Source organism: Acidovorax sp. (genome assembly GCF_021287135.1).
Lineage (GTDB): Bacteria > Pseudomonadota > Gammaproteobacteria > Burkholderiales > Burkholderiaceae_C > Acidovorax.
Window position 1 is genome coordinate 1 of record NZ_JAJTBB010000047.1, and the last position, 57,671, is coordinate 57,671.

At 67.8% G+C, this 57,671-nt stretch carries 43 protein-coding genes and 1 pseudogene (1 of these 44 running past the window's edge); 22 read left to right on the plus strand and 22 right to left on the minus strand.

Annotation, left to right across the window (positions count from 1 at the left end):
• The 7 genes and pseudogenes from LWW96_RS11210 to LWW96_RS11240 form a co-directional block, all read left to right on the plus strand.
• A pseudogene (locus LWW96_RS11210) lies at positions 1–439 on the plus strand (methyl-accepting chemotaxis protein); the annotation flags it as partial.
• A gap of 151 nt (positions 440–590) precedes the next feature.
• A complete protein-coding gene (locus LWW96_RS11215; RefSeq protein ID WP_291486973.1) occupies positions 591–1,169 on the plus strand; it encodes an alpha/beta hydrolase in 579 nt (192 codons plus the stop codon).
• Between the two features lie 156 nt (positions 1,170–1,325).
• Entirely contained in the window at positions 1,326–2,321 is a 996-nt protein-coding gene (locus LWW96_RS11220; protein WP_291486975.1) for a sulfate ABC transporter substrate-binding protein, read from the plus strand.
• 161 nt (positions 2,322–2,482) lie between these two features.
• On the plus strand, positions 2,483–3,310 hold the full coding sequence (cysT, locus tag LWW96_RS11225; protein ID WP_291486978.1) for a sulfate ABC transporter permease subunit CysT: 828 nt from the start codon (positions 2,483–2,485) through the stop codon (positions 3,308–3,310).
• 27 nt (positions 3,311–3,337) lie between these two features.
• Entirely contained in the window at positions 3,338–4,231 is an 894-nt protein-coding gene (gene cysW, locus LWW96_RS11230; RefSeq protein ID WP_291486979.1) for a sulfate ABC transporter permease subunit CysW, read from the plus strand.
• A 12-nt stretch (positions 4,232–4,243) separates the two neighbouring features.
• Positions 4,244–5,368 (plus strand): sulfate ABC transporter ATP-binding protein, encoded by a 1,125-nt coding sequence (locus tag LWW96_RS11235; protein WP_291486981.1) that lies wholly within the window; start codon positions 4,244–4,246, stop codon positions 5,366–5,368.
• Between the two features lie 149 nt (positions 5,369–5,517).
• The gene (locus LWW96_RS11240; protein ID WP_291487245.1) at positions 5,518–6,057 is read left to right on the plus strand and encodes a disulfide bond formation protein B; all 540 of its coding nucleotides are present in this window, start codon (positions 5,518–5,520) and stop codon (positions 6,055–6,057) included.
• A gap of 247 nt (positions 6,058–6,304) precedes the next feature.
• Here the strand turns inward: LWW96_RS11240 and LWW96_RS11245 are convergent, their stop codons facing one another.
• Together LWW96_RS11245 and LWW96_RS11250 are read right to left on the minus strand one after the other, a co-directional pair.
• Positions 6,305–8,386, minus strand: coding sequence for a HEAT repeat domain-containing protein (locus tag LWW96_RS11245; protein ID WP_291486983.1), 2,082 nt, complete (start codon positions 8,384–8,386; stop codon positions 6,305–6,307).
• Between the two features lie 146 nt (positions 8,387–8,532).
• The gene (locus LWW96_RS11250; protein ID WP_291486984.1) at positions 8,533–9,234 is read right to left on the minus strand and encodes a glutathione S-transferase; all 702 of its coding nucleotides are present in this window, start codon (positions 9,232–9,234) and stop codon (positions 8,533–8,535) included.
• Between the two features lie 160 nt (positions 9,235–9,394).
• Here LWW96_RS11250 and LWW96_RS11255 point away from each other — a divergent pair, with 160 nt between their 5' ends.
• Complete coding sequence (locus tag LWW96_RS11255; protein ID WP_291486987.1) at positions 9,395–10,999, plus strand: HD family phosphohydrolase; 1,605 nt, start codon at positions 9,395–9,397, stop codon at positions 10,997–10,999.
• 58 nt (positions 11,000–11,057) lie between these two features.
• On the opposite strand, the gene LWW96_RS11260 is transcribed toward LWW96_RS11255, so the two are convergent.
• Positions 11,058–11,741, minus strand: a complete 684-nt coding sequence (locus tag LWW96_RS11260; protein ID WP_291486988.1) for a TetR/AcrR family transcriptional regulator — start codon at positions 11,739–11,741, stop codon at positions 11,058–11,060.
• Positions 11,742–11,911: 170 nt separating this feature from the next.
• Here LWW96_RS11260 and LWW96_RS11265 point away from each other — a divergent pair, with 170 nt between their 5' ends.
• From LWW96_RS11265 to adeC, 3 genes are read left to right on the plus strand one after another with little or no spacing between them, the layout of a single operon-like run.
• Complete coding sequence (locus LWW96_RS11265) at positions 11,912–13,120, plus strand: efflux RND transporter periplasmic adaptor subunit (RefSeq protein ID WP_291486990.1); 1,209 nt, start codon at positions 11,912–11,914, stop codon at positions 13,118–13,120.
• Positions 13,121–13,141: 21 nt separating this feature from the next.
• Positions 13,142–16,303, plus strand: a complete 3,162-nt coding sequence (locus LWW96_RS11270; RefSeq protein ID WP_291486992.1) for an efflux RND transporter permease subunit — start codon at positions 13,142–13,144, stop codon at positions 16,301–16,303.
• A 1-nt stretch (position 16,304) separates the two neighbouring features.
• Positions 16,305–17,711 (plus strand): AdeC/AdeK/OprM family multidrug efflux complex outer membrane factor, encoded by a 1,407-nt coding sequence (adeC, locus tag LWW96_RS11275; RefSeq protein WP_291486994.1) that lies wholly within the window; start codon positions 16,305–16,307, stop codon positions 17,709–17,711.
• Positions 17,712–17,793: 82 nt separating this feature from the next.
• Here the strand turns inward: adeC and LWW96_RS11280 are convergent, their stop codons facing one another.
• Complete coding sequence (locus LWW96_RS11280; RefSeq protein WP_291486996.1) at positions 17,794–18,708, minus strand: LysR family transcriptional regulator; 915 nt, start codon at positions 18,706–18,708, stop codon at positions 17,794–17,796.
• Positions 18,709–18,837: 129 nt separating this feature from the next.
• On the opposite strand from LWW96_RS11280, the gene bla reads away from it, so the two are divergent.
• A complete protein-coding gene (gene bla, locus LWW96_RS11285; RefSeq protein WP_291486998.1) occupies positions 18,838–19,749 on the plus strand; it encodes a class A beta-lactamase in 912 nt (303 codons plus the stop codon).
• Between the two features lie 157 nt (positions 19,750–19,906).
• Here the strand turns inward: bla and argA are convergent, their stop codons facing one another.
• The gene (gene argA / locus LWW96_RS11290; protein WP_291486999.1) at positions 19,907–21,253 is read right to left on the minus strand and encodes an amino-acid N-acetyltransferase; all 1,347 of its coding nucleotides are present in this window, start codon (positions 21,251–21,253) and stop codon (positions 19,907–19,909) included.
• Positions 21,254–21,447: 194 nt separating this feature from the next.
• The gene (locus tag LWW96_RS11295) at positions 21,448–23,343 is read right to left on the minus strand and encodes a serine hydrolase domain-containing protein (RefSeq protein ID WP_291487001.1); all 1,896 of its coding nucleotides are present in this window, start codon (positions 23,341–23,343) and stop codon (positions 21,448–21,450) included.
• A 280-nt stretch (positions 23,344–23,623) separates the two neighbouring features.
• On the opposite strand from LWW96_RS11295, the gene hrpA reads away from it, so the two are divergent.
• A complete protein-coding gene (gene hrpA / locus LWW96_RS11300) occupies positions 23,624–27,688 on the plus strand; it encodes an ATP-dependent RNA helicase HrpA (protein WP_291487003.1) in 4,065 nt (1,354 codons plus the stop codon).
• A gap of 24 nt (positions 27,689–27,712) precedes the next feature.
• Here the strand turns inward: hrpA and LWW96_RS11305 are convergent, their stop codons facing one another.
• The 5 genes from LWW96_RS11305 to LWW96_RS11325 all read right to left on the minus strand — a co-directional run bounded on the left by LWW96_RS11305 (position 27,713) and on the right by LWW96_RS11325 (position 32,343).
• Positions 27,713–28,069 carry a hypothetical protein gene (locus tag LWW96_RS11305; RefSeq protein ID WP_291487005.1) on the minus strand — a complete coding sequence of 119 codons (357 nt, stop codon included), beginning with the start codon at positions 28,067–28,069 and terminating at the stop codon, positions 27,713–27,715.
• A 154-nt stretch (positions 28,070–28,223) separates the two neighbouring features.
• Complete coding sequence (locus tag LWW96_RS11310; protein ID WP_291487008.1) at positions 28,224–28,652, minus strand: hypothetical protein; 429 nt, start codon at positions 28,650–28,652, stop codon at positions 28,224–28,226.
• Positions 28,636–29,259 carry a transcriptional regulator gene (locus LWW96_RS11315; protein WP_291487010.1) on the minus strand — a complete coding sequence of 208 codons (624 nt, stop codon included), beginning with the start codon at positions 29,257–29,259 and terminating at the stop codon, positions 28,636–28,638. The genes LWW96_RS11310 and LWW96_RS11315 overlap by 17 nt, the downstream gene beginning before the upstream one ends.
• 228 nt (positions 29,260–29,487) lie before the next feature.
• A complete protein-coding gene (locus tag LWW96_RS11320) occupies positions 29,488–31,371 on the minus strand; it encodes a DUF262 domain-containing HNH endonuclease family protein (RefSeq protein WP_291487012.1) in 1,884 nt (627 codons plus the stop codon).
• A gap of 48 nt (positions 31,372–31,419) precedes the next feature.
• Entirely contained in the window at positions 31,420–32,343 is a 924-nt protein-coding gene (locus LWW96_RS11325) for a DEAD/DEAH box helicase family protein (RefSeq protein ID WP_291487014.1), read from the minus strand.
• 187 nt (positions 32,344–32,530) lie between these two features.
• Between LWW96_RS11325 and LWW96_RS11330 the strand changes: the two genes are divergently transcribed.
• On the plus strand, positions 32,531–34,216 hold the full coding sequence (locus tag LWW96_RS11330; RefSeq protein WP_291487016.1) for a long-chain fatty acid--CoA ligase: 1,686 nt from the start codon (positions 32,531–32,533) through the stop codon (positions 34,214–34,216).
• A gap of 114 nt (positions 34,217–34,330) precedes the next feature.
• Here the strand turns inward: LWW96_RS11330 and LWW96_RS11335 are convergent, their stop codons facing one another.
• Positions 34,331–34,705, minus strand: coding sequence for a PilZ domain-containing protein (locus LWW96_RS11335; protein ID WP_291487018.1), 375 nt, complete (start codon positions 34,703–34,705; stop codon positions 34,331–34,333).
• Between the two features lie 128 nt (positions 34,706–34,833).
• On the opposite strand from LWW96_RS11335, the gene LWW96_RS11340 reads away from it, so the two are divergent.
• The 6 genes from LWW96_RS11340 to LWW96_RS11365 all read left to right on the plus strand — a co-directional run bounded on the left by LWW96_RS11340 (position 34,834) and on the right by LWW96_RS11365 (position 43,180).
• Positions 34,834–37,794 (plus strand): EAL domain-containing protein, encoded by a 2,961-nt coding sequence (locus LWW96_RS11340; RefSeq protein ID WP_291487020.1) that lies wholly within the window; start codon positions 34,834–34,836, stop codon positions 37,792–37,794.
• A 273-nt stretch (positions 37,795–38,067) separates the two neighbouring features.
• On the plus strand, positions 38,068–38,559 hold the full coding sequence (locus LWW96_RS11345) for a hypothetical protein (RefSeq protein ID WP_291487247.1): 492 nt from the start codon (positions 38,068–38,070) through the stop codon (positions 38,557–38,559).
• Positions 38,560–38,604: 45 nt separating this feature from the next.
• Positions 38,605–39,381: a 2OG-Fe dioxygenase family protein gene (locus LWW96_RS11350; RefSeq protein ID WP_291487022.1), complete on the plus strand. Its 777-nt coding sequence runs from the start codon at positions 38,605–38,607 to the stop codon at positions 39,379–39,381.
• Positions 39,382–39,495: 114 nt separating this feature from the next.
• On the plus strand, positions 39,496–40,569 hold the full coding sequence (locus LWW96_RS11355; protein WP_291487024.1) for a hypothetical protein: 1,074 nt from the start codon (positions 39,496–39,498) through the stop codon (positions 40,567–40,569).
• Positions 40,570–40,721: 152 nt separating this feature from the next.
• Positions 40,722–42,533, plus strand: a complete 1,812-nt coding sequence (locus LWW96_RS11360) for a Calx-beta domain-containing protein (RefSeq protein WP_291487027.1) — start codon at positions 40,722–40,724, stop codon at positions 42,531–42,533.
• A 209-nt stretch (positions 42,534–42,742) separates the two neighbouring features.
• Positions 42,743–43,180 carry a universal stress protein gene (locus tag LWW96_RS11365; RefSeq protein ID WP_291487029.1) on the plus strand — a complete coding sequence of 146 codons (438 nt, stop codon included), beginning with the start codon at positions 42,743–42,745 and terminating at the stop codon, positions 43,178–43,180.
• A gap of 588 nt (positions 43,181–43,768) precedes the next feature.
• Here LWW96_RS11365 and LWW96_RS11370 read toward each other — a convergent pair.
• From LWW96_RS11370 to LWW96_RS11385, 4 genes are all read right to left on the minus strand, one after another.
• On the minus strand, positions 43,769–44,761 hold the full coding sequence (locus LWW96_RS11370; RefSeq protein WP_291487031.1) for a tripartite tricarboxylate transporter substrate binding protein: 993 nt from the start codon (positions 44,759–44,761) through the stop codon (positions 43,769–43,771).
• Positions 44,762–45,002: 241 nt separating this feature from the next.
• The gene (bktB, locus tag LWW96_RS11375) at positions 45,003–46,187 is read right to left on the minus strand and encodes a beta-ketothiolase BktB (protein WP_291487033.1); all 1,185 of its coding nucleotides are present in this window, start codon (positions 46,185–46,187) and stop codon (positions 45,003–45,005) included.
• A gap of 236 nt (positions 46,188–46,423) precedes the next feature.
• Positions 46,424–47,185 (minus strand): SDR family NAD(P)-dependent oxidoreductase, encoded by a 762-nt coding sequence (locus LWW96_RS11380; protein ID WP_291487035.1) that lies wholly within the window; start codon positions 47,183–47,185, stop codon positions 46,424–46,426.
• 29 nt (positions 47,186–47,214) lie between these two features.
• Positions 47,215–47,730, minus strand: coding sequence for a MarR family transcriptional regulator (locus LWW96_RS11385; protein WP_291487037.1), 516 nt, complete (start codon positions 47,728–47,730; stop codon positions 47,215–47,217).
• Positions 47,731–47,803: 73 nt separating this feature from the next.
• Here LWW96_RS11385 and LWW96_RS11390 point away from each other — a divergent pair, with 73 nt between their 5' ends.
• Positions 47,804–48,703, plus strand: coding sequence for an EamA family transporter (locus tag LWW96_RS11390; protein ID WP_291487039.1), 900 nt, complete (start codon positions 47,804–47,806; stop codon positions 48,701–48,703).
• A 49-nt stretch (positions 48,704–48,752) separates the two neighbouring features.
• Here the strand turns inward: LWW96_RS11390 and LWW96_RS11395 are convergent, their stop codons facing one another.
• The 3 genes from LWW96_RS11395 to LWW96_RS11405 all read right to left on the minus strand — a co-directional run bounded on the left by LWW96_RS11395 (position 48,753) and on the right by LWW96_RS11405 (position 52,911).
• Positions 48,753–49,889, minus strand: a complete 1,137-nt coding sequence (locus tag LWW96_RS11395; protein WP_291487041.1) for a fibronectin type III domain-containing protein — start codon at positions 49,887–49,889, stop codon at positions 48,753–48,755.
• A gap of 164 nt (positions 49,890–50,053) precedes the next feature.
• The gene (locus LWW96_RS11400; RefSeq protein WP_291487043.1) at positions 50,054–50,713 is read right to left on the minus strand and encodes an RluA family pseudouridine synthase; all 660 of its coding nucleotides are present in this window, start codon (positions 50,711–50,713) and stop codon (positions 50,054–50,056) included.
• On the minus strand, positions 50,710–52,911 hold the full coding sequence (locus LWW96_RS11405) for a PAS domain-containing sensor histidine kinase (RefSeq protein ID WP_291487045.1): 2,202 nt from the start codon (positions 52,909–52,911) through the stop codon (positions 50,710–50,712). Before LWW96_RS11405 ends, LWW96_RS11400 begins: the two co-directional genes overlap by 4 nt.
• Before the next feature lie 260 nt (positions 52,912–53,171).
• Between LWW96_RS11405 and LWW96_RS11410 the strand changes: the two genes are divergently transcribed.
• Positions 53,172–53,831 (plus strand): NAD(P)H-dependent oxidoreductase, encoded by a 660-nt coding sequence (locus tag LWW96_RS11410; protein ID WP_291487047.1) that lies wholly within the window; start codon positions 53,172–53,174, stop codon positions 53,829–53,831.
• An 82-nt stretch (positions 53,832–53,913) separates the two neighbouring features.
• On the opposite strand, the gene LWW96_RS11415 is transcribed toward LWW96_RS11410, so the two are convergent.
• The 3 genes from LWW96_RS11415 to LWW96_RS11425 form a co-directional block, all read right to left on the minus strand.
• Positions 53,914–55,272: an MFS transporter gene (locus LWW96_RS11415; protein WP_291487049.1), complete on the minus strand. Its 1,359-nt coding sequence runs from the start codon at positions 55,270–55,272 to the stop codon at positions 53,914–53,916.
• Entirely contained in the window at positions 55,262–56,548 is a 1,287-nt protein-coding gene (locus LWW96_RS11420) for an acyltransferase family protein (RefSeq protein ID WP_291487051.1), read from the minus strand. The genes LWW96_RS11415 and LWW96_RS11420 overlap by 11 nt, the downstream gene beginning before the upstream one ends.
• 130 nt (positions 56,549–56,678) lie before the next feature.
• A protein-coding gene (locus LWW96_RS11425) for a MerR family transcriptional regulator (protein ID WP_291487052.1) crosses the window boundary here: on the minus strand, positions 56,679–57,671 show its 3' portion. It continues 33 nt past the right edge of the window; 993 of the gene's 1,026 nt are visible here — the last part of the coding sequence; its start codon lies beyond the right edge, outside the window; it ends in the stop codon at positions 56,679–56,681.

A 57,671-nucleotide genomic window follows, 5' to 3' on the forward strand; every position in this document is an offset into this window, starting at 1 on the left:
CAGCGCAGCCAGCAGCGAGCAAAGCGCGGGCGTGGGCCAAGTGGGCGAAGCGGTGACGCAGATGGACCAGGCCACGCAGCAGAACGCGGCGCTGGTGGAAGAGATGGCGGCTGCGGCCGGGGCGCTGAACACGCAGGCGGGGGAGCTGGTGCAGGCCGTGGCCGTGTTCCGGCTGGCGGCAGACGCGGCGGCACCCCGTGCGCTGCCCGCCCAGCCGGTTCGCCCGGCTCCGGCACGCACAACGGGGACCCCGCCGGTGGCCGCCGCCCGTGCACCGTTGGGCAGCCGCACGGCGGCGCCCAAGGCGGGCCTGCGTTCGTCGGCCGGGGGGGCGTCCACTTCGCCCCGCGCAGCGGCCACACCCGCCTTGCAGGCTACGGCCGCTCCCGCGCCTTCCGCCGCCGCCACCAGCAAGGACGACGACTGGGAAAGCTTCTGAGCTTTCAGCGGCCACCCTTCTTCAGATGTTTTTTTGATGAAGTAACAACAATTCAGTCGTTTGGGTTTTAAAGCGGGGTTTGCAGAATAGGCGCATCCCTGCTTCACGCAGCGGCCGCCAGACCCTTCTGGCAGGCCGTTGCCCCAACGCTTTGACCTGCCCCACCGTCATCATTGTTCCCGGCTGGCGTGACTCCGGCCCCGGCCACTGGCAAAGCCTGTGGGCCGAGCGCCTGCCCGGTGCGAGCCGGGTGGTCCAGGACGACTGGATCACGCCCCGGCGTGCGGCCTGGGTGGAGCGGCTGGAGCACACCGTGCTGGCCGCGCCGGGCCCCGTGGTCATCGCGGCCCACAGCCTGGGGTGCATTGCCACGGTGCACATGGGGCCTGCAGCGGCAGCCCGTGTGGCCGGCGCCTTGCTGGTGGCCCCGGCGGACCCGGAGCGCCGCGCCGTGCTGAGCGACTTTGCCCCCGTGCCGTACGCCGCCCTGCCGTACCGCAGCATCGTGGTGGCCAGCAGCAACGACCCCTATTGCCCGATTCGCCTGGCTGGCGCCTATGCCCGCGCCTGGGGCAGCGAATTCGTGCGCATGCAGAACGCGGGGCATATCAACATTGACTCGGGCCACGGCGAATGGCCGCTGGGCTGGGCCTTGCTGCAATCGCTGTACGGCGGCGCCGCCCCGGCCCTGGAAATTCCCGCGCCGCGACTGGCTTCTAGCGCCGCCTGAGGCCTGCCCGCGCGGGGCGAAAGCGATCTCCCTGCCGCTGGCATTGAAATCTATATGCCGCTGGATGATTATTTAACAAAAATCTATTCTTTTGAGTTTTAAAGCGCGCTCCGCACAATGCGGCATCTCCCAGCATCTTTGGACGGATTCCCTGCAATGACTTCTTTGAAACTCAAGACTGTTCTGGCCGCTGTGGCCCTGGCCGCCAGCGGCATGGCCGCCGCGCAGAATTCGCTGCTGAACGTGTCGTATGACGTGGCCCGCGAGTTCTACAAGGACTACAACGCCGCGTTCATTGCCCACTACAAGAAGACCACCGGCCAGGACGTGAAGATCGACCAGTCGCACGCCGGCTCCAGCGCCCAGGCCCGCGCCGTGAACGATGGCCTGGCCGCCGACGTGGTCACGATGAACACCACCACCGACGTGCAGTTCCTGGCCGACAACGGCGTGGTGGCCAAGGACTGGGCCAAGAAATTCCCCAACGACGCCTCGCCCACCACCTCCACCATGCTGTTCCTGGTGCGCAACGGCAACCCCAAGGGCATCAAGGACTGGGACGACCTGATCAAGCCCGGCGTGCAGGTGATCGTGGTCAACCCCAAGACGGGCGGCAACGGCCGCTATGCCTACCTGGCCGCCTGGGGCGCCGTGCGCGAAAAGGGCGGCACCGAAGCCCAGGCCGCAGAGTTCGTGGGCAAGCTCTACAAGAACGTGCCCGTGCTGGCCAAGGGCGGACGCGACGCCACGGCCACCTTCCTGCAGCGCAACCAGGGCGACGTGCTCATCACCTTCGAGTCCGAGGTGGTGTCCATCGACCGCGAATTCGGCACCGGCAAGGTCGATGCCGTGTACCCCTCGGTGAGCATCGTGGCCGAGAACCCCGTGGCCGTGGTGGAGCGCACCGTGGCCAAGAAGGGCACGGCCCAGCTGGCCAAGGCCTACCTGGATTACCTGTACTCCGACGAGGCGCAGGAGATCGCCGCCAAGCACGCGATCCGCCCGCGTTCGGAGAAGGTGCTCAAGAAGTACGAATCCACCTTCAAGCCCCTCAAGCAGTTCACCGTTGCCAAGTACTTTGGCAGTCTGACGGAGGCGCAGAAGGTGCACTTCAACGATGGTGGGCAGTTCGACAAGCTGTACACGAAGTGAGCATCCCCCTGAGGCGCTGCGCGCCTTCCCCCTTCTCTCGAATTGCTTCGCAATTCGGGAAGGGGGACGCCACCGGTGCTGCGGGGCGGCCCTTGCACGGTGGCCCTGGCCTGGGTCGCGCCAGTTTTTGAGCGCGGTGTAAACCAATAGCTTCGCTTTCTATGACGAGAAACAAGAGCGCCAAAAAGGTGCTGCCCGGTTTCGGGCTGACGCTGGGCTACACGCTCTTTTATTTGAGCGTCATCGTGCTGATCCCGTTGTCGGCACTGATCTTCAAGACCTTTACCCTGAGCTGGGAGCAGTTCTGGGCGGCTGTCAGCGCGCCGCGGGTGCTCGCTTCGTACCGGCTCACGTTTGGCGCGTCGTTCCTGGCGGCGTTGGTCAATCTGGTGTTCGGGCTGCTGATTGCGTGGGTGCTGGTGCGCTACAAGTTTCCGGGCAAGAAGATCATGGACGCGCTGGTGGATCTGCCGTTCGCGCTGCCCACGGCCGTGGCGGGCATTTCGCTCACGGCTTTGCTGGCGGGGAACGGTTGGGTGGGCAGCGTGCTGGAGCCGCTGGGCATCCAGCTGGCGTTCAAGCCGGCGGGCATCGTGATCGCGCTGATTTTCATCGGGCTGCCGTTTGTGGTGCGCACCGTGCAGCCGGTGCTGGAAGATGCCGAGAAAGAGCTGGAAGAAGCCGCTACCTGCCTGGGCGCCACGCGGTGGCAGACCTTCCGGCTGGTCATCCTGCCTTCTGTCGCACCCGCGCTGCTCACGGGCTTTGCCATGGCATTTGCCCGGGCGGTGGGCGAGTACGGCTCGGTGATCTTCATCGCGGGCAACATGCCCATGGTGTCGGAGATCACGCCCCTCATCATCATCGGCAAGCTGGAGCAGTATGACTATGCCGGCGCCACCGCTGTGGCCGTGGTCATGCTGGTGATCTCCTTCATCCTGCTGTTCGTCATCAATGCGCTGCAAGCTTGGCAGCGCAAGAGATCCTGAGCCGCGCCCTGGACGGAAAGCTGAGATATGAATAACCGAACTGTCCGCCGCGCCCGGGCCGGAACCACCGAAGCACCCTGGGTGCGCTACACGCTCATCGCCACGGCGCTGGCGTTCATGCTGCTGTTCCTGGTGCTGCCCCTGGCCGCCGTATTTGCCGAGGCGCTGCGCAAAGGTTTTGGCGCCTACCTCGAAGGCCTGCGCGAGCCCGATGCCTGGGCGGCCATCAAGCTCACCCTCATCACGGCCGTGATCGCCGTGCCGCTGAACCTGGTGTTTGGCGTGGCGGCCGCGTGGTGTATCGCCAAGTACGAGTTCCGCGGAAAGGCCTTTTTGACCACGCTGGTGGACCTGCCGTTTTCGGTGTCGCCCGTGGTGGCGGGGCTCATCTACGTGCTGATGTTCGGCGCGCAGGGCTGGTTTGGCCCCTGGCTGCAGGCCCATGACATCAAGATCATTTTTGCCGTGCCTGGCATCGTGCTGGCCACCGTGTTCGTCACGTTCCCCTTCATCGCCCGCGAGCTGGTCCCGCTGATGCAGGCCCAAGGCAATGACGAAGAGCAGGCCGCCATCGTGCTGGGTGCGAGCGGCTGGCAGACCTTCTGGCACGTGACCTTGCCCAACATCAAGTGGGGCCTGCTGTACGGCGTGATCCTGTGCAATGCGCGGGCCATGGGCGAGTTTGGCGCGGTGTCGGTGGTGTCGGGCCACATCCGCGGGCAGACCAACACCATCCCGCTGCACGTCGAGATCCTCTACAACGAATACCAGTCCGTGGCCGCCTTCGCTGCCGCATCGCTGCTGGCGCTGCTGGCCCTGGTCACCCTGGTCATCAAGTCCATTGCCGAACACCGCAACGAACAGGCCCTGAAGGCCGCTGCTGAATTGCCGCCCGAGCGCCCCGCGCCCGCTGGCGTGTGAAGGAAACAGACCATGAGCATTGAAATCCGCAACGTCAGCAAACAGTTTGGCGACTTCCAGGCCCTGCGCGACGTGAGCCTGGACATCGCCTCGGGCGAACTCATCGCGCTGCTGGGCCCCTCGGGCTGTGGCAAGACCACCCTGCTGCGCATCATCGCGGGGCTGGAAACCCCTGACACCGGCAGCATCCACTTCAGCGGCGAAGACACCACCGACGTGCACGTGCGGGAGCGCAATGTGGGCTTCGTGTTCCAGCATTACGCATTGTTCCGCCACATGACGGTGTTCGAGAACGTCGCCTTTGGCCTGCGCGTAAAGCCCCGCGGCGAGCGCCCGAGCGATGCGCAGATCAAGCAAAAGGTCATGGACCTGCTCAAGCTGGTGCAGCTGGACTGGCTGGCCGAGCGCTACCCCTCGCAGCTCTCGGGTGGCCAGCGCCAGCGTATCGCCCTGGCCCGCGCCCTGGCCGTGGAACCCAAGGTGCTGCTGCTGGACGAGCCGTTCGGCGCGCTGGACGCCAAGGTGCGCAAGGAACTGCGCCGCTGGCTGCGCCGCCTGCACGACGAACTGCACGTGACCAGCATCTTCGTGACCCACGACCAGGAAGAAGCCCTGGAGGTGGCCGACCGCGTGGTGGTCATCAACCAGGGCAAGATCGAGCAAAGCGGCTCGCCCCAGCAGGTGTGGGACCAGCCCGCCAGCCCGTTCGTCTACGGCTTCCTGGGCGATGTGAACCTGTTCCACGGCCGCGCCCACGAAGGCCTGGTGCACCTGGAGGGCATGCAGATCGATTCGCCCGAACACAGCCAGGCCCAGAACGCCAAGGCCTTTGCCTATGTGCGCCCGCACGACCTGGATGTGGAGCGCTATTCGCCCGGCGCCGGGCTGGACGCCGACGGCCGCCCGCGCGGCATCGTGGCCCAGCTCAGCCGCGCCATCGTGGTAGGCCCCATCGCGCGGCTGGAACTTATTCCCTCTGACGACCACAAACCAGCGGACAATGCGTCCCCAGACCACTTGATCGAAGCGCAGATCCCTGCGCAGCAGTTCAAGGAAATGGGGTTCAAGGAGGGTGAAACGCTGGTGGTGACACCGCGCCGCGCTCGCGTATTTCTGGATCACGCTGCTGGGATTTGATTCCCCCCTGAGCCGCTTCGCGTCTTCCCCCAAGGGGGGACGACGGCCTTTGCTGCGGGACGGCCCTTGCTGGCCGTCCGCGCGCTGGGGCTGTGACGGTATCAGAGGCGATGCCCTGGGCGGCTGCTTTTGTATGAGGGATAAGAATGATGGTGTTGAACTGGATTGATCAGGCCCCGCGCCGCGTGCTGGCACTGATCAGCGTGGCTTGCGTGGCGATGCTCGCTTTTGGCATGTACCTGCAGCATGTGGTGGGCCTGGAGCCGTGCCCCATGTGCATCGTGCAGCGCTACGCACTGATCGGCGTGGCCGTCTTCGCTGGCTTGGCCAGCGCCCGCGGCGCCAAGGGCTGGTGGATGACCTGGGCCGTGCTGGCCCTCATCACCGCCGGCTTCGGCGCCTTCGTGGCCGCCCGCCAGAGCTGGCTGCAGTGGTACCCGCCCGAGATCGCCACCTGCGGCCGCGACTTCTACGGCATGATCGAAAACTACCCCATCAGCCGCGCCATCCCCATGATCTTCCGCGGCTCGGGTGACTGCACGGCGGTGGACTGGACTTTCCTGGGCGGCTCCATTGCCAACTGGTCTTTCATCTGCTTTACCGGCTTTGGCGCGGTGTTGGTGGCGCTGCTGGTGCGCGGCCTGAAGCACGGCAGCCAACGGGGCGGGGCAGGGTACTCGGCGGCCTGAGGCCGGATTGCCCGGGCGGGGCCGTGATTCTTGCCAGGCGCTCTGCGGAGCGCCTTTTTTTATTTCCGCATTCGCACGAATCGAGCGGAGTGCGCGCTGCGGATTGGGACACACTGCGAGGCGCAAAACACGGCAATCGCCGGCGCTATTGCGAGGATTTGCGTGCGCGGCAGATCGCCCGAGGCCGCAGAGGTACACGGCCCGATGATTCGCGCAGAGCCTCCCTGAGGCGCCTGTCCCACACGGTTCAATCGCGCGCTGAGGGAGCCTCGCGAGCCCGGTGAAGCTGCCGGACACTGGCCAGCAGGAATGCGCGCGTGCCTGGCACACCCAGCCCATCGAGCTGGCCATCAGCTTCCGCCCCAACGGCCAGCCAAGCTTGCAGGGCGGCCTGCGCGACCTCCAGATGCAGCTCTTTCAGCAGCAGGCTGACCAGCGGCGCCCCTGCCGCTGGGTCTGCGATCTGCCCGAGCGCCAGGGCCGCTCCCTGGCGGCGGCGCGCGTTGGAATGGCTCAGTTGACCGACCAGTGCGGGCACTGTCGCTGGACCGCCCAGGCGGCCCAAGGCCTCCAGGATCGCTTCGGTGGCGCCATCGGCCGGGAGCGCCCGGAGCAAATCGGGAATCGCCTCGCGCGTGGCGGCCTTCGCCAGGGTTTCGGTGATCAGCCGGGCGTCGGCCGGCGACTCGGCCAGCGGTAATGCCGCAGCCAGCGCTGCGCTGGCCTCAGCACTGGGCGTGACGGTCAGCGACCGTATGGCCGCGTCGCGCAATGGGTTGCGCCGGACCAAGAGTGGCGCCAACAACGCAGCCCCCTGGGAGGCGCGGAACTCGGAAAGCGCCACCACGTAGCGGTATCGCAGGCCGTCAGTGGCCGCTTGCGCTGCGCCGATCAGCGCAGGCAGCACATCGGCCCCTTGCGCCGCCAGGGCTGCGCACACGTTGTGGACATATTCGTTGCGGATGCCGGGCAGCAGGCTCAAGAGCAGAGCCTGAACCTGGGGGCCGCGAAGCTTCTGGCAGGCGTGCGCCACAGCGCTGGCATTCCAGTGATGGGGATCGTCCGCCAATGCCCGTGCGAAGCCGTCGAAACCCTCAGCACAGCCCATGGAAACCAGGGCCGCGGCCACGCTCACGGCGTCGCCGCTGGAGAGCTGGGGCAGCATGCCGCGCAGAGGCTCTGCCGCTGCCTCGGGCGCCGTGCGCGCCAGCTGCAGCGCGGCGGCTCGGCGCACCTGCAACGACGCCGAATGCAACCCGGCGCGGGGCCACTGCAGCTCGCCGGGCCCCTGCAGTTGGGCCAGCACCTCGGCCAGGTCGCTGGCATCGCGCGGTGTCCTGGCCTGCTCGAGCGCGGCCATCAGTTCGGGCACGGCTTCCTGCGCCTTCAGAGGGCCCAGCGCCGGGGCGGCAATGGTCACTCCGGCCCGCAGCAGTGGCGCGATCGCACGTGCGTCGCCCAACTCGCCAAGCACCTTGACCAGTTCCCTCCGCAGTTCCAGCGGCATTCCCCGGCGCGGGTGTTCAAACGTCTCGATCAGCGGGACCACCGCCGCCGCGTCGCCCAGGCGCCCTAGCGCGCTGACACAGGTCCGGCGGACTCTCGCGTCCGCGTCGCCGAGTCCTTCGATCAGCAGGTCCAGGTTGGCGCGCGTGGATTTCTGCACCACCGCGCTGCACAGCGTGTTGATGACCTCGCCAAAGTCCTTCTTTTTGTCGGCCTCTTCACGCCGCAGCGTGCGGATGGCCTCCAGCAGGTCGGCGATCCAGTGCTCGTCGGCGTGGCCGTGGAGGGCCGTCGCGGCATACTCGCGCACCGCCGCGCTGCGGTGGCCCAAGGCCTTGAACAATGGCGCGCGTGCTTCCGGCGACGAGATACGGCCCAGGTACATGAAGCCCGAGCAGGCTTCGTCAACGCTCTTGGACTTGGCCATGCGCAGGTACAGCGGCAACGCATCATTGGAGGGGCGGATCAGCAACGCCTGCTTGGCCGCGTCCGCCACCTTGTCATCTTCGTCCAGCGTGGCATTCACCAACAGCGCGGGAGCACGGTCCGCCAGCTCCAGCAGTGCATTGCGAGCCAGGGGCCGCTGATTTGCCGGCGCCGACCGCAGGAATGTCACGATGGCTTCGGCAGCCTCTGCGGTGGCTGTGCTGGCCAGCGCTTCCAAAGCCAAGAACACATCGACATTTTTTGTGGAACTCTGCAGCGTGTCTGCAAGCGCCTGGACTAGATTTTCATTCATGGTGGAAGCGTTCGGCGGGGTTGTCCGGGGCCGGTGCTGCGACGAGGCCCGCGGCAGGGCGGCCCGACGGCCCACAGGGGCCATAAGCCCGCTTGGGCCGCCTGGGCCGGGCTGCATCATAGGTGCGTTCCCAAGGCCGTCACTGGACAAATCGTCCACCGGTCGGGCATCCGCATCGCGGGAGGGGCCGTCCAGGGGGCGGACTGCCCCCAGCCGCTGGATCTTTCCGTCTACCCACGGGCAGGCGCTGCGCCCGCCGCGCGCTCACCGCACGGAAACTGCACTCCCTCCGTCCCCTCCACCCAGGCCGCCAGCTTGTCCCCCATCACGCCGGCGAACAGGGCGCCCTCTTGCCACCGGGCCAGCCATCCCTGCAATTGCGGCCAGGGCTGTGCGTCCCACCAGGCTTTGTCGATCCCTGAGAACTGCCGCACGAAGGGTGCAATGGCGCTGTCCGCCAGTGCGGGGTGTTGGCCGAAGAGGTGGCCGGTGGGAGTTGCAGACGCGGCCAGCCGGGTCTCCAGCGCGCGCAGCCAGGCGACGGCCCGTGCGCGTTCCGCCTCCCCGTCCACGCCAGGGTAGCGGGTGGGGTATTTGCACCGGTCCAGCGCGCGCTTGAAGGGGCCGTCGCACTCGGCGATCAGCGCCAGCATGTCGTGCAGCGTGCCGTGGGTCGGCGCCAGCCAGCCTTCGGGGTCGTGCTGGCGCAGGGCCCACAGCATGATGTCCAGGCTTTGGTCCAGCACCTGGCCGCCGGGCAGCACCAGCACGGGCACGGTGCCCTTGGGGGATGCTTGCAGCAGGGCCTGGGGCTTGTGCTTCAGGTCCACTTCGCGCAGCTCGCACACCTGGCCGCTCACGGCCAGTGCCAGGCGGGCGCGCAGGGCATACGGGCAGCGGCGGAAGGAATACAGGATGGGAAGAGGCGGCATGGGGGCTGCGGGTGGAACGGCCGGCGCATGGGCGCGGGAGGCACGGCGGCAGGAGGCGGCGCTGTTGCGGTAATGATAGCGGTCACTTTTCGTTACGATGGGCGGTTGCAACGCCGCACGCCGCACGCCGCATCCAACGCAACGCTACGCAAGGTGCTCTATGGACACGGAATCCACGGTCAGTCTTTTTCGCCGCCTGGAGCAGCTCAACGGCATCGGGGCGGCGCTGTCGCGCGAGCGGGACATCGAGCGGCTGCTGGAGAACATCCTGGAGGCGGCCAAGACCATCACCGGGGCCGATGGGGGCACGCTCTACAGCGTGACCGAGGACGGCGCGGCGCTCAAGTTCGAGATCGTGCGCACCGATTCGCTGGGTATTCGCCTGGGCGGCACCACGGGCCGGCCGATTGATTTTCCGCAGCTGCCGCTGCGCCATGCCGACGGTTCGCCCAACGATTCGCTGGTGGCGGCGCACGCGGCCCTGCATGACCGCACGGTGAACATTGCCGACGCCTACACGGCGGCGGGGTTCGACTTCTCGGGCACGCGCGCCTTTGATGCGCGCACGGGCTACCGCTCGCAGTCGTTCCTGACGGTCCCGATGAAGAACCACGACCGCGAGTTGATCGGGGTGCTGCAGCTCATCAATGCGCGCGACCCGGCGACCGGTGCGGTCACGGCGTTCTCCGAGGCCGACCAGAGCCTGGCCGAGTCGCTGGCCTCGCAGGCGGCCATTGCGCTGACCAACCGGCTGCTCATCTCGCAGCTGGAGCGGCTGTTCGAGTCGTTCGTGAACCTCATCAACCTCGCCATTGACGAAAAGTCGCCGTACACCGGCGGCCATTGCCAGCGCGTGCCGGCCCTCACCATGATGCTGGCCGAGGCGGCGGATGCCGCCACCGAAGGGCCGCTGGCGGATTTCAGGATGACCGAGCGCGACCGCTACGAACTGAAGATGGCCGGCCTGCTGCACGACTGCGGCAAGATCACCACGCCCGTGCACGTGGTGGACAAGGCCACGAAACTGCAGACGATCTACGACCGCATCGGCCTGGTGGACACGCGGGTTGAAGTGCTCAAGCGCGATGCCGAGCTGGCAGCCCTGCGCCGGCAGCTGGCGCTGCGCCCCGTGGCCGACGCGCAGGGCGAGGCGCAGGCGCTCAAAGGCTTGCAAGCGGAGCTGGCGGCGCTGGACGCCGACCGCGCGTTTCTGCGCCAGTGCAACACGGGCTCCGAGGCCATGCGGCCCGAAGACCAGCAGCGCGTGCGCGATATTGCCGTGGGGCGGCAGTGGCGCAATCCGCAGGGCGTGCAGACGGCGTTCCTGACCGCGGAGGAGGTGGAGAACCTGACCATCCGCTCCGGCACGCTGACCCAGGCCGAGCGCGACACCATCAACTATCACATCGTCGCCACCATCAAGATGCTGGAGACGCTGCCCTGGCCGCGCCACCTGCGGAACGTGCCGGAATACGCAGGCGGCCACCACGAGCGCATGGACGGCAAAGGCTACCCGCGCGGCCTCACGCGCGAGCAGATGTCGCTGCAGGCGCGCATGATGGGCATTGCCGATATTTTTGAGGCGCTGACGGCCGCGGACCGGCCCTACAAAAGCGGCATGACGCTGTCGCAGGCTCTGGCCATCATGGGCAAGATGCGCGATGGCGGGCATCTTGATCCGGATCTTTTCGACGTGTTCGTGGCCGAGGGCGTGCACTTGCGCTACGCGCAGGAGTTTTTGGAACCTGCGCAGCGCGATATGTGAAGGCTGTCAAGTATTTTTGCTATCAAATGCATAGCTGCTTGCGCTTGTCTGTAAAGCCCTAGGCCGTCTTTTTTGCCTTGATTGTGGGTTGAGGGCTCTTCGCCTTTGCCGTGAGGGGCAGGGCGCCTGAACACTCTGGCGCATAGGCGCGCAAGAAGGTCGCCACGGCACGGTCGGCCAGGGCTTTGATCTCCTTGGGTGGCAGGGGGGGCAGGTCTTTGTAGTACCAGCGCAGCTGGATCTCCGCCTGCACCAGCGCGCCAAACTGGAGCGCCGCGACAAAAGGCGCTTCGTGGCGCAGGTGGCCGTGCTCCATGGCCCGGGTCAAGAAAGCCGCGATCTCGTCCATGCCGCGCTTGGGACCTTCCTCGTAAAACAGCTCGCCCATGTTGGAGTGGCCAGCCTCGGCCAGCACCATGCGGTGTGTGGCGATCAGGTCTTTGCTGCACATGAACGTGGCCAGCTTTTCGGCAAACCGGCCCAGCACCTCGCGGATGCCATGTTGCATGTCGTGCGTTGCCAGCTCGTCAAAGGACGCCTGGATATGCCGCTCGCCCACCATCTGCGTGACGGCCTGGAACAACGCCTCCTTGGAGGGGTAGTAGCCGTAGATGGTGGACTTGGAGCCGCCAATGCGGCGAACGATTTCGGCCATGGACGCGCGCTCAAACCCGAACTCCAGAAAGACCTGCGAGGCGATTTCCAGAATGGCCTCGCGGCGTGCCTCCGTGCGAACTTTCATGCGTGCTCCTGGGAATGGTTTTTAAGTGTACCGATGAGTCCATTTTTGCTTGACAAGCTGAATGTGTCAAGTTGATAATCATCAATACCGTACCGTTCGGTACAGTTAAATGGTGTTTTCAATTTGTCAGGTCGGGCGTGCCAAAGCGCCCAGGCCGAGGAGCCTTGTTCATGCGCTTGCTTCCTGCTATTCAACGACCCGTGGCCGTGGTGGCCACCGTTTCCGCCCTGGCTCTGGCTGCCTGTGGCGAAGCGCCCCAGCCCCCGGCCACTGGCGGCGGGGGCACGCCCCAGGTGAGCGTCATCACCGTGCAGCCCCAGCGCGTGCCGCTGAACACCGAGTTGCCGGGCCGCGTGGCCCCCGCACTGATTGCCGAGGTGCGCCCCCAGATCACCGGGCTGGTGTTGCAGCGCCGCTTCAAGGAAGGCAGCGATGTGAAGGCCGGCGATGTGCTCTACCAGATCGACCCCGCGACTTACCGCGCCAGTGTGGACAGCGCCAAGGCCGCCCTGGACAAGGCCGATGCCAACCTGGTCACCGTGCGGCTGAAGGCCGGACGCTTCAAGGAACTGGCCGCCATCAAGGCCGTGAGCCAGCAGGATGCCGACGACGCCGCCGCATCCCTGCAGCAGGCCGAGGCCGAGGTCAGCTCCGCCCGCGCGGCGCTGCAAACGCAGCGCATCAACCTGGACTACACGCGCATCACCTCGCCCATCAGCGGGCGCATTGGGCGCTCCAGCGTTACTCCGGGCGCGCTGGTCACGGCCAACCAAGCCGGTGCCATGGCCACGGTGCAGCAGCTCGACCCGATCTATGTGGACGTGACGCAGTCCACCAGCACGCTGCTGGCGCTCAAGCGCTCGATGGATGCAGGCATGCTCAAAACCGGCACCGCCAAAGTGCGCCTGGTGCTGGAGGATGGCAGCGTGTACGCGCAGCCCGGCAAGCTGCAGTTTTCGGACGTGACGGTGGACCAGAGCACGGGTGCGGTGACGCTGCGCGCCGAGTTCCCCAACCCCCGCGCCGATTTGTTGCCGGGCATGTATGCCCGCGCCGTGTTGGAAGAAGGCGTGCTGGAGCAAGCCCTGCTGGTGCCCCAGCCCGCAGTGGCCCGTGACGCGACCGGCAAGCCCTACGTCTTTGTGGTGGATGGTGAAGGCAAGTTGCAGCAGCGCAGCCTGGTTGCCGACCGCGCCGTGGGTGACCAGTGGCTGGTGACCGACGGCCTGAAAGCGGGTGACACCGTGGTGGTGGAAGGCCAGCAAAAGGCGCGCGCTGGCCAGCCGGTGCAAGCCCAGCCCTACACCCCGGCAGCCTTCAAAAAGACGGAAGCGGTGCAGAAGATGGCCGCCGCCAGCGCACCCTCCGGCACCCGTTGAACACCCTGCAAAGAGAATCCCATGGCCCGTTTTTTCATCGACCGCCCCATCTTTGCGTGGGTGCTCGCCATCATCACGATGCTGGCAGGGGTGATGGCAGTGCTGACACTGCCCATTGCCCAATACCCCACCATTGCGCCGCCCGCCATCGCCATCTCGGCCACCTATCCGGGCGCCTCCTCCAAAACGCTGGAAGACTCTGTCACCCAGGTCATTGAGCAGAAGATGAAGGGGCTGGACAAGCTCTCGTACATCGCCTCCACCAGCGAATCCTCGGGCAGCGTGACCATTACGCTGACCTTTGAGAACGGCACCGACCCCGACACCGCCCAGGTGCAGGTGCAGAACAAGCTGGCCCTGGCCACGCCACTGCTGCCCCAAGAGGTGCAGCAGCAGGGCGTGCGCGTGACCAAGTCGGCCAACAACTTCCTGAATGTGCTGGCCTTCGTGTCGGAAGACGGAAAACTCAACGGCGCGGACCTGTCCGACTACGTGGCGGCCAACGTGCAGGACCCGATCAGCCGCGTGGAAGGCGTGGGCGACACGACGCTGTTCGGCTCGCAGTACGCGATGCGCATCTGGCTGGACCCCAGCAAGCTCAACAGCTTCAACCTCACGCCGCTGGACGTGAAGACCGCCATCCAGGCGCAGAATGCGCAGGTCTCTGCAGGGCAGCTCGGCGGCCTGCCGTCCACCGACGACCAGCAGCTCAATGCCACCATCACGGCGCAAACGCGCATGAAGACGGCCGACGAGTTTGCGGGCATTTTGCTGCGCACCCAGACCAACGGTGCCGCCGTGCGCCTGAGTGATGTCGCACGCATCGAACTGGGCAGCGAGAGCTACGCCACCGTGGCCCGCTTCAACGGCATGCCCGCTGCGGGCCTGGCCATCAAGTTGGCCACCGGCGCCAACGCGCTCAATACCGTCAAGGCGGTAGACGCCAAGCTGGCAGAGTTGGGCAAGTTCTTTCCGCAGGGCATGAAGGTCATCAAGCCGTATGACACCACGCCCTTCGTGCGCATCTCCATCCAGGAAGTGGTGAAGACGCTGCTCGAAGCCGTGGTACTGGTTTTTGTGGTGATGTACTTGTTCTTGCAGAACTTCCGCGCCACGCTCATTCCCACCATTGCGGTGCCGGTGGTGCTGCTGGGCACGTTTGGTGTGCTGGCGGCGTTTGGGTATTCGCTCAACACACTGACCATGCTGGCCATGGTGCTGGCCATTGGCTTGCTGGTGGACGACGCCATCGTGGTGGTTGAAAACGTGGAGCGGGTGATGAGCGAGGACGGCCTGTCACCGCTGGAGGCCACGCGCAAATCCATGGGCCAGATCACCGGCGCGCTGGTGGGCGTGGCCCTGGTGCTGGCAGCGGTGTTTGTGCCCATGGCGTTCTTTGGTGGCTCCACGGGCGTCATCTACCGCCAGTTCACCGTCACTATCGTGTCGGCCATGACGCTGTCGGTGCTGGTGGCCATGATCCTCACGCCAGCCTTGTGCGCCACGCTGCTCAAGCCCATTCCCAAAGGGCACGGGCTGGCGACCAAAGGGTTTTTTGGCGCCTTCAACCGTGCTTTTGACCGCAGCAACCGCGGCTACCAGAGCGTGGTGCAGCGCATGCTCCAGCGCGGTGGGCGGTGGATGGTGGTCTACGTTCTCTTGGGGGTGGTCGTAGGGTTTGTGTTCACCAAGATTCCCGCGGGCTTCTTGCCCGACGAAGACCAGGGCACCCTGTTTGCCATCGTGCAGCTGCCGCCGGGCACCACGCAACGCAACACCGAACACGTGCTGGAGCAAGTGCGGCACCATTTTCTGGAAGAGCAAAAGGACGCGGTGGAATCGATCTTCACCGCGGCGGGCTTCAGTTTTGCGGGCAGTGGGCAGAACACGGGCATCGCCTTCGTCAAGCTAAAGCCCTGGGGCGAACGCACGGCGGCAGGCCTGAACGCCCAGGCTGTGGCCAACAAGGCAATGGGTGCGCTGTCGCAGATCCGCAATGCCTCGGTGTTTGCATTTGCACCGCCTGCAGTGTCCGAGCTGGGCAATGCCAGTGGGTTTGATCTGATGCTGCAAGACCGCGCCAATCTGGGCCACGACGCCCTGATGGCTGCGCGCAACCAGCTGCTGGGCGCGCTGATGAAAGAGCCCGGTCTGGTGGCCGTGCGCCCCAACGGCATGGAAGACGAGCCCGAGTTCCGCCTCGACATTGATGAGCACAAGGCGGGTGCGCTGGGCCTGTCCATGGCCGACATCAACAACACCTTCTCGGTGGCGTGGGGCAGCAGCTATGTCAACGACTTTCTGGACAAGGGCCGGGTGAAGAAGGTCTTCTTGCAGGCCGATGCGCCGCACCGCATGGTGCCCGAGGACATTGGCAAATGGTTTGTGCGCAACAGCAGCGGCACCATGGTTCCGTTCAGCGCGTTCTCCACGTCGGGCTGGATCACCGGCTCGCCCCGCCTGGAGCGCTACAACGGCGTGGCCTCGGTGGAAATCCAGGGCATGGCGCTGCCGGGCGCTCTGTCCAGCAGCCAGGCACTGGACTTGGTCGAGCGCCACGCGGCCGAGCTGCCTGCCGGCATTGGCTTCGAGTGGACGGGCGTGTCGCGCCAGGAGCGCGAGGCGGGCGGCCAGGCCATGCTGCTGTACGCAGTGTCCCTTCTGGTGGTGTTCCTGTGCCTGGCGGCGCTGTATGAGAGCTGGTCCATACCGTTCTCGGTGCTGCTGGTGGTGCCCCTGGGGGTGCTGGGCACGCTGGCGGGCGCGGTGCTGACGTGGAAGATGAACGACGTGTACTTCCAGGTCGGGCTGCTCACCACGGTGGGGCTGGCGTCCAAGAACGCCATCCTGATCGTCGAGTTTGCGAAGGACCTCTATGGCAAGGGCATGCCGCTGGTGGAGGCTGCCGTCACGGCGGCGCGCATGCGGCTGCGGCCCATCCTGATGACATCGCTCGCGTTCATCCTGGGCGTGTTGCCGCTGATGCTGAGCAAGGGCGCGGGCGCTGGTGCGCAAAACGCGCTGGGCACGGCCGTGGTGGGCGGCATGGTGTCGGGCACAGTGCTGGCCATTTTCTTCGTGCCGCTGTTTTTCGTGGTGGTGCAAAAGCTGTTCGGGCGCAAGAAGCACACCCTGGACAGCGCTGCGCCCCTGACTTCACCTGTCTTGCTGGAGGGCCATTGAGATGCCTCGTTCCCTGACCTTGTCTCTGGTGGCTGCTGCATTGGTGCTGGCGGGCTGCGCCAACCTGGCGCCCGCCTACGAGCGGCCCGCCGCGCCCGTGCCTGCGGCCTACCCCGATGCGGCGCCTGAAAGCGGTTTGGCGGCCGACATGGATTGGCGCACGTTCTTTGCCGACGCCAAGCTGCGCAGCCTGATCGAGCTGGCGCTGGCCAACAACCGCGACCTGCGCGTGGCCGTGCTCAACATCGAGCAGGCCCGCGCCCAATACCGCGTGCAGGACGCGCAAACCTTGCCCACGGTGAACGCCACGGGCAGCGGCACCGCAGCGCGCACCCCGGCCAGCCTCTCCGGCACGGGTGCGGCCATCACCAGCCACCAGTACAGCGCCAACCTGGGCGTGAGTGCCTATGAGCTTGACCTGTTTGGCCGTGTGCGCAACCTGAGCGCGCAGGCGCTGGAGCAGTTTCTGGCCACCGAGCAGGCCCGCCGCACCGCGCAGATCAGCCTGGTGGCTGAGGTGACCACGGCCTACTTGAACTGGGCCGCCGACCTGGAACGCCTGGCCTTGGCACAAGAGACCCTGCGCAGCCAGAGCGAGTCGTACCGGCTCACGCAGACCCGGGTGGAACTGGGCGCGGCTTCGGCCCTGACGCTGCGCCAGTTGCAAACCAGCGTGGAAAGCGCGCGCGTGGACGTGGCCCGCTATACCGGCCAGGTCGCACAAGACCGCAACGCCTTGGCGCTGCTGCTGGGCACGCCTGTGCCCGAAGCGCTGGCGCCCGACGCGTTGGGCGATGCGCTCAATGCGTTGCCCGAACTGCCCGCCGGCGTGCCGTCCGACCTACTGCTGCGCAGGCCCGATCTGCTGCAGTCCGAACACCAGCTCAAGGCTGCCACGGCCAATATTGGCGTGGCGCGCGCGGCGTTTTACCCCCGCATCAGCCTCACGGCCGCAGCGGGCAGCAGCAGCGCGGATCTGTCCGGCTTGTTCAAGGCCGGTTCGGGCAGCTGGAGCTTCATCCCGCAAATCAGCCTGCCCATTTTTGACGGCGGCGCGAACCAGGCCAATCTGGACAGCGCCAGAGCTGCCCAGGGCATCGCCGTGGCGCAGTATGAAAAAGCCATCCAGACCGCCTTCCGCGAAGTGGCCGATGCGCTGGCCCAGCGCAGCGCGGTGGGCGACCAGCTGCAGGCGCAAGGCGCCCTGGTGCAGGCCAGTGGCGAGGTGCTGCAAATGTCGCAGGCCCGGTTTGACCGGGGCGTGGACAGCTACCTCGATGTGCTGGACGCCCAGCGCTCGTGGTACGCGGCGCGCCAGACCCTCATTGCCACCCGGCTTGCGCGCCTGACCAATGGCGTGACGCTGTACAAGGCGCTGGGCGGGGGGTGGTCGGCTGCGCAGTCTTGAATGTGAAGCCCTTCCTGGCGCGTGTTTTGGAGGTTGCTATATATTTGATAGCTGTTTGCGCTTTATGCATAAGCGCTAGGGCCTAGTTTGATTTAATTTTCTGGACTGAAACCTCAGCCACAGCGTCCGCCGCAAGGGGGATGCTGGCCTGGGCCTGCAGCCATTGCCGGAACGCATGCATGGCCGCCGTTTCGCTGCGCGACTGCAAGTGCGTCAACCAGTAGGCACCGCGATGCAACTCCAGCGCAAAGGGCTGCACCAGCCGCCCTTGCTGTAGCTCGCGCGTGAACATCTTCACCGGCAGCAAGGCCACGCCCGCGCCTTGCGCCGCCGCCTCGGCCAGCGTGAGGGAGGAGTCGAACACCGCGCCGCGCACCACGGGGCAGGGGGCGCCCGCGGCGTCGAACCACGCCGCCCATTCGTCCGCGCGGTAGCTGCGCAGCAGGGGCTGGCGCGCCAGGTCGGCGGCAGAGCGCAGCCCGTGGGCCAGCGCCGGCGCGCACACCACGGACAGCGGCGCGTCCATGATGCGTTCGGCATGCGTGCCGTGCCAGGCGCCGTCGCCAAAGCGGATGGCAAAGTCCAGCCCTTCGCCCGCCATGTCCACGCGGTTGTTGTGCGTGAGCAGGCGCAGGTCCACAAACGGGCAGGCCTGCTGAAAGTCGCGCAGCCGCGGCAGCAGCCAGCCCACGGCAAAGGTGCCCACGGCACCCACGGTGAGCACTTCGCGCGGGCGCGTGTCGCCCAGTTGCTCCAGCGCCCGCGCCAGGTTGCCAAACGACTCCACCACCACCGGCAGCAGGGCCTGGCCCTCGTCCGTCAGCGCCAGCCCGCGCGGCAGGCGCCGGAACAGGGGCTTGCCCAGGCGGTCTTCCAGCTTGCGGATGTGCTGGCTCACGGCCGTCTGGGTCACATGCAGCTCCTCGGCCGCGCGGGTCAGGTTGAGGTGGCGGGCCGAGGCCTCGAAGGCGCGCAGGGCGTTGAGCGGCAGGTGCATGGCGCGGCGTCGCGAGGGCGTGGTGAGGAATAAGTTTTTCTTGGGGTTGGCGGCAATTATTGTCGATGGTGCGCAGGGCCGGCCCTCGATATCGTTCGCGTCTTGTTCTTGTTCCTTTTTAGGTTTCTGATGCAAAGACGACAGTTTTCCTTGGGTGTGATGGCCGCCGCAGCGCTGCCAGTGTGGGGCTGCGCGAGCGGCCTGGGCGGCCCCGGCAGTGCGGGCCGCCGCGACGCCGTAGCGCGCCGGTGGAGTGAAACGCTGGCAGGCATCGAGCGCTCCGCGCAGGGGCGCCTGGGCGTGGCCCTGCTGGACACCGGCTCGGGCCTGGCCCTGGGCTGGCGGCAGGACGAGCGCTTTGCCATGGCCAGCACGTTCAAGGCCGCACTGGCGGGCTGGATGCTGGCGCTGGTGGACCAGGGCCGGGAGCGCCTGGACGCGCGCGTGCATTACGCCGAGGCCGATGTGGTGCCGTATTCACCCGTCAGCGGCGCCCGCGCCGGGGCCGGCGGCGGGCTGACGGTGGGCGAGCTGTGCGCGGCCACCGTCAGCCTGAGCGACAACACCGCCGCCAACGTGCTGCTGGCGCGCCATGGCGGCCCTGCGGCCTACACGGCCTTTGTGCGCTCGCTGGGCGACGAGGTCACCCGGCTGGACCGCAACGAGCCCACCCTGAACGAAGCTGCCCTGGGCGACCCCCGTGACACCACCACACCGCAGGCCATGCGGCAGACGCTGCAGAAGCTGGTGCTGGGCGACGCGCTCACGCCCGCGTCGCGTGCCTGGCTGCAGCGCTGGCTGGTGGAAACCAGCACGGGCGACAAGCGCCTGCGCGCGGGCGTGCCGGGCTGGAGGGTGGGCGACAAGACGGGCACGGGCAGCGCGGGCACGTCCAACGACATCGGCGTGCTGTGGCCGCCGGGCGGCGGCGCGCCCGTGGTGGTGACGTGCTACCTCACGCAGTCCACGGCCTCGCCCGAGCAGCGCGACGCCGCCATTGCGCAGGTGGCGCGGGCGGTGGTGGCGGCGCGGCTGGGGTAGGGCGAATGTAGCGGGTTGGGGAACAACCTGGTGGGGTGGGCAAGCTGCTGCCCGCCCCTTGCCAACCCGCCGTTCGGGCTGAGCTTGTCGAAGCCTTGCGCTGCGCTTCAACAGGCTCAGCGTGAACGGCTGGCCGGGCGTTCACGGCCCCGGTGTTTCAGAGCTTCTTCACCAGCACCTGGCTGCGCCGGTCCCAGTTGTACTTGCGCTTGCGCGCATCGGGCAGCCAGTCGGGGTCCACGGGCTGGAAGCCGCGCTTGATGAACCAGTGCATGGTGCGGGTGGTCAGCACGAAGATGCTCTCCAGGCCCAAGAGGCGCGCGCGCTGCTCGATGCGCTTGAGCAGCTTCTCGCCGTCGCCCGTGCCCTGGCTCTGGGGCGACACGGTCACGGCGGCCATCTCGGCCGTCTTGGCTTCGGGGTAGGGGTACAGGGCCGCGCAGCCGAAGATCACGCCGTCGTGCTCGATGATGGTGTAGGCCTCGATGTCGCGCTCGATCTCGGTGCGGTCGCGCTTGACCAGCGTGCCATCCTTTTCAAACGGCTCGATCAGCTGCAGGATGCCGCCCACGTCGTCGATGGTGGCCTCGCGCAGCTCCTCGAGCTTTTCGTCGATGACCATGGTGCCGATGCCATCGTGCACATACACCTCCAGCAGCAGCGACCCATCCAGCGCAAACGGGATGATGTGGCTGCGCTCCACGCCGCCCTTGCAGGCCTTCACGCAGTGCTGCAGGTAAAAGCCCGTGTCGGTGGGCTGCTGCGCGGTGGGCAGCTGGGCCAGCAGGGCCTGCGCAGCGGCCAGCGGCAGCTCGGTGTCGATGGGGTTGTCTTCGCTCTCGGGCTCCAATGGGTTCATGCGGATGCCGGGCACTTCGGTCAGGAAGATCAGCTTGTCCGCGTGCAGCTCGATGGCCACGCTGGTGGCCACTTCTTCCATCGCCAGATTGAAGGCCTCGCCCGTGGGCGAGAAGCCAAACGGCGACAGCAGCACCAGCGCGCCCATGTCCAGCGTGCGCTGGATGCCGCCCACGTCCACCTTGCGCACCAGGCCCGAGTGCTGGAAGTCCACGCCGTCCACGATGCCCACCGGCCGTGCCGTGAGGAAGTTGCCCGAGATCACCCGCACTGTGGCGCCCGCCATGGGCGTGTTGGGCAGGCCCTGGCTGAAGGCGGCTTCAATTTCATAGCGCAGCTGGCCGGCGGCCTCCTGCGCGCAGTCCAGCGCCACCGAGTCGGTGATGCGGATGCCGTGCGAATACTTGGCGGCATGGCCCTTGGCCGCCAGCTGCTCGTTCACCTGCGGGCGAAACCCGTGCACCAGCACGATCTTCACGCCCATGGCCTGGATCAGCGCCAGGTCTTGCGCAATGCTGTGCAGCTTGCCCGCCGCAATGGCCTCGCCCGTGAGCCCGATCACAAAGGTCTGGTTGCGGAACTTGTGGATGTAGGGCGCCACCGAGCGGAACCAGGGCACGAAGGTGAAGTTGAAAACGGCGGACATGGCGGTGTGCAAGGCCCTCAGCAGGTGGGGGAACAAACGGGGAATAGGGCGGTCCGCAGGTCTGCAGACCGTCCGGCTCAGGCGCGCATCATAAGCATGCTGAGCATCGCCGTGGCGCCGGGCGGGCGCGGCGGTGCGGCGCTGCGGCGTCAACAATGGCAAAGGGGCGCCGTTCGACGGGGCAACGCTGGCGCTCAGTCCTTGCGCAGGTACACCCAGCCGCCCGCGTGCAGCCAGTCCTGCCGCTCGCGCGTGGTCACCACCAGTTCCACCAGATCGCGGCCGGCGTCCAGGGGGACCTGCACCGCCATGCCCGCGCGGTCGGCCGACAGCGGCAGCAGGAACTGGCTGTCGTCCCAGAACAGGTAGCCGGGCAGATCGGGCAGCTCCTTCAGCGCGGAGGTGCCCATGTCCAGCGCCATGGGGATGGACTGGGGCCCTTCGCTCGCCACCTGCCAGGTGCTGGGCAGCCGCGCCGCCCAGGCGGCGGGCAGGGGGCCGGGCGCGGGCGGCATTTGCTGGCCGATGGGCGTGGTCACAAGGTAGTGCCCGGCGGTCGCGCGTTCGCGCATGAGCAGGTAGCGCCGGCCGTCCGCCTGCTCCCAGCGGTACTGCGTGGCGGGGTTGGCGTCGGACCACCACCACCCGTCCGTGCGCAGGCGCAGGCTCTGGCACCGGTCCACCCAGGCGCCGCGCTGGGCGCTCCATGCGCACAGGTCGATCTGCTGGCCGTCCGGCGAGGTGGCCTTGAGCGGGGCGCGCGAACTGCCGTAGACCCCCAGCAGCGCACCCACGGCGGCCGAGGAGACGGTGGCGTGGGGCGGTGCGGCCAGCGGCAGGGGCGGCGGCAGGGTGCGCAACGGCCCGCTCTCCTGCAGGGCGCGCAGCAGGATGCCCTCGGCCACCGGGCCGGGCTTGAAGCCGGCGGAGCTGCCGGTGAGCAGCAGCGCCAGGCCCGCCTGCGGCAGCACGTAGAAGTCGCTGGAATAGAACATCGTGCCGCCGCTCTTTTGCCAGGCCTCCACGCCGGCGGCCTCCAGGCCGGGGTGGCGCGTGGTGTCCCACCCCAGGCCCCAGTGCCAGTCGGCGGGCAGGTTGACGCGCACGCCCTGGTTCTGGGCGCTGGCCATCTCGCGCACCCCGGCCTTGGAGACGATGCGCTGGCCGTCCAGCTCGCCGCCGCGCAGCAGCAGGGCGGCCAGTTTCATCATGTCGCCGGGGGTGGTGCAGAGCCCGCCGGTGGCGTAGCCCATCATGAACTCCTGGCCCTGCGGCACCTCGCGGATGTGACCGGGCGCAAAGCTGCCGGGCGGCAGGGGCGCCAGCGTGTAGCCCGAGCGTGCCATGCCCAGCGGGTTGAGCAGGGCCGACTGCACAAAGGCCGGGTAGCTCTGCCCGGTGACGGCCTGCACCACGCGTTCCACCAGCGTGAAACCGTCGTTGCAATACACCGCCATGGCGCCTGGGGCGTGCTTGAGGTGCATGTCGGCCAGGGCCGTCTCCAGCTCCGCGGCGTAGCCCTGCAAGGGAGCGAAGGTGAACACGTTGTGCAGGTACGTCCCCGGCAGGCCGGACGCGTGGCTCAGCAGGTGCCGCACGGTGATGTCGCGGTAGCCGGGCGAGAGCATGCTGAAGCCGGGCAGGTAGCGCACCACCGGCGCATCCAGCGCCACCAGCTGCCGGTCCACCAGCACCATCACGGCCAGGGCCGCGATGACCTTGCTGACGGAGCCCACGTTGAAGCGTGTCTCGGGGGTGGCGGGCGTGCCGGAGGCTTCGTCCAGCACGCCGAAGGCCTCTTGCCAGACCAGGCGGTCGCCCTGCAGCAGCGCCACGGAGGCGGCCCGGGTCTTGGGCTGGTTCGGCGCGGCCTGCATGGCCTGGCGGATCGCGTTGCGTCCCCAGGCCATGGTGGCCGTGAGCAGGGGCGCCGGGTTGTTGCCGCTGCCGCCGCAGCCCGGCAGCAGCGGCGCCAGGCCGGTGGCGCCGGCCCAGGCGAGCCAACCGCGGCGCGACGCCAGCGCCAGGGCAGGCGGCGTGGGGGTGAGGGGGGATAAATTCTGTGCGGAGGGCTGGGGGCGCGTTCGCATTCTTGTGGGTTCCAGGGCCGTGGCCGCTGGGACGCGGCGCACGGATTACATACTGAAATCCGGGGGGTCCGCACAAATTGTTCGGGTCGCCGTATGCAAAGGCCGCCTGCCGCGGTGGGGCGACCTTGAGGATTGCGTTGCCAGAACACCGCGCGGTGAGGGCCCAGGGGCCGCCGGCGCATGGCGCGCTGGCCTGTGCAGAACCTGCGGTGCCGCGCGTGGGGCCACTGCGCCGGGTGTTGCACGCTGCCAACGAAGCGCTCGGATAATGCGGCCCTTCATGACCGATTCCGCGCCTTCCTTGCCCCCATCTCCCCCACCCGCCGCCCGCCAGGCCGCCCCGCTGCGCATCACCTTCCCCGACTCGCTGCCCGTGTCGGGCAAGCGCGAGGAGATCATGGCGGCCATCGACAAGCACCAGGTCGTCATCGTGTGCGGCGAAACGGGCTCGGGCAAGACCACGCAGCTGCCCAAGATTGCGCTGGCGCTGGGCCGGGGAAAATGCAATGCAAAACCCGGACAGAAAGGCCAGCTCATCGGCCACACCCAGCCGCGGCGCATTGCCGCCAGCAGCGTGGCCAAGCGCATTGCCGAAGAGCTGCAGACGCCGCTGGGCGATGTGGTGGGCTACAAGGTGCGGTTCCAGGACCGCTTGAGCCGCGACGCTTCCGTCAAGCTGATGACGGACGGCATCCTGCTGGCCGAGACGCAGACCGACCCGCTGCTCAAGGCCTACGACACGCTCATCATCGACGAGGCGCACGAGCGCAGCCTGAACATCGACTTCCTGCTGGGCTACCTGCGGCAGATCCTGCCGCGCCGGCCGGATCTGAAGGTCATCGTGACGTCGGCCACTATCGACGCTGACCGGTTTGCCAAGCACTTTGAAAGTGCCAAGGGCCCGGCGCCGGTCATCATGGTCTCGGGCCGCACCTTTCCGGTGGAGCAGCGCTACCGCCCGTTTGAAGAGAGCCGTGACTACGGCCTGAACGAGGCCATTGCCGACGGGGTGGACGAACTGTGGGCGGGCAACGCGGGCGGCGACATCCTCGTCTTCCTCCCCGGCGAGCGCGAGATCCGCGAGGCCGCCGACCACCTGCGCAAGCACCTGTCGCACCAGCCCGTGATGCGCAATGCCGAGGTGCTGCCGCTGTTTGCGCGCCTGTCGCAGGCCGAACAGGACCGCATCTTTGACGGCCACACCGGCCGCCGCATCGTGCTGGCGACCAACGTGGCTGAGACCTCGCTCACCGTGCCGGGCATCCGCTACGTGATTGACGCAGGCACGGCGCGCGTCAAGCGCTATTCGTTCCGTAGCAAGGTGGAGCAGCTGCTGGTGGAGCCCGTCAGCCAGGCGGCCGCCAACCAGCGTGCGGGCCGCTGCGGCCGCGTGGCCAACGGCATCTGCATCCGCCTGTACGACGAGGCGGACTTCAACAGCCGCCCGCGCTTTACCGACCCCGAAATCCTGCGTTCCTCCCTCGCGGGCGTCATCCTGCGCATGAAGTCGCTGCACCTGGGCGATGTGGCGCAGTTTCCGTTTCTTGAGGCCCCTTCGGGCCGCGCCATTGCCGACGGCTACCAGCTGCTCTCCGAACTGGGCGCGGTGGACGACGCCAACGAGCTGACGCCCATGGGCGTGGAGCTGTCCAAGCTGCCGCTGGACCCGCGCGTGGGCCGCATGATTCTGGAGGCCCGCGAACGCCGTGCGCTGGACGAGGTGCTGATCATCGCCAGCGCCCTCAGCGTGCAGGACGTGCGCGACCGGCCTTTGGAAGCGCAGCAGCAGGCCGACCAGGCGCACGCCAAGTTCGACGACGACAAGAGCGAGTTCAGCGGCTACCTGAAGCTGTGGAAGTGGATCAACGAGGCCCGCGGCGGGGCGCCCAGCCTGCCTTCGGCCCGTGCGCAAAAAGCGATGGCGCTCAAGAAGGCGCCCTCGCAGGCCATCCTGCCCGTGGGGCAGCGGGCGGCTGCGCCGGTGCCTGCTCCCGCTCCGGCGCCGGAAGCCGCGCCCACGCACAAGCTCAGCAACCGCCAGTACGAGGCGCTGCTGCGCCAGAACTTCATCAGCATCCGCCGCCTGCGCGAGTGGCGCGACATTCACACCCAGCTGCTCACGGTGGTGACGGAGCATGGATGGCGGGTCAACACCCAGCCAGCGAGCTACGAGCAGATTCACCTCTCGATGCTGGCGGGCCTGCTGGGCAACGTGGGCTGCAAGAGCGACGAGGATGACTGGTATCTGGGCGCGCGCGGCATCAAGTTCTACAAGCACCCCGGCGCGCACCTGAACAAGAAGCCCGGCCGCTGGATTGTGGCGGCCGAGCTGGTGGAGACCACGCGCTTGTTTGGCCGGGGCATCGCGGCCATTGAGCCGCAATGGATCGAGCAGATCGGCGGCCACCTGCTCAAGAAGCAGATGCTGGACCCGCATTGGGAGAAGAAGGCCGGCCAGGTCACCGCGCTGGAGCGCGCCACGCTGTACGGCATCGTCATCTACAACAACCGCCGCGTGGACTTTGGCACGGTGGACCCGCACGGCGCGCGCGACATCTTTCTGCGCGAGGCGCTGGTGCAGGGCGAGTGGGAAACGCGCCTGCCGTTCCTGGCCGCCAACCAGAAGCTGATCGCCAAGGTGGAAGAGCTGGAGCACAAGTCCCGCCGCCAGGACGTGTTGGTGGACGACGAGCTGATCTACGCCTTCTACGACCAGCAGGTGCCGCAGGACGTGTGCAGCGGTGCGACCTTTGAGCGCTGGTACAAGGATGCAAGCCGCGCCAACCCCGAGCTGCTCAAGCTCACGCGCGACGAGCTGATGCGCCACGAGGCCGCGGGCATCACCACCAGCGCCTTCCCCAAGACCGTGCGCCTGGGCGGCGTGGACTGCAGCGCCAGCTACCTGCACGAGCCCGGCGACCCGCGCGACGGCATCACCGTGACGGTGCCGCTCTTTGTGCTCAACCAGGTGAGCGAGGAGCGCTGCGAATGGCTGGTGCCCGGCATGCTCAAGGACAAGATCCAGGCCCTGCTCAAAAGCCTGCCGCAGCGCCCGCGCAGCCGCTTTGTGCCGCTGCCCGAATCGGCCACACGGCTGGCCGAGCTGTTTGCCGCGCCTGAGCGCTTTGGCACCGGCAGCCTCACGGACGCACTGCTCAAGCAGGTGCGCGACGAGACCTCGCTGGATGTGAAGCGGGCGGACTTCAAGCTCGACATGCTCAGCCCGCATTTGTTCATGAACTTCCGCGTGGTGGATGAGCACGGCCGCCAGCTCGGCCAGGGCCGCAACCTGGGCGCGCTCAAGGCCGAGTGGGGCGCCAAGGCGCGCGGCGCCTTCCAGGCGCTGGCGGGGCTCAAGCTGGGCGGGCAGGGCGGTGGTTTAGAGAAAAAAACGGCTCCAGCGCCCGATGGTAAAGCGCAAGCAGCTACAAAAACAGTAGCAAAATCCGCGCCTGCACCCGCGCCTGGACCCGCTCCATCCCCCGCCGCACCCGCGGGCCAGCGCTACACCACCTGGACCTTTGGCGAGCTGCCCGAGCTCATGGAGATCAAGAAGGGCGGGCAGACCCTGGTGGGCTTTCCGGCGCTGATCGACGGCGGCGACGCCGTCACCATCGAAGTGTTCGACGAGCCCGAGGTAGCCGCCGCCAAGCACCGCGCCGGCCTGCGCCGCCTGTTTGCGCTGCAGATCAAGGACGCGCTGAAGTACCTGGAAAAGAACATCCCCGACCTGCAGAAGATGGCCGTGGCGTTCATGCCCCTGGGAACGCAGGAAGAGCTGCGCGCCCAGATCATCGACGTGGCGCTGGACCGCGCCTTTCTGCTGGACCCGCTGCCCACCGACGAGGCCGGCTTCAAGCGCCGCGTGGACGAGGGCCGGGGCCGCCTCACGCTGATCGCCAACGAGGTCGCTCGCCTGGCGGGCACCATCCTCATCGAATACGCCGCCGCGGCCCGCAAGCTCAAGGACACCAAGAACGCGCCCGACGCCACGGCCGACGTGCAGCAACAGCTGCAGCGCCTGGTGCCCAAGCAGTTCATCGCCCAGGCCCCGTGGGCGCAGCTGGCGCACTTTCCGCGCTACCTCAAGGCCATCACGCTGCGGCTGGACAAATACCGTGCCGACCCCGCCCGCGACGCCGCCAAGCTGGCCGAGCTGCGCCCGCAGGAGCAGCGCTACTGGCGCCTGGTGGCCGAGCGCAAGGGCGCCGTGGATGCGCGCATGCAGGAACTGCGCTGGCTGCTGGAGGAACTGCGCGTGAGCTTCTTCGCGCAGGAGCTGCGCACGCCCCAGCCGGTGAGCGTGAAGCGGCTGGACAAGCTGTGGGCGCAGGTCAATAGCTGACCGGGGCCGAGCCGGCCTCGGCCCTCACTTTTTCAGCCAAATTTTGACCGTCACGTACATCGCGTATCCCAGGGCGACCACGATCCACACCACAAAAAACAGGTTGGCCCAGTACTGGTTCGAGTGTTCTGCCAACGTGTAGATCTGGTGGGCGCAGCCTTTTCCGACACAGGGGATTTCGCGCAGTACCAGGGCGCGCAGGGCTGCAAACAACAGGTACGCAGCAATGCCGCTGATGACCAGAAACCCGACCGGCCCGACGGGCGGCTTGGTGAACCCATCGTTTTCATCACGCAGGCCCTGGTTCAGCAGCTTTTGCCCGTACCGGTACCACACGTATCCAACGAGAAGCATGAGCGCGTAGTAGAGGAGGGTCAGCATGGCGTGGGGCGGTGGTCGTGTGTGCGCATGGGCAATGTGGCGAGTGTCGCTGGTTCGCCCAGCTGCTCCACATAGTCGCCATAGCTCATGCCGTCGTCGCGCAGCACGTTGCAGTAGTTTCAGAGCTTCTGGACGAGGGAGTGGGTGGTGGTGTTCATGGGGAGGTGATGGGCGGCAAGGCGCCAAGTTTGTCTGCCACCTGTTTGCAGGCCGTGATCAGGTCGGTGACGAGCCGGGTATCGACTTCGAGCATGCCTTCGTACTCGCCCAGGTTGCGGGCGTCATGGCACTTGGACAACACGCGCCACACTTCGGGGCCCAAGCCCAGCGTGTGGGGCAGCAGTTGAAAAACAATGAATCGGTTGCCCGAGCGGTAGCCGTGCCAGCGCAGCGCTGCAAGGCACAGCGCGTGCGCAGCGTTGTAGGCCAGGTCAAACCGGCTTTCGAGGGCCAGGTCGGGCTTTTGGGCGTCTTGCAGGCGGGCCAGCCCCATGCGCTGCAGGCCGCCAAATTCATTCGCATCAGGCGGCTCTGGGCGCAGGGCCTTGCCCGGCCCGGCCAGGTTGTCAAAGGGCGAGGTCATCGGGGCCTCCTATCAGCCAGACCTTGGGTTGCGCCATGACGCGCGACACAAAAGCGCCGCCTTCCCGCAGCCGCTTAGCAAAGTCTTGCGGCGTAAAAATGTTGGGGTTGACCTCGCGCCCCAGCTGCGCGCTCACGTTTTGCAGCGCCAGAATGGTGTCGCCATAGGTCAGGGTGTCGCTGACTAGCAGCAGGTCAATATCGCTGCGGGCCGTGTCTTGCTGCTTGGCGACGGAGCCATACACAAACGCCACCTTGATCTGCGCCGCCAGCGGTGCCAGCGCAGCACGCAAGGGCTCGGCCATGCCCACCGTCTTGCGCACCAGGCTGCACAGCTCTTCGTAGATGGGTGAATCCGGGTTGGCCTGGTAGTGCTTCTGGTTGCCCACGGGTTTGACCGTGACCAAGCCACTTTGGGCCAGGCGCGCCAACTCCCGCTGCACAGCCCCCGAGCCCACGCCTGCCAGATTGATCAACTCGGTGGCGTAAAAGCTGCGATCCGGCTGCCCGAACAGCAGGCCCAGCACGCGCTGCTGCGTGCCTGAAAACAGGGCACCCGCCAGGCTGGTGCGGTGTGGTTCGGTGGTGTGAGTTGGCTGCGTACCCATTTTGGGCATTTTAATACCCAAAATGGGTTTTTAAACCGGATGGGGGTGAAGCGCAACGGATGGCGCTGCAAGGGTAGTCTTTGGGGTAAAAATGGCCTCTACAGCCCGTCTATCAAGCGCAAGCAGCTATCAAAGTTGTAGTGCATTGATTACGGCGCCGCTTCGACTTCTTGCAGCTCTTTCAGGGGTGCGGCGGCCGTGCTGGGGAACCTACGGACGGCGCTTCGCTTATGCCGGTCCAGCCCAAACCTTCACTGCATGAGAGAACAGCAGCTCGCTACGGCTAGCAATCGCTGCTTCGTCCCATTTAACGGCGGCCATCAACGCCTTGTTCAGCTGTAGATTCGAGTGCTCGAAAAGGGCATTGCGTTTCACGTCGAACTCTCTGTTTCTTACCGAGCGATTTACCCCGTAATGCACCATCGTCAGGTTGCCGAACACCGGCACCGATGCCTGACGATTTGCGATCAGCTCGCTCTTCTCGCTCAACTGCGTTGCTGTGTACGACATCAGCACGGCGTCCGAGATTTCCTGCTGAGAAACCGGCATGCCGTTCGCCAATGGCCAATATTCAGTCCACGCCTGGGGCAAGATGTGGTCAATGTCCATGTCGTCCAGGCTGAGAACCACCTTCTCCTCCGTACGGGCCGAGCGCATGGCCATCTCCAAGCGATGGAACATCGCTCGCAACTTGGCGGCATCCAGCCGACCGGGGTAGATCTCGGCGCTGAGCCAGTGCTTTCTGAATTCGTCGTCCCGGGGCCAGCGCGAAGCTTCGCCAGTTAGGTCTGCCAGGAAGTCCTTGAACGCCAGGGCATCAGCACCTGCCTCGAACAGTTTCTTGAGTTGCAGAGCAAAAACCTTGTTGTAGTTCTTACGCGAAAGCCCACAGACTGTGCGCCGGACGAGATACGACTCGATGGCGTCAAAAATGGCGCGCTGGTCGGTATCCAGCAGGGAGCCAGCAGCTACGTTGAGTGCCAGGGCATGTGTGGCCGACCCATCCCAAACGGCAATACGTCGGCCAAACTCGGCGATGGGCGTGGTGCCAACTCCGGTGACCAGACCCTTGTAGTGCTCGGCGTACCGGTTCAAGAAATTCAGCTGCGCGCCCGCGCTGTGCAGCGTCAACTCGCCATCTACGCAGCGGCGGTAGCCGACATACAAGCGCCCGATATCAATTTCTTCGCCGGTTTGCGCCTGTACCGCTGTTTGCACAAACCACTCAAGCCGGGGCTTGTTTAGGCGTCCGCGCTTCTGGGGCTCTGACCACAGTGGGGCCTCAAACTGAGACCACAGATTGTTGTAGAGCTGGTCTGCGTCCGTGCCCGCACGCATGAAGATAAAGTTACGTATCAGGTCGGTGGCATGCAGCTCGGCGCCCCGGCCGTTGAGTGTCTCAAAAATGACCTGGGCATCATCCTCCTCTCCCAGCGATATGCACACGATGGACAAGTCGGTCAGGATGGCAGAGGCCAGCGCAGCCATGAGTTGTGCTGGAGGCGTCTCACGGTCACTTTCAGCCCACTCGTGCATGGCCTCTCGGAAGTAGCAAATGGCTTCCAGCGCGGGCGGGTGGTCTGCGCCGATCTTACGCAGTGTGCCTTGACGAGTGAAGCTGTCTGCGAACCGCTCCTGCAGTTGCTCGTAATTGGCCGCCGTCATGGCGCTGACGAACTGCTGTCGATCGCGGAAGGTGGGCCAAAGCTTGAAGCGCTCCACCTCTCGGTCCTCCATGGTCTCGGGGTTGGGGTTGTTGAGGCAGGCATCCACCACCGATAGCAGCGCATTTTGCTCGGCCTCGCGCAACACGTGGCACAGGGCCGTGAGCACGTACTGCATGGTGGTGAGTCGCTGTTGCCCGTCAATGATGTGGTGGCGCTCCACACCCAGCAAGCCCAGTTTCTTCTGCGGCTCCAGGACTACAGCACCCATGAAGTGTGGTACCGGCTTGTTGCCCTGAAGGCGCGCTTCGGCCTTGTCGCGGATGTCTTCCCACAGTGGCCCCCACTGCTCCTCGCGGTTCCAAACGTAGGCCCGCTGGTAGAAAGGCACGCGGTATTGGCGGCGGTCCTGATAGATCTGTTGGACGCTGACGGTGGTTGAGTGCATTTTTTTCTGAAAGTTACTCGTTGGATCACGCGGTATGAAACGCCTTCGTCAAAGTTGCCTGCCGCAGCGCCTGCGCGCGCTGGAGGTTGGCGTCAACTTCGGCTTCGACTTCGCGGAGGATGGACAGGTGACTACGCGGGCGGATGTGTCGATGTGGCCGCCCTGCAGGTGCTGGACGATGTATTCCTCGCCAAACTTGTAGTTGTTGTAGGGGCTGGCGTAGGCGTCAAACTCTTTTTTGGTCTGGCGGGCGAGGTTGCCCCGGTCTACCAAGAACAGCACGCGGCGTGCGCCCCCGAACTTGATGAGGCGGTAGATGAAGCCGATGCTGGTAAACGTCTTGCCGCTGCCGGTGGCCATCTGGATCAGGGCCTTGGGTTTGTTGGCGGCCAGGCTCTTCTCCAGGTTGGTGATGGCGCCGATCTGCGCGGGCCACAGTTCGTAGTGCGCGCCGCCGCTGCCCCATTCAGTCACCAGCTGGGGCATGTTGCGCATGCGGGCCAGGAAGGTATCGGGTGGTTCGCTGACGCTGCTGCTATGGCTGGCGGGTGGGAGCAAGGCCAGCCATTGCACCATGAGCTCGGGGCGGAAGAAGGCAAACACGCTGCGGGCACGCGGCTCGGGGTCCAGCCCGTTGGTGAAGTGGGTTTCTACGCCCGTGCTTTCCCACACAAAGGGCAGGGGGCGGCTCCAGGCGGGCAGGGTGGTGGGCAGGCCCTTGGCGTAGCGGCTGCTTTGCAGCTCTACGCCGGTCAGGGTGGCGCCTTCTTTTTTGGCTTCGATCACGCCGCAGGCTTTGCCGTTGACGTAGAGCAGGTAGTCGGCATAGCCAAAACCGGGGTTCAGGGGGAACTCGCGAATCGCCACGCCCACCGCTGCGTGGATGTTGGCGTCTGCAACGTTGCACACGTGCCAGCCTGCCGCTGTCAGCAATGCATCAATGGTTTGCCTGGCCTTCGCCTCTGGCGTCATGCGGCTTCCTCCCTGCGGGCCATTCTAGGTGCGAGCGATACATCTTGTTAATGATGGGTGGCAAGCTGCCACGCGGCATGAGCGCGTGGCGTGCACCGTCACCTGTGCGACGGCGCATCGGGCCATCCCCCTTGCTAGCGTTCGGCGGGGCCTCTAGGCTGTCAGGCCAAAGGAGACTGTTTGCCCCATGCGCCCGCATTACAAGTTCTGGCCCCGCCGCCTGCCCAAGTCGATCACGCTGCCCTCCACCTCGCTATGGGACAACCTGGCCATCAGCGCCCGCCGCTACCCTGACAAGGCGGCGCTGGTGTTCTTTGGGCGCACGCTCAGCTACCGGCAGCTCATGGAAGGCGCGGAGCGCCTGGCCGCGCACCTGGCCCGCCTGGGCGTGCAGCGCGGCGACCGGGTGGTGCTGTGCATGCAGAACTGCCCGCAGCTGGTGATGGCGCACTTTGCCATCCTGCGCGCCAACGCCGTGGTGGTGCCGGTGAACCCGATGAACCGGGCGGAAGAGCTCAAGCACTACATCACCGACCCCGACACCAAGGTGGCGATCACCACCGGCGACCTGGCGCCGGAGCTGGCCAAGGCCAGCAACGCGCTGCCGGCCGGCGAGCGCTTGGCGCACCTGGTGGTCACGCAGTTCACGGATGCATACGACCCGGCTATCGAGGGCGCGGACGCTCCCCCCGAGGCCTGGCGCGACTGGCTGGGCACGCGCCATGCGCTGCCGGCGCTGGATGGCGGGCAGGTGCATCCCTGGACGGATGCGATCGCCTGCCCCGACGCGCCGCCGGAGCTGCTCGTGGGGCCGACCGACCTGGCGCTGCTGCCCTACACCAGCGGCACCACCGGCCTGCCCAAGGGCTGCATGCACCTGCACAAGAGCCTGCTGCACAACGCCGCCGCCGGCGCCCTGTGGGGCACGGCCTCGGTGGACACGGTCACACTGGCCGTGGTGCCCATGTTCCACATCACCGGCATGGTGAGCGTGATGCACACCTCCATCTACGCGGGGGCCACGCTGGTCATCATGCCCCGCTGGGACCGCGACCTGGCGGGGCGCCTCATTTCCCGCTGGCAGGTCACCAGCTGGACGAACATCCCCACCATGGTCATCGACCTGCTGGGCAGCCCCCACTTTGCGAGCTACGACCTCTCCAGCCTGGTCTACATCGGCGGCGGGGGCGCTGCCATGCCGCAGGCCGTGGCGCAACGGCTGCTGGACCAGTACGGCCTGCGCTACGCCGAGGGCTATGGGCTGACCGAGACGGCTGCGCCGTCGCACTCCAACCCGCCGGATCACCCCAAGCAGCAGTGCCTGGGCATCCCGTTCATGAGCACCGATGCCCGCGTGGTGGACCCCGAGACGCTGCAGGAAGTGCCGGTGGGCGAGCAGGGCGAAATCATCATCCACGGCCCCGAGGTGTTCGAGGGCTACTGGAAGCGGCCCGACGCCACGGAAGCCGCCTTTGTCGAGTTCGAGGGCAAGCGCTTCTTCCGCTCCGGCGACCTGGGGCGCATGGATGAGGACGGGTACTTCTTCCTCACCGACCGGCTCAAGCGCATGATCAACGCCAGCGGCTTCAAGGTGTGGCCGGCCGAGGTGGAGGCACTGATGTTCCGCCACCCGGCCATCCAGGAGGCCTGCATCATCTCCGCCAAGGACAGCTACCGTGGCGAGACGGTGAAGGCCGTGGTGGTGCTGCGGCCCACACACCAGGACACCACCGAGCAGCAGATCATCGACTGGTGCCGCGAGAACATGGCGGTGTACAAGGTACCCCGCATCGTGCAGTTCGTGAACGCGCTGCCCAAGAGCGGCAGCGGCAAGGTGATGTGGCGCACGCTGCAGGAGCAAGAGACGCACTAGTTCCGGGCGCGGCCTTCGGGCCGCGGCGCACCTCGGCAGGAGGCCTGTGCCGGCGCCCCGCCTGGAGCGCGCGCCGCTGCGGCGCGCGTCGTGGAGGCGCGCTGCGGGGGCCGTTCAGTGGGCGGGCGCGGCCACCCTCAGTTCGGCCAGGTCCCGCTCCAGCAGGGCGGGGTCGCCCAGCTGCAACTCAATCAGCCGGCGCAGGTGCGTCACGCTGTCCAGGTCGATGCTGCGGCACTGCAGGCCGGTGTGCAGGCCCTCGACATGGGCGACCTCCGCGGACATGGCAATGTGGTTGCCGTCCTCGGCCAGGGGTACGGTGAGCTGGCACAGCATGCCCGCCTTCAGCTGGGCCGTGGCGGGCGCCATGAGCAGGGCGCCCTTGAGCGAGAGGTCCAGCACCTGCACGCTGTAGGCCGCCGTCGCGGTGGTCAGCAGGGCCGGCGCTTCAAACCCAACCCGTACGTAATGGCGGCGCTCGTGCGGCATGGCGGTCTCCTGGTCTGCAGTGCGTGGCGGTGCCGCAGATGCTACCCCAAGCAGTGCAGTGGGAATTGGCTCCTGGGCTGTTTTGCAACATTTCGTTAACATGGCTCGCATTTCAATGGGATGACCTTGTGACCTCCGTTGCGGACGTGTGGGCGCGTCCTGTCTCTTGGCCGCGGGCCGTGGCGCTGTGGACGCTGCTGTGGGCGTGCGCCTGCGCCGCGGCGCTGGCCGCTCCGCGGGAGCTGCGGGTGGGGGTCTATTCCAATGAGCCCAAGGTGTTCGTGGATGCGCAGGGGCAGCCCTCGGGCCTCTTTGTAGACCTGCTGCAACTGGTGGCCGCGCGCGAGCAGTGGCGGCTGCGCTTTGTGCCTTGCGTCTGGCAGGAATGCCTGGACGCCCTGCGCGAGGGGCGGCTCGACCTGATGCCCGATGTGGCGCGCACCTCCGAACGCGAGGCGCTGTACAGCTTTCATGCGCTGCCCGTGCTGCAGAGCTGGTCGCAGGTGTACCGGGCGCGCGGGCGGGCGATCCAGTCGCTGTTCGACCTGCAGGACAAGCGGGTGGCGGTGCTCAGGGGCTCCGTGCAGCGCGCCACGTTCCAAAGCATGATGGAAGGTTTCGGCATCCGGGTCACGCTGGTGGATGCGGCCAGCCTGCTGGAGGCCTTCGAACTGGCGCAGAGCGGCGGTGCGGACGCAGTGATCGCCAACCACCTGTTCGGCAATTTCCATGCGGCGCAGTTCGGCTTGGCGGACTCGGGCATCGTGTTCCAGCCCGCGGCCTTGTACTTTGCCACCGGCGCCGGGCGCAACCCCGAGGTGCTCCAGGCCATCGACCGCGCCGTGCAGGCCTGGCGCAGCGGCGAGGACCCGCAGTACGCCGAGGTCCTGCGCCGCTGGGGCGGGCCCGAGCCGCGGCTGCAGGTCTCTCCCGCGGTCTGGTGGGCCTTGGCGGGGCTGGGCGCTTTCGCGCTGCTGGCGGCGGGGGCCGCGCTGGTGTTGCGGCGCCAGGTGCGCGAGCGCACGCAGCACCTGCAAGCCAGCGAGCAGAAGCTGGCCACCATCCTGGACAGTGTCGGGGCCTTCATCTACATCAAGGGCCGGGACTGCCGCTACCAGTACGCAAACCGCCACATCGCCCAGCTGTTCGGCCGGCCGCCGGCCGAGGTGGTGGGACTGGATGACTACACGTTCTTCGACGCCGACACCGCAGCGCAACTGCAGCGCAACGACCGCCGGGTGCTGGACCAGGGCGAGCGGCTGGAGGTGGAGGAGGTCAACACCCACCTGAGCGATGGCGTGACGCGGGCCTACCTGTCGGTCAAGATCCCGCTGCGGCTGCCCGACGGCAGCATCCATGCGCTGTGCGGCATCTCCACGGACATTACCGAGCGGCGCAAGGCCGAGGAATCGCTGCGGATCGCCGCCTCGGTGTTCGAGTCGTTTGAAGGCATGGTGGTCACCGGCCCGGACCAGCGCATCCTCACAGCCAACCAGTCCTATGCGCAGCTCACCGGCTACAGCGTTGACGAGCTGGTGGGGCAGACGCCGCGGCTGCTGCAGTCGGGCCGCCACGACGCCGCGTTTTACCAAGCCATGCGACAGGCCCTGGTCAGCACCGGCGCGTGGCAGGGCGAGGTCTGGAACCGGCGCAAGAACGGCGAGGTGTACCCCGCGTGGATCACCGTCACGGCGGTGCGCGGCCCGCAGGGCGACATCACGCACTACGTGGGCACGCAGACCGACATCTCCCAGCGCAAGGCGGCCGAGGAAGAGATTCGCCAGCTGGCGTTCTACGACGCGCTCACCGGCCTGCCCAACCGCCGCCTCATGCTCGACCGCGTGCAGCATGGCCTGGACGCCGCCGCCCATTCCGGGGCGGGCGGCGCCCTGCTGTTTGTGGACCTGGACAACTTCAAGGACCTGAACGACACCCAGGGCCACGAGATCGGCGACCAGCTGCTGCGCCAGGTGGCGGCGCGCTTGGGGGGCTGCGTGCGCAGCGGGGACACCGTGGCACGGCTGGGGGGCGACGAATTCGTGCTACTGCTCGAAGGGTTAAGCCCGCACCCGCACCGGGCCGCGGCCGAGGCCGAAGCCGTGGGCCGGGCCGTGCTGCACGCGGTGGGGCAGGCCTATCTGCTCCAGGGGCACACATACCACAGCTCCTGCAGCATCGGGGTGGCCCTGTACGTCGACGCCGAAGGCTCGGTGGATGAACTGCTCAAGCGCGGCGACATGGCCATGTACCAGGCCAAGGCCGCGGGCCGCAACACGCTGCGCTTCTTCGACCTGCGCACCCAGGCCGCCGTGACCGCCCGCACCGCACTGGAGGCGGGCCTGCGCGAGGCCTTGCGCGACGGGCACTTCCTGCTGCATTACCAAGCGTTGATCAGCCAGTCCGACGGCGTGATCGGCGCCGAGGCGCTGGTGCGCTGGCAGCACCCGCAGCGCGGCCTGGTGCCGCCGGCCGAGTTCATCCCGGTGGCCGAGGCCTCGGGGCTCATCGTGCCGCTGGGCGAGTGGATTCTGCGCACTGCCTGCCTGCAGCTGGTGGAGTGGGCGCAAGACCCGCACACGGCGCACTGGACCCTGGCCGTGAACGTGAGCGCACGGCAGTTCCGCCATGCGCATTTCGTGGACGAGGTCCTCGGGCTGCTGCGGCAGACCGGCGCCAACCCGCAGCGCCTGAAGCTGGAGCTGACCGAAACCCTGCTGCTCGACGATGTGGAGGACACGATCCAGCGCATGACCCTCCTGCGGGCCGCAGGGCTGGGCTTCTCGCTGGATGACTTCGGCACGGGCTACTCGTCGCTGAGCTACCTCAAGCGCCTGCCGCTCGACCAGCTCAAGATCGACCAGAGCTTTGTGCGCGACCTGCTGACCGATCCCAACGACGCCAGCATCGCCCGCACCATCGTCAACCTGGCCCACAGCCTGGACCTGGGGGTGATCGCCGAAGGCGTGGAAACACGGGAGCAGCGCGACCTGCTTGCCAGCCTGGGCTGCCGCATGTGGCAAGGCTATCTTTTCGGCCGCCCGGGCCCGGCGCACGGGCTGCGCGAGGTAGCGCGCAGGGTCGGTGGATGATCCCTTGGTGAGGGTTGCTATAAAAATAATAGCTGCTCGCGCTTGCTGCAAAAGGCGTAGAGGCTGATTTCACTCAAAAACGGGTCGTCCGCGGAATCTGCGGCAGCGCTCGGTATTTGTTTACATTTTTTTGGCCCCGGGAAGTCGGCAGGGCCCCGGCGTTTGTTACAACCCTGGGACCTGCTTCCGGTGGCTTGCGCACTTCGCGCGCTGCAGGGGCGGGTGCAGGAGATGACCATGACAACGAACCTCACGAAACCCGCTTTTTCCATGATGCGCTCCTTTGGCTTCGCCGGCACGGTGGCCGCGCTGGCCCTGGCGGCTGCTGGCACGGCCCATGCGCAGGCCTACGTCAACGCCACCGTGGGAGGCGAGCTGGCCCCCGGTGTGTACGGCCGCATCGACATCGGCAACGCGCCGCCGCCGCCCCTGATCTACGCCGAGCCGGTCATCATCCACCGCCCGGCCGTGGCCGTGCCGCGGTCACCGATCTACATGTACGTGCCGCCGGGGCACGCCAAGAACTGGGGCAAGCACTGCGCCCGCTACAACGCATGCAACCAGCCGGTGTACTTTCTGCAAGAGCCTCCGCCACGCCGCGGGCCACCGGCCGCAGGGCCCGGCTACCGCGCTGACGACCAGCGCAAAGGCCCCAAGCACGACCGCGGCGACGACTGGGGTGACGACCGCGGGCGGGGCCATGGAAACGGCAAGGGCCACGGCAACGGGAACGGCCACGGCAAGGGACACGGCCCGCGCGACTGAGGCCGGGGGCCGCCAGGGCGGCGCCGGAGGTTAAGCTTGCGGGCTATGGCCCAAGTCACCTTCTCTCCGCCCTTCACCACGCCGCCCGAAGTGGTCACCCAACTGCGCCAGGCCGGCTTTGCCGCGCTGGCGCCCGCCGACGTCGCCCGCTGGGTGGGCTGCGATCTCGCGGCCCTGACAGCGCTCAACAGCGACTGGGCGACCCTGCCGCCCGACGATTTCCTGCGGGACGGCGGGCGCTACCGCCGCCGCCGCCATGCCTGTTTCGTGGTGCAGGACGGGCGCATCGAGCAGGCGCCCCACCGCGCCCACTGGCAGCCGGTGGAATACAACGCCCTGCATGGCGGCATGGAGCGCTGGTTCGCGCCCATGGAGCCGGCCACCGTGGCGCGCCCGGTCTGGGGGCAACTGCTGTCGGCCCTGGCGGCGGTGTCGGACGCGGTGTTTGCGCCGGCGCCAGCCCACGAGCGCTGGTTCATGGAGGCGCACCAGTTCCGCATCGACACCACGGACGGCATCGGCCGGCCCACCCCCGAAGGCGCCCACCGCGACGGCGTTGACCTGGTGGCCGTGTTCCTGGTCGGGCGCGAAGGCGTCAAGGGCGGTGAAACGCGCGTCTTCGAGGCCACCGGCCCCAGCGGCCAGCGCTTCACGCTCACCGAGCCGTGGTCGCTGATGCTGCTGGACGACGCGCGCATGATCCACGAGTCCACACCCATCCAGCCGCTGACCGAGGGCGGGCACCGCGACACGCTGGTCGTGACCTGCCGGCGCGGCGGGTTCCAGGGGGACGACAGGGCGGTGGAAAAGCCCTTGTCTTGAACCAAAACGACCTGACGCGCCACAGCCACGCGGCGGCAGCGGGCGCGTTGCGGGGGCGGGGAGCGGTGCCTAGAATCCGCCCCCGTCGAGCCACTCACGGAGCCACTGCCGTCTATGAGAATTCCCGCCACCGCCCACGCACGCCAGCGGCAATGGCAGTCGCTGGCCCTGCTGTGCCGCCTGGGCCTGGGGATTGCGCCCATTGCGGCGGACGTATCGGCCCTGCTGCGCGGTCTGGTCGGGGCCGACGCCACGGCGCTGTTCTGGCTCGATGAGCAGGGGCGTCCGGCCGGCTTCCACCATGACGACTCGCCGCCGGCGGTCAAGAACCTGTTCCTCAACGAATTCGAGCGCCTGTTCGTGGGCGAGCGGGAACTGAACATCGTCGCGCTCGCGCAGCGCCAGGGGCCGCGCGTCGGCCGGATGATGGCCCCCGGTGCCGACCACTTCCGCTCCAACACCTACAACCTGCTGATCCGTCCCAACGGGCACCACCACACGCTGGACATGCGGGTGGAGGTGCCCGGGCCCGGCGGCCCCGTCACGCGTGCCGTGGTGGCACTGTTCCGCGCACCCGGCACAGGTTTTGGCGCCGCCGAGGCCGAGCTGCTGGAGCGCGCAGGGCGGGTGCTGGCCCTGGCGTTTGTGCCGGCTGGGCAGGGCGCTGCGGGCGGCATGCGCAGCAGCGGGACTTCAGGCCATGTGCTGGTGGACGCGGCCAACCTCAAGCCCTTGTCTGCCGATGCCGCCGCTGTGCAATTGCTGCAGGAGGCGCACATCCCCGGTCTGGGCCTGTACGGTGCCAACGCCACGGCGCTGCCGCCGGACCTGTTCCGCCACCTGGGCATGCAGCCAGGGCAGAGCAAGCACTTGCCGGTACCCAAGGGCGTGTTGCATGTGCATACGCACCCCCTGCGCCACTGCAATGCCCGCGACGCGGGCCACTGGCTGCTCACGTTGCAGCTGCGCCATCCGTGCCAGATCGACATGATGCGACGTGTGCTGGCGCTCCCCTTGACCCCCATGCAGCGCGAAATCGCCGCCCTGGCGGGCCTGGGCCATCCCCGTTCCGATTGCGCCCGCCACACCGGCGTGGGCGCTGCCGCGCTGAAGAAGCACTTGAACGCCATCCTGGACGTGGTGGGGGCCAGCGACTGGGACAGCCTGGCCCAGGCTCTGAGAACGTAAACACATTCTGAGCCCGCGGCGGCAGCACTCCGGCAGAGAAGGCAGGCCGGAGGCCGCGCACCTTCCCCCTGGTGGATGGCGCCTCGCGCCGGTGCTTTTCAGAATGGGCGCAGCCCCTCATCCCGAGGAACTCACCCACTGGAACACCCCGCATGAAACCCTGGAATCCCGCCGTTGCGGCTGCCGTGCTGGCCCTGGCGGCCGTGCTGCCCGCCCGGGCCGACGTCGTCTACAAATACGGCTCCGAAGTCTTCAACCGCGTCACCAACTACACCCCGCCGTGCGGCGGCGGCACCTGCCTCAATCTGGTGCCGGGTGCGCGCGTGCAGGGCCTCATCACCACGGCCGACCCGCTGCCCGCCAACCTGCCGGTCACCTTCCCAGCCCAGTCGCTGGCGAAGAGCTGGACCTTTGTCAACGGCACCACCACCATCAGCAGCACCGACAGCGGCGCGCGGGTGATGGAGTTCAGGCTGCAGACCGACCAGGCCGGCACGCCGGTCGACGCGCAAATCACCGTGGGCCGCTGGATTGACGACCAGCCCGCAGGCCACGCCGTGGGCGACTGGCTGAACGTCATCCGCGCCAACGTCGTGTACCACGGCGATGCCATCAACAACACCGTGCTCAATGCGCGCTGCACCAGCGTGGGTGCGGGCGATGTCTGCCTGACCTACCAGTACCTGGCCGATTCCGTGTCCGAGGCAGCCTACCGCACGGGCACGCTGCTGATGGACGGCGTACCGTTGGTATCCGTCAGCAGCCCCACCGTGGCCGAGGGTGACGCGGGCACTACCGCCATGGTGTTTAACGTCACGCTGTCCCGCGCGCCCGACACCGCAGCCAGCCTGAGCTGGTACACCCAGCCCGGCACGCAGAACTACCGCGCGGAGCCGCCGCTGGACTACACGGCCACCGGCGGCACGCTCACCTGGGCCGCGGGCGACGGTTCGCCGCGCACCATCACCGTGCTGGTCAACGGTGACACCACGCCCGAGCCCGACGAAACCCTGCAAGTGCTGCTGCACAACCTGGTCGGACTGGGCGGCGCCGTCACCACAGGCACGGGCACCATCACCAATGATGACGGGCCGGTGCCCCCGCCCAGCGTCAGCATCGGCAGCGCCACGGTGGCCGAAGGGAACGCCGGCGTGCGCAACGTGGACCTGGCGGTCACCTTGTCCCATTCGCCTGCCACCACCGTGTCGCTGCGCTGGCAGACCGATGACGGCACCGCCACCGCCGCCGGCGGCGACTACGTACCCGCCAGCGGCACCCTCACGTGGGAGCGAGTGAGCCCGTTGACCCAGACCATCACCGTCCAGGTACGGGGAGACACCCTTGCGGAGCCCGATGAAACCTTTGTGGTGCGCCTGCTGAACCTGGTCGGCATGAGCGGCGGTGATCGCACGGTGGGCCAGATCACGATCCAGAATGACGACGGCGCGCCGCCGCCGGCGGCTCCCACCATTTCCATCTCCAGCGCCAGCAGCCCCGAGGGCGATGGCGGCAGTGCGGGGGCCGAGCTGGTCTCCAAGGCACAGGGCGCGCGGACCATGGTGTTCACCGTCCACCTGTCGGCCGTGCCCACGGCGCCCGTCAGCGTGACCTGGGGCACGCAAAACGGCAGCGCCATGGCACCCCGGGACTACGTGGGCGGGACCGGCACCTTGAATTGGGCGGCAGGCGATGGCACGCCCAAGAACATCACCATCCCGCTGATCGGCAACACCACGCCCGAGCCCGACAAGACCTTCCGCGTGCTGCTGAGCAACCCCACGGGTGCCACCCTGGCGGCCGATGGGGCCGAGGCCACGGGAACCATCGTGGATGACGATACAGTGGTGCCGCCGGCTGGGCACCCGGTGCCCGCTACGTCCGGGGCCGCTCTGGCGGTGCTGGCATGGCTGGCAGCGCTGCTGGGTGCGCGCAGGCTGGTGCGCCGCGAAGGGGGGCAGCGCTAGCGGAGCATGGACGCTGCGAACATGTGCCCGCGCGGGCGCCTGCGGGTAGCGGCGCCTTGCGTTGTGGCGACCTCCAGGAGATCGTCAACTGACTCTTTCGCAAACTTGACCGGGACATTGATGCGAATCAAGATGCCGGGCAGGGCAGAGGGCCACACTGGAGTCCAGGGCCACAAGCCTTTTCAACACTCAACGCAAGGAGAAGCTCCATGTTCAAGCACATTCTGGTTCCAGTCGACGGGTCCAAGACCTCCATGCTGGCCGTGTCCAAGGCAGCCGGCCTGGCCAAGGCCTTCGGCAGCGCCGTGACGGCTGTCTACGTGGTGGATCCCTACCCCTTCACCGGCGTGGGCGCTGATTTCGCCTACGGGCAGGCGCAGTACATCAACGCCGCCACGGCCGAAGCCAATACCGCCCTGGACGCCACGCGCAAGGCCATGGCCGAGGCGGGCGTGGAAGTCACCACCGTGATGGGCGAAGGCCACGCAGTGCACGACGGCATCTTGCGCGCACTGGAGAGCACGGGCGCCGACCTGATCGTCATGGGCTCGCACGGTCGCCGCGGGCTGGAAAAGCTGGTGCTGGGCAGCGTCACGCAGCGCGTCCTGGGCGTGGTGCATGTCCCGGTGCTGGTCGTGCGCGATTGAGGGAGAGGTCTCCCCCTGAGTCGCCTTCGGCGCCTTCCCCCTCTCTCGCATTGCTGCGCAATGCGGGAGGGGGACGCCCCCAGCGCGGCGGGGCGGCCCTTGCGCGGGGGCTCTGGCCTTGGCGCAGCGCCAGGTTCCAAGGCCATGGGAAGCTAGCCTGTGCGGGGTTGGAAGAGATAAAGCAAACGGCTCCCGAGGGAGCCGTTTTTAATTGCGGTGGATGCGGACTGCGCACCTTTGGGAACCCCTGGCCGTTAAACAGGCACGCCCCAAGGCCAGGGCACCCGTGGAACTGGCTCCGCCAGACCACCGGGTGCGTCCCCCTGTAGGGGGAAGGCGCGAAGCGCCACAGGGGGTTGCTCAATCCACCCGTGGAACTGGCTCCGCCAGGCCACCGGGTGCGTCCCCCTTCAGGGGGAAGGCGCAAAGCGCCACAGGGGGCAGACCCGTGGATCCGGTTGCGCAGCAACATCAACCCACTGCCTCCGGATCAGGCACGCCCCAAGGCCAGGGCACCCGTGGAACTGGCTCCGCCAGGCCACCGGGTGCGTCCCCCTTCAGGGGGAAGGCGCGAAGCGCCACAGGGGGTCACTCAATTTTTGCGCCCGACGATTCCACAATGCCCTTCCACTTGGCGTAGTCGGTCTTGAGCAGGGCGCCAAACTGTGCGGCGGACATGGCCTCGGGCTCCGCGCCCTGGGCGTGGATGGCTGCTTTCATGTCGGCCGTGGCCAGCAGCTTGTTGATTTCGGCGTTGACCGTGTTCACCACGGCAGCCGGGGTGCCTGCGGGCGCGAACACGCCGTACCAGGTGCTCACGTCGAAACCCTTGAAGCCGGCTTCGGCCACCGTGGGCACCTCGGGCAGCGAGGAACTGCGCTTGGCGGACGTGACGGCCAGCGGGCGCAGCTTGCCCGACTTGATCTGGCCCATGGCTGAGGGCAGGGAGGACACCAGCAGGTCCACGTTGCCCGCCAGGGCGTCCATCAGCGCGGGGTTGGAGCCCTTGTACGGGATGTGGCTGAGCTTGATGCCGGCGGCCTGCTCGAACAAGTGGCCGGCCAGGTGGATGGAAGTGCCGTTGCCGGGCGAGCCGTAGGTGATGGTGCCCGGCGATGCCTTGGCGGCGGTGACCACGTCGGCCAGTGTCTTGTACTTGGTGTTGCTGGCGCTGGTGGCGATCACCACGGGCGTGTAGGCCACATGGGCGACGGCCGTCAGGTCCTTGGTCGGGTCCCAGGTCAGGTTCTTGTACAGCCAGGGGCCGATGACCAGGTTGTCCTTCTGGCCCATGACCAGGTCGTAGCCGGTGGGGGCGGCCTTCACGGCTTCGCCGATGCCGATGGTGCCGCCCGCGCCGGCGCGGTTGTCGGCCACCACGGTCCACTTGGCGCTTTCGGTCAGCTTGGTGGCCACCAGACGCGAGAGGATGTCGGTGCCGCCGCCGGGCGGAAACGGCACGATCAGGCGGATGGGTTTGCTGGGATAGGCGCCTGCGGCGGCCGGTGCGGGCGTCTGGGCCTGGGCGGCGCTGCCCAGGGCGAAGGCCAGCGCGGTGAAGGAAAACAGCGTGCGAATCATGGTGAAAGAGGTCTCCGTGGGTTCAATGGGTGCGGGGCAGGGCGCGCGCGGGAATCCGGTGGGGTTCCCTGCGCAGGCTGCGGGCCGGTTGCCGGTGGGGTCGGCGGATTCTCGCAGCGCCTGCGGCGCCGGCTGGTCTTTGCCAGCCGGTGGGGATGATCGCTGATGCGGCGCAGCGCATGCCGTGCCAAAAGCGGGCGGCAGCATCGCGGCTGGCGATGGCATGCCGCGCCGACTTACTTCACAGGCGTTCAAAGATGGCGGCAATGCCCTGGCCGCCGCCGATGCACATGGTCACCAGCGCGTAGCGGCCCTGCACGCGCTGCAGCTCGTACAGCGCCTTCACGGTGATGAGCGCGCCCGTGGCGCCGATCGGGTGGCCGAGCGAAATGCCCGAGCCGTTGGGGTTGACCTTGGCCGGGTCCAGGCCCAGGTCCTTCGTCACGGCGCAGGCTTGGGCGGCAAAGGCCTCGTTGGCCTCGATCACGTCGAGGTCGTTGATGGTGAGGCCGGCTTTCTTCAGCGCCAGCTGCGTGGCGGGCACGGGGCCGATGCCCATGTACTTGGGGTCCACGCCGGCGTGGGCGTAGGCCACCAGGCGCGCCAGCGGCTTGGCGCCGCGCGCCTTGGCGGCACCGGCTTCCATCAGCACCACGGCGGCGGCAGCGTCGTTGATGCCCGAGGCATTGCCCGCCGTCACGGTGCCGTTTTCCTTCACGAACACGGGCTTGAGCTTGGCCAGGTCCTCCAGCGTGGCGCCGGGGCGGAAGTGCTCGTCCGTGGCGTACTGCACGTCACCCTTCTTGCTCTTCAAGGTGACGGGCACGATCTGGTCCTTGAACAGGCCCGCCTGCGTGGCGCGCTCGGCGCGGTTGTGGCTTTCCACGGCCAGCTTGTCCTGGTCCTCGCGCGTGATGCCCCACTTGGCGGCGATGTTTTCGGCCGTCACGCCCATGTGGATGGTGTGGAAGGGGTCGTGCAGCGCGCCGATCATCATGTCCACCATCTTGGTGTCGCCCATGCGGGCGCCCCAGCGCATGTTCAGGCTGGCGAACGGTGCGCGGCTCATCACCTCGGCGCCGCCGCCGATGGCAATGTCGGTGTCGCCCAGCAGGATCGACTGGCTGGCGCTCACGATGGCCTGCAGGCCCGAGCCGCACAGGCGGTTCACGTTGAAGGCGGGCGTGCCCTCGGCGCAGCCGCCGTTGATCGCTGCCACCCGCGAGAGGTACATGTCCTTGGGCTCGGTGTTCACCACGTGGCCGAACACCACATGGCCCACATCCTTGCCCTCCACGCTGGCGCGGGCCAGCGATTCCTTGACGACCAGCGCGCCCAGTTCGGTGGGGGGCACGTCCTTCAGGCTGCCGCCAAAGGTGCCAATGGCGGTGCGCACGGCGCTGACAACGACGACTTCACGGGTCATGGGGAAACTCCTTGCTGGATGAAAATTTAATGAAAAATGGCTCTGGCGCTTGTCCATCAAGCGCTGGCAGCTATGAATATGTGAGCAATTGGCCTCGGGCTGTTGGCTTGCTTTGTGTTGTGCCGCCAGCCTGTGGCTGGGGCGCTGCCAACGCCAGCGCCACCGTGGAACCGGCTCTGCCGGGCCACCGGTGGCGTCCCCCTCCGGGGGAAGACGCGCAGCGGCTCAGGGGGGCTTCATGCCTCCCGGACATCGGCGACGGGGTTGGTGCCGAAGTCCGCGCGCTCCAGCCAGGCCAGCACGCGGGTGGCGGCGTCCTGGGGCGAGGTGAGCTGGCCGCCCGTTTTGAGGTTGGCAAAGTTCTGGCGGTCCGGGAAGGCCGCGGGGTCGGCGCCGCGCAGCTGCACCTGCATGTCGGTGTCGATGACGCCCGGGGCCAGCGAGCAGACCTTGGCGCCGTGGGGCTTGAGCGCCTCGTCCAGCGCCACGCAGCGCGTGAAATGGTCCATGCCTGCCTTGGCCGCGCAGTACGCGGCCTGCGAGGCCATGGCGCGGCGGCCCAGGCCGGACGAAATGTTGAGCACCTTGCGTGGCACCGTCCAGCCGTCGGTCGCGCCCAGGAAGGCGGCCGTGAGCTGCATCGGGGCCTCCAGGCCCACGCGCAGGGCGTTGGCCAGATCGTCCGCATCGCTGTGCGACAGCGGGGCGATGCGCGGAATCACGCCGGCGTTGTTGATGAGCGTGGCGCTGGCAAAGGCCTGCGGGCCCTGGGCCGTGAGCCAGGCCTGCAGCTTGTGCGCAACCGGCTCGCCTTGCGACAGGTCGTGCTGCCACTGCTCCAGCGTGACGCCGGCAGCCTTGGCTTCCATGGCCAGGTCGGGGTTGGCGCTGCGCGCAATGCAGACCAGCGTGTTGCCGCTCTTGAGCAATTGCTGGGCCATGGCCAGGCCCATGCCGCGGGAAGCGCCGGTCAGGAGGTACAGGTGGTTTTGGGGCATCCTCCCATGGTACTGCGCCCGCGGGGTGGTCAGGGTTGCGGGGGCGACTCCAGCGCCGCCAGCAGCCGCGCCAGCTGCGCGTCCAGGGCGGCGAGTTCGGCCGCCTTCAGCGGCGCCAGGATGCGGTGCTCGTTGGCCACATGGGCCTCGACCGCGCGGTCGATCAGCGCCAGCCCGTCGCCGGTGAGCTGCACCAGCGAGCTGCGCGCATCGGCCGGGTTCGGCACGCGGGTGATCCAGCCCTGGGCCTCCAGCTTGCCCATGCGGTGGGTCATGGTGCCCGAGGTGACCATGAGGGTGGAGAACAGGGCGGTCGGCGCCAGGCAGTACGGCGCGCCCGCACGGCGCAGCGTGGCGAGCACGTCGAACTCCCAGAAGCTCAGTCCGAACTCGGCAAAGGTCGCGTCCAGCTGGCGCTGCAGCAGGGCCGCGCAGCGCTTGATGCGGCCGATGGGGCCCATGGGGCTCACGTCCAGGTCGGGGCGTTCGCGGTGCCATTGCGCCAGGATGGCGTCCACGGCGTCAGGCGGGCGTTGGGTGGCCATGAAAGCGGGGTGGATTTGTCTTGATTTCAAGATTGTATGGTAAGGTGTTTGTCTTGAATTCAAGATAAATACCATGGCGCATTCCCGTGCATCCCTGCCTTGGATCGACGTGCTGACCACGGCCCTGGGGCCGATGATCTGGGGCTCCACCTACATCGTCACCACCGAGCTGCTGCCGCCGGACCGGCCTTTCACCGCCGCGCTGCTGCGCACGCTGCCGGCGGGCCTGCTGCTGGTGCTGTGGTGCCGCCGCTGGCCCGCGTGGGGCGACGGGGTGGCGTGGCGGCGCCTGCTGGTGCTGGCCGCGCTCAATATCGGCGTGTTCCAGGCACTGCTGTTCGTGGCGGCCTACCGGCTGCCCGGCGGCGTGGCTGCCGTGGTGGGGGCCGTCGGGCCGCTGGTGGTGATGGGCCTGGCCTGGGCGCTGGACCACCGCCGCCCGCCTGCCGTGGCGCTGGGGGCGGGCGCGATGGGCGTGCTGGGCATGGCGGCGCTGCTGTTGTCGCCGGGTGCGCGGTGGGACATGGTGGGCGTGGCCGCCGCGCTGGCGGGCACGCTGTGCATGGCGGCCGGCACGTTCTGGTCGCGCCGCTGGCAGTCCGACCTGCCGGTGCTGGCCTTCACGGGCTGGCAACTGCTGGCGGGCGGCGCCATGCTGGCGCCCCTGGCGTGGGGCATGGACCCGCCGCTGCCCGCGCTCACGGCCCACAACGTGGCGGGCTACCTGTACCTGAGCCTGGTGGGCGCGCTGCTGTCCTATGGCCTGTGGTTCCGCGGTGTGGCCCGCCTGCCTTCGGTGGCGGTGTCGTCGCTGCTGCTGCTCAGCCCCGTCACGGCAGTGGTTCTGGGCTGGGCGCTGCTGGGCCAGGCCCTGCGGGGGCTGTCGCTGGTGGGCATGGTGGTGGTGCTTGCCAGCATCCTGGCGGTGCAGTGGGCCATGTCGCGGCCTGCGCTGTCGGCAGGAAAGCTATGAATTTGATAGCTGCTGACGCTTTGTGGATAAGCGCTAGCGGCCGATTTCGTTAAAACTCCTGCGTCCGTTCTGCGGAACGGGTTTCCCGGCGGCGCCGCCGCAGATTGTGCCCAGCGGCCGCGGCCGCGAGCATTGCGGCCAGCGAGGCCAGCCCCGCAGGGCTCAGGGATGGCACCGCCGCGGGGCCTGCAGCCGGGACGAGCCGGGGCTGCGCGGTGGCGGTGGCGGCAGGGCCCGCGCCCGAGTCATTGATCGCGCTGACGCTGAGGGTGTAGGTCACGCCGTTGGTCAGGCCTGTGATGACGCAGGTGGCCGTCTGGCCGGCGGTGGGCAGCGCGGGCGTGGGTGTGCAACTGCCGGCGGGGACGTTGCCCGGGCCGGCGGCCGTCACGCTGTAGCTGCTGATGGCGCTGCTCCCGGTGTCGGCGGGCGGGGTGAAGCCCACGCTCACGGAGCCGTCGCCAGGAGTCGCGGTGATGCTGGCCGGCGGGTCGGGAAGATCAAGGTTTTGGAACTTGACGTAGTCGACCACGTAGTCGGAATTCACGTTGGGATCGTTGGACTGATCGCCGAAGAGAACCATGGCGCTGGCCGTGGTGCTGGGCACAAAGGACCGGCTGAGCAAGGGCGTGGCCGCCCCCGATGCGATGTCGGCGTAGTCCGCGTCGATGTACAGGCTGAGCTGGCCGTTGAGGTAGCGCAGGGCGTATTCGTGGAAAGCGCCATCCAGGTTGTTGAAGGGCACCGTGCCGCCGGTGTCATCGCCCCACCCGACAGCGGCTGGGTCCAGATACAGCATGGTGCTGCGATTGACCGTGCTTCCCATGGGCGGGGAAAAGGCGTCCGTCACACTGAACATCAGACCGGCGTCGAGGGTATTGTGAGGCGCGATGGACAGGGCCTTCAGGCGGACCGACGTGATGAAGTTCGCGGTGCTCACGCCGTACCTGTACAGGTTCTGCCCGCTGGTCGAGCCCGCGTTGGCCGTGGTGAAACGCGTGGTGCCGGCATCCACGCCATTGATTCCGTCCCCCACGGTTTCGGTGTGCGGCGATTGCTGCGTCTGCTGCCAGCCTTGCGCCACAGGTTCGGTGTTGCCGTCGTACAGCAAGGTGGGCGGCGATGCCCAGGCGCCCGACGCAAGGAGCGGGCCGATCAGCAAGGCGGGAAGGCGGCGTTTCAGCATGGCGTGGCGTGGGGTGAAAAATGTCAATGGCAAAAAATTGTGAACCGCGATTATCTGGCACGCAGTGTCTTTTCCACCATGAGGGCCTGCGCACGGCGGGCGGGCACCCTCCGCCCGTGGGCTGAGAGGCGGCGAGCGATTTCGCAGGAATGCCCGACAGCTGCCTAAAAATCTGCGGGGGCCGCGAAGGCGCATGGCCCGCCGTGCGCAGGGTGCATGAACCGCAGCTCGGCCGCGTGCAGCAGCAGCCGGGGGGCCAGCGCCTGCGTGCTGGCGTCGGCGTAGAGCCTGTCGCCCAGGATGGGGTGCCCGATGGCCGCCAGGTGCACGCGCAGCTGGTGGGTGCGGCCCGTGATGGGTTCCAGCTCCACGCGCGTGGTCTGGGCCGCAGTGTCGTGTGCCAGTGCGCGCCAGCGGGTCCGGCTGGGCTTGCCCTGCACGGGGTCGATGACGCGCAGCGGCCGGCGTTCCCAGTCGGCAGCGATGGGCAGGTCGATCTCGTGCCAGGCGCCGTCTGCGCTCAGGAGCCCGCGGACCACGGCGTGGTACCGCTTGTGCACCTGGCGCTCGGCAAAGGCGTGGCTCAGGCGGCGTTGCGCTTCGATGTGGCGCGCCATCAGCACCAGGCCGGACGTGGCCTGGTCCAGCCGGTGCACGATCAGCGCCCTGGGCCAGCGCTGCTGCGCCCGGGCGCTCAGGCAGTCCTGCTTGTCGGGGCCGCGGCCCGGCACGCACAGCAGGCCTGCAGGCTTGCACAGCACCAGCAGGTCGGCGTCTTCGTACAGGGCATCCACGCCAGCGGCCTGCGGCGGGTGTGCGGTCATGAAGCGTCGTGGTCGGCAATCAGCCGCTGCACCGTGGCACACAGCTCTTCCACATCGTTGGGCTTGTGGATCAGTGCGCGGGCGCCTTCGGCCAGGGCGGCCTGCTCGATCTCGGCGGTGACGTAGCCCGAGGCCAGCGCCACGGGCAGGTCGGGGCGGATCAGGCGCGCCTCGCGCACCAGGTCCACGCCGCAAAAGCCGGGCATGTTGTAGTCCGTGACGAGCAGGTCGTAGGCCTGCGGCGCGGCGCGCAGTGCGGCGGTGGCCTCGTGCGGGTCGGTGAACCCGCTGACCTCGTACCCCCGGCGCCGCAGCAGGCGCTGCACCAGGAAGACCAGGGCCTGGTCGTCGTCCACATACATCACATGGCGCTTTGTGCCCGACGCACTCGGCGGTGCCGCGGCGGCGGGCGGTGTGTCTGGCAGGGCAGCGGCCACGGCGGGGGCGGCGCTGGGGGCGTGGGTGGGGACGGGGGCGGCGCTGGGAGCCACAGGAAAGTACAGCGTGAAGCGGCTGCCCTGGCCGGGGGCGCTTTGCACGTCCACGCCGCCATCGTGCGTGCGCATCACGCCGTGCACCACGGCCAGGCCCAGGCCCGTGCCCTGGCCCACGGGCTTGGTGGTGAAGAAGGGTTCGAAGATGCGCTCCTGCGTGGCGGCGTCCATGCCGGGGCCGGTGTCGCGCACGGACAGCGCCACATAGTCCACAGGGGCCAGCCCCAGGCGTTCGGAGAGCCGCTGGTCCGGCTGCACCGTGGCGGCCTCCACATGGATGCTGCCCCGCTCCGCGCCGATGGCATGCACGGCGTTCGTGCACAGGTTCAGCAGCGCCTGCTCGACCTGCGTGGCGTCGGCCAGCACGGGCGGCAGGCCGGCCTGCAGCTGCATGTGCAGCTCGATGGCGGGCGGCAGCGTCACGCGCAGCAGGCGCTCCGTGTCGTGCACCACCTCGGCCAGCGCAACGGCGGTGCGTTGCGGGGGCTCGTTGCGGCTGAAAGTGAGGATCTGGCGGACCAGGTCGCGGGCGCGGCGGCCCGCCTTGTCGATTTCCTGCAGGCTTTCGAGCACCGGCGAGCCCGGCGGGCAGTCGGCCTTGGCCAGTTCCACGTTGCCCAGGATGGCGCCCAGGATGTTGTTGAAGTCGTGCGCGATGCCGCCGGCCATGGTGCCCACGGCCTGCATCTTGTGCGACTCGCGCAGCTGCGCCTCCAGTTCGCTGCGGTGGGCCTCGGCCTTCTTGCGGCCGGTGAGGTCGCGGGCGAACACCGTGGTGGTTTCGCCCTCGGCATGGCGCTCGAACGACACGCTGACCTCCACCGCCAGCTCCTTGCCGCTGGCCGTGAGGGCGGTCATCTCGCCCAGCATGGCTTGCGTGGTGAGCTGGGCAAAGGCCAGGGCTTGCGCTGCGTCGGGCAGAAAGCGGTCCAGCGCGCTGCCCAGCGCATCGGCCGCGCTGCACTGGAACAGCGCGGCCGCGGTGGGGTTGAAGACGGTGATGCGCCGGTGCTGGTCCACGCAGATGATGGCGTCGAGCGCGGAGTTGATGACAGCCTCCAGCCGTTTCTCGCTGGCGCGGATCTGCTCGTTGCGCAACTGCAGGGTGACGGCGCTGTGCTGAAGCGCCTGCCGTTCGGCCAGCAGCGGGCCCTGGTCGATCACGGCGCACAGAAACTGCGGCAGCGGCGGGCCGCTGCTCTGGGGGGCCTCGATATGGGCGATGTGCAGGTCGCCCGTGATGCGGGTGGTGTCGCTGATCGAGAACACCACCTCCTTGGCCTCGCTGCGGCCCAGGTCCCGCGCCTGCGAGAACGCCTCCTGCACGCGGGCAGCGTCCTGCGGATGGACGAAGGGCATCAGCGCCGTGAGCGGGCGGTCGCGTTCCGTGGGCTGGAACGAGCGGTGCGCCATGGAGTTGGCCTGCACCACCATGTCGTGCTCGTCCACCACCATCAGCGCCAGGGGCACGCTGGCAAACAGGGCCTCGAACCGCTCGTAGGCGCTCTCCGCCACGGTCTGGCTGTAGCGCAGCACCTTGTTCTGGCTCTCCAGCTCCGCCTGGTAGGCCCGCAGCTCCGCCACCAGGTCTTCTGCAGCACCGGGCGCGCCCATGCGGGCCGGCAACGACGGCCCGGCGGGGGGCTCCTGCGGGGCCGGCTGGCGGCTCTGCGGGTCGAGAAACGAGAGATCGGGTTCACTCATGCGAGAGCAGGGCGGCGACGCGTGGGCTGCGCCTCGGGGCCAGAAAGCGAAGGGGCCAGTGTACGCGCCGCCTGCCGGCCCGTGCGGTGGGGTGGAGACTCCGCCGCCAAGGGCATGATTGTTGACCGTTTTGGAACAATCAGTTTCCACGGAAGGGCTTTTTGGCCGGTGGAAGGCTCCTTACATTTTCACCATCGTGCGGTGCTTCGCGGCCTGCGCGGTTCCTTCCACCCTTAGATTCATCCCACAGGACATTTGCCATGACCACTACCGCCCCTTCGGCCGCCCAGCCCCTGCTGAACAAATTGCAATGGCGCTACGCCACCAAGAAGATGAACCCCGCCAAGGCGGTGCCGCAAGACAAGGTGGACCGCATCCTGGAGGCCGCCCGCCTGGCGCCCACCTCCAGCGGCCTGCAGCCGTTTGAGATCATCGTGGTGACCGACCCTGCCGTGCGCGCGAAGATCCAGCCGATTGCCTGGAACCAGGCCCAGATCACCGACGGCTCGCACCTGCTGGTGTTTGCCGCGTGGGACAACTACACGCCCGAGCGCATCAACAAGATGTTCGACCTCACCAACGACCAGCGCGGCTTCAAGAACGAAGGCTGGGAAAACTACCGCCAGATGCTGCTGAACAGCTATCCCCAGCGCGATGCCGAGGTGAACTTCCAGCACGCGGCACGCCAGGCCTACATCGGCCTGAGCGCCGCATTGATCGCCGCCGCGTTCGAGGAAGTGGACAGCACGCCGATGGAAGGTTTTGACCCCAACGCGCTCGACGAGATCCTCGGCTTGCGCGCGCGCGGCCTGCGCAGCGTGGCCATCCTGCCGCTGGGCTACCGCGCCGACGAAGGCGACTGGCTGGTCAGCCTGAAGAAGGTGCGCCGCCCGCGCGAGGAGTTCGTGACCGAGGTCTGAGCGACCCAGCGGCACGCACCCCAGAAGAAAAAAGGCCAGGCGCTTGCGCCCGGCCTTTTTTGCATCTCGTTGGGGCCGTGCTTCAGCGCGCGGCGGGCGCGGCGTCCGTCATGCGGCGCATGGGCGTCAGCACGAAGGCTACCGCCGCCAGCACCACCAGCGTGCCGCCGCTGGCGGCAAACAGCTGGGTGAGGGTGACGCTCTTCATCACCCAGCCGGTCACGGCCGCCGAGATGGGCGCCAGGCCCATGAAGATGAACATGAACAGGCTCATCGCGCGGCCCAGCAGCGCCGGGGGCACGCGCTGCTGGATCCAGGTGAACACGCTCACCTGCATGAAGCCGCCCAAAAGGCCGATGACCAGCATCAGCGCCGCGCCTTGCCACACGGCGGTGATCAGCCCCAGGGGCATGAACAGTGCGCCGATGACGGCGTCGAACGCCAGGATGGTCATGCCCAGGCTGCCCAGGCGCAGCCGTGGCACCGCGCCGGACACGACCATGCCCAGCAGCGTGCCCGCGCCATGGGCGCCCACGATCGTGCCGAAGGCCGCGGCGCCCAGTTGCGGGTTGCTGCTGGCCAGCACGGGGATGGCGATGTGGATGGGCCCCATGATGAACAGGGCAATCGCGCTCCAGTACAGAAAGCAGGTGCGCAGCTCGCTGTCGCGCCAGAAGTGCCCCAGGCCGTGCGCCACCGCGGCCAGCACGGCCTGCGGTGCCGCGGCGGGCGCGGCTGCGGTGTCGACGCGGGTCTGCACCTTGGACAGCGTCCAGGCCGACACCGCAAAGCTCAGCGCATCCAGTGCAAAGGCCAGGCCGATGCCGGTGGCACTGGCGTGGGCCGTTGCGGTGGCGGCGCCTTTGGCGGCATCGCCCGCGCCAAACAGCGCAATCAGCAGCCCCGCCAGCAAGGGGCCGAGGAACATCGTCAGCTGCCGCAGGCCGAGGCTGATGCCGTTGGCCGCCTGCAGCTGCGGGCGCGCCACCACCGAAGGCATCATGGCCGTCCCCGCAGGGATGCTGAAGGCCGTGGCCAGGCCGATGCCCAGCGACAGCGCATAGACCATCCACAGCGTCAGCGTGCCTGCAAACACCAGCCCCGCCAGCGCGGCCAGCAGCACCAGGTTGACGTACTTGGTGATCATCAGCACCTGCTTGGGCGAATGGCGGTCCACCAGCGCGCCGCCAATCAGGATGAACAGCGCGCGCGGCACGCTGATGAGGGCCAGCACCGTGCCCAGCACCAGCGTGTCGCCGGTCATCTGCAGCACCAGCCAAGGCAGCGCGATCAGCGTGAACTGGTCACCCAGCATGGACATCACCGAGCCCGCGGTCATCCAGCGGAAGTTGCGGTCGCGGAGCAGCGCGGCGCGCGGGTCCCCGCCGGGCGGGGCGGCCGTGCCCTGCGGGGCGGGGCGGGAAAAGGTATCAGTGGGCATGAACAGGGTCTCCAAAAAGCGGTCGGGCGCGTTGGCGTCCGGTGAGCAGTGCGCCCACCGGCGTGAAGCGAACGCACAGGTGGTAGCTGGCCAGGCACAAGGCCGTGGTGACCAGCACGTTGAGGGCCATCTTGGCCAGCGCCGGCCAGGGCAGGCCGTACAGCAGCGCGCCCAGGCCCATGGTGATGGGCAAGTGCACCAGGTACACCCAGTACGAGCTGTCGGCCAGGTAGGCCATCCAGGCGCGGGGGCGGCCCAGGTGCCGCAGGAACAGCCCGATCAGCGCAAAGCTCCACAGCCAGGACGCGCCGTTGTAGGCCAGCGCCATCCAGAACTGCAGGTGCCAGGCATCCGGCACCGGGGCGGCCAGCAGGTCGGTGAACGCGCCGGTGATCAGCACCAGCGCCACCGTCGAAGCCTCGGGCTGCGCCTGCACTTCCGACAGGAACGCCGCTGCGGCGAAACATGCCATGCCCAGCGCCGCCAGCAGCAGCCAGTGCCGGGCGTACAGCGCCGTCAGCTCCTTGCGCAGTGCGTGCAGGCCCAGGCCGAAGCCGTAGAACAGCCCGTTGTGCAGCCACTCCGCCGCCGGCGGCAGAAACGAGCCGCCGGGCGTGACGATGCCGTGCGCGTACCCCGCGCCAATCCACGCCAGGGGCACGGTCAGCGCCAGCACGCCCAGCGGCGTGCTGCCCAGCCAGGCCATCATGGCCCGCAGCGTGCGCTGCACACTCGGCGGCAGTGCGCGCACCGCCGCCCAGGGCAGCGGCGTCAGCAGCGCCAGCCACAGCAGCATCCACAGGAACCACAGGTGCATGGTTTGCGGGCCCGGGTGGGACCCGCTGGGGCTTTGCGGCATCAGGCTGCGGTCGATTCCCCAGGTGTTGTAGGCCATGCGGTGCAGGAACAGCAGCCCCAGCACGGCGCTGGCCGCAAACAGCGGCGGCCAGAACACCGCAAACGGCAGGCCCAGGCGGCGCAGCCGGTTGCGCGCCATGCCGCCCAGGCCGTGGCGCTGCACCAGCGCGGTCACAAAGAAGCCGGCCAGGATGAAGAACACGGGCATGCGGAACGCATGGATCACGACCACCAGCAGGTCCGCCAGCGGGCTGGACTGGTCGTCGTGCCAGGGCAGGGGCGACGGCCGGGCCATGTAAATGACGGCAACATGCAGCACGATGCCCAGCCACATCATGGTGGCGCGCAGGTTGTCCAGGGCGTGCAGCCGCTGGGCCGGGGCCGCGGCCGGTTCAACAGGGAAGGGCTGTCTTTGCATGGGCGCCACTGTGGGCCCTCACGTTGCGTGAGGGTCAAGGGCCCGGCCGTATTTTTTGTTGCGCGGAGATGACGGCGCGCTGCGCCGCCTAAGAGCCTGTCCGCGACCCCCGCGAGATCGTGAACAGGCTCTAAGCCACGGCCGACGCCGGCGGGCGCGCGTGGGCCAGCGCTGCCTGCAGGTATGCGCGCACCGGCACGCTCAACGGCGATCCGGCCTGCAGCAACGGCTCGTTGGCGGAGGCCGCGAGCAGCTTCTGGCGCAGCGACGCGCTGTGGCACGCCAGCGTGTTGAACAGCGCGTCCCAGCGCAGCGCGGCCGCCGTGGCCTCGGGGTGGTGGTGCGGCAGTGCGCGGGCCATGAGCTGCTGCACCCGCTCTTCCAGCGCGGCCCACTCGCCGTGCGGCACATGGCCCAGCCTGCGCAGGTCCTCGCGGGTGAGGTACTTTTCCAGCAGCTCCATGCGCAGCTTGATGGCCGCCTCCACGTATTCGATCATGTCGCCGGGCGGCGCATGGTTGCGGCCGTGCGTGGAGGGCTCGGTGCGGAACATGTGGCCCCAGCGCTCCAGCAGGTCCATGTCGCCATTCATCCAGTGCAGCATGAGCGCCATCCAGCGGTAGGCCAGCGCCTGCACCTCGGGCGAATCGGGCGGCAGCTGCCGGTCCATGGCGCAGCGCACCTGGTCCTTCACCACCAGCCAGTCGGCCTCGATGCGGCTCCAGTTCTCAAAAATGCGCTTGAGTTCCGCCGAGGTGAAGTACTTGCCGTAGGTGGTCATCAGCGCCAGCGCCTCCAGCCAGTTGCCCATGTCGGGCTCCGCCCCGGCCATGAGCCCGTCGCGCAGCATCGACAGGCGTGCGCGCAGCTCCGTGGCCTGCCCGATCTGCTGGTCGAGTGCACGGATCTGCTGGTTGATGATGCGCTCGGGCGACACCCCTTCGCCCCCCAGCAGCTCGCCAATGTCGCTGAGCGCCAGACCCATCTGGCGCATCGTTTGAATCCCGTGCAGCCGCTGCACATCCGCCTGGCTGTACAGGCGGTAGCCCGCCTCCGACCGGCCCGACGGCGTAAGCAGGCCGATCTCGTCGTAGTGGTGCAGCGTGCGCACCGTGAGGCCGGT

Bases quoted from the DNA above. Each gene is read 5' to 3' on its own strand.
- LWW96_RS11220 (WP_291486975.1), top strand. From the start codon at position 1,326: ATGACTTCTTTGAAACTCAAGACTGTTCTGGCCGCTGTGGCCCTGGCC.
- cysT (WP_291486978.1), top strand. From the start codon at position 2,483: ATGACGAGAAACAAGAGCGCCAAAAAGGTGCTGCCCGGTTTCGGGCTG.
- cysW (WP_291486979.1), top strand. From the start codon at position 3,338: ATGAATAACCGAACTGTCCGCCGCGCCCGGGCCGGAACCACCGAAGCA.
- LWW96_RS11235 (WP_291486981.1), top strand. From the start codon at position 4,244: ATGAGCATTGAAATCCGCAACGTCAGCAAACAGTTTGGCGACTTCCAG.
- LWW96_RS11240 (WP_291487245.1), top strand. From the start codon at position 5,518: ATGGTGTTGAACTGGATTGATCAGGCCCCGCGCCGCGTGCTGGCACTG.
- LWW96_RS11245 (WP_291486983.1), bottom strand. From the start codon at position 8,386: ATGGCCCCTGTGGGCCGTCGGGCCGCCCTGCCGCGGGCCTCGTCGCAG.
- LWW96_RS11250 (WP_291486984.1), bottom strand. From the start codon at position 9,234: ATGCCGCCTCTTCCCATCCTGTATTCCTTCCGCCGCTGCCCGTATGCC.
- LWW96_RS11255 (WP_291486987.1), top strand. From the start codon at position 9,395: ATGGACACGGAATCCACGGTCAGTCTTTTTCGCCGCCTGGAGCAGCTC.
- LWW96_RS11260 (WP_291486988.1), bottom strand. From the start codon at position 11,741: ATGAAAGTTCGCACGGAGGCACGCCGCGAGGCCATTCTGGAAATCGCC.
- LWW96_RS11265 (WP_291486990.1), top strand. From the start codon at position 11,912: ATGCGCTTGCTTCCTGCTATTCAACGACCCGTGGCCGTGGTGGCCACC.
- LWW96_RS11270 (WP_291486992.1), top strand. From the start codon at position 13,142: ATGGCCCGTTTTTTCATCGACCGCCCCATCTTTGCGTGGGTGCTCGCC.
- adeC (WP_291486994.1), top strand. From the start codon at position 16,305: ATGCCTCGTTCCCTGACCTTGTCTCTGGTGGCTGCTGCATTGGTGCTG.
- LWW96_RS11280 (WP_291486996.1), bottom strand. From the start codon at position 18,708: ATGCACCTGCCGCTCAACGCCCTGCGCGCCTTCGAGGCCTCGGCCCGC.
- bla (WP_291486998.1), top strand. From the start codon at position 18,838: ATGCAAAGACGACAGTTTTCCTTGGGTGTGATGGCCGCCGCAGCGCTG.
- argA (WP_291486999.1), bottom strand. From the start codon at position 21,253: ATGTCCGCCGTTTTCAACTTCACCTTCGTGCCCTGGTTCCGCTCGGTG.
- LWW96_RS11295 (WP_291487001.1), bottom strand. From the start codon at position 23,343: ATGCGAACGCGCCCCCAGCCCTCCGCACAGAATTTATCCCCCCTCACC.
- hrpA (WP_291487003.1), top strand. From the start codon at position 23,624: ATGACCGATTCCGCGCCTTCCTTGCCCCCATCTCCCCCACCCGCCGCC.
- LWW96_RS11305 (WP_291487005.1), bottom strand. From the start codon at position 28,069: ATGCTGACCCTCCTCTACTACGCGCTCATGCTTCTCGTTGGATACGTG.
- LWW96_RS11310 (WP_291487008.1), bottom strand. From the start codon at position 28,652: ATGACCTCGCCCTTTGACAACCTGGCCGGGCCGGGCAAGGCCCTGCGC.
- LWW96_RS11315 (WP_291487010.1), bottom strand. From the start codon at position 29,259: ATGGGTACGCAGCCAACTCACACCACCGAACCACACCGCACCAGCCTG.
- LWW96_RS11320 (WP_291487012.1), bottom strand. From the start codon at position 31,371: ATGCACTCAACCACCGTCAGCGTCCAACAGATCTATCAGGACCGCCGC.
- LWW96_RS11325 (WP_291487014.1), bottom strand. From the start codon at position 32,343: ATGACGCCAGAGGCGAAGGCCAGGCAAACCATTGATGCATTGCTGACA.
- LWW96_RS11330 (WP_291487016.1), top strand. From the start codon at position 32,531: ATGCGCCCGCATTACAAGTTCTGGCCCCGCCGCCTGCCCAAGTCGATC.
- LWW96_RS11335 (WP_291487018.1), bottom strand. From the start codon at position 34,705: ATGCCGCACGAGCGCCGCCATTACGTACGGGTTGGGTTTGAAGCGCCG.
- LWW96_RS11345 (WP_291487247.1), top strand. From the start codon at position 38,068: ATGCGCTCCTTTGGCTTCGCCGGCACGGTGGCCGCGCTGGCCCTGGCG.
- LWW96_RS11350 (WP_291487022.1), top strand. From the start codon at position 38,605: ATGGCCCAAGTCACCTTCTCTCCGCCCTTCACCACGCCGCCCGAAGTG.
- LWW96_RS11355 (WP_291487024.1), top strand. From the start codon at position 39,496: ATGAGAATTCCCGCCACCGCCCACGCACGCCAGCGGCAATGGCAGTCG.
- LWW96_RS11360 (WP_291487027.1), top strand. From the start codon at position 40,722: ATGAAACCCTGGAATCCCGCCGTTGCGGCTGCCGTGCTGGCCCTGGCG.
- LWW96_RS11365 (WP_291487029.1), top strand. From the start codon at position 42,743: ATGTTCAAGCACATTCTGGTTCCAGTCGACGGGTCCAAGACCTCCATG.
- LWW96_RS11370 (WP_291487031.1), bottom strand. From the start codon at position 44,761: ATGATTCGCACGCTGTTTTCCTTCACCGCGCTGGCCTTCGCCCTGGGC.
- bktB (WP_291487033.1), bottom strand. From the start codon at position 46,187: ATGACCCGTGAAGTCGTCGTTGTCAGCGCCGTGCGCACCGCCATTGGC.
- LWW96_RS11380 (WP_291487035.1), bottom strand. From the start codon at position 47,185: ATGCCCCAAAACCACCTGTACCTCCTGACCGGCGCTTCCCGCGGCATG.
- LWW96_RS11385 (WP_291487037.1), bottom strand. From the start codon at position 47,730: ATGGCCACCCAACGCCCGCCTGACGCCGTGGACGCCATCCTGGCGCAA.
- LWW96_RS11390 (WP_291487039.1), top strand. From the start codon at position 47,804: ATGGCGCATTCCCGTGCATCCCTGCCTTGGATCGACGTGCTGACCACG.
- LWW96_RS11395 (WP_291487041.1), bottom strand. From the start codon at position 49,889: ATGCTGAAACGCCGCCTTCCCGCCTTGCTGATCGGCCCGCTCCTTGCG.
- LWW96_RS11400 (WP_291487043.1), bottom strand. From the start codon at position 50,713: ATGACCGCACACCCGCCGCAGGCCGCTGGCGTGGATGCCCTGTACGAA.
- LWW96_RS11405 (WP_291487045.1), bottom strand. From the start codon at position 52,911: ATGAGTGAACCCGATCTCTCGTTTCTCGACCCGCAGAGCCGCCAGCCG.
- LWW96_RS11410 (WP_291487047.1), top strand. From the start codon at position 53,172: ATGACCACTACCGCCCCTTCGGCCGCCCAGCCCCTGCTGAACAAATTG.
- LWW96_RS11415 (WP_291487049.1), bottom strand. From the start codon at position 55,272: ATGCCCACTGATACCTTTTCCCGCCCCGCCCCGCAGGGCACGGCCGCC.
- LWW96_RS11420 (WP_291487051.1), bottom strand. From the start codon at position 56,548: ATGCAAAGACAGCCCTTCCCTGTTGAACCGGCCGCGGCCCCGGCCCAG.